General features: G+C 38.1%; 37 protein-coding genes and 3 tRNA genes. 10 read left to right on the forward strand and 30 right to left on the reverse strand.

The window, feature by feature from the left end; translation table 11 throughout:
• The 3 genes from ACH0AK_RS13890 to ACH0AK_RS13900 form a co-directional block, all read right to left on the reverse strand.
• On the reverse strand, positions 1 to 188 hold a 188-nt coding region (locus ACH0AK_RS13890; protein WP_499797026.1), incomplete at its 3' end, for a hypothetical protein.
• Positions 189 to 391: 203 nt separating this feature from the next.
• On the reverse strand, positions 392 to 859 hold the full coding sequence (locus ACH0AK_RS13895) for a Dps family protein (RefSeq protein ID WP_034689491.1): 468 nt from the start codon (positions 857 to 859) through the stop codon (positions 392 to 394).
• Positions 860 to 1,025: 166 nt separating this feature from the next.
• Positions 1,026 to 2,579: a gluconokinase gene (locus ACH0AK_RS13900; RefSeq protein WP_194180056.1), complete on the reverse strand. Its 1,554-nt coding sequence runs from the start codon at positions 2,577 to 2,579 to the stop codon at positions 1,026 to 1,028.
• Positions 2,580 to 2,635: 56 nt separating this feature from the next.
• Here ACH0AK_RS13900 and ACH0AK_RS13905 point away from each other — a divergent pair, with 56 nt between their 5' ends.
• Complete coding sequence (locus ACH0AK_RS13905; protein WP_153830614.1) at positions 2,636 to 3,310, forward strand: prepilin peptidase; 675 nt, start codon at positions 2,636 to 2,638, stop codon at positions 3,308 to 3,310.
• A gap of 89 nt (positions 3,311 to 3,399) precedes the next feature.
• Here ACH0AK_RS13905 and msrA read toward each other — a convergent pair whose 3' ends face one another.
• From msrA to rpoB, 3 genes are all read right to left on the reverse strand, one after another.
• Entirely contained in the window at positions 3,400 to 3,924 is a 525-nt protein-coding gene (msrA, locus tag ACH0AK_RS13910; RefSeq protein ID WP_010733927.1) for a peptide-methionine (S)-S-oxide reductase MsrA, read from the reverse strand.
• Between the two features lie 287 nt (positions 3,925 to 4,211).
• Positions 4,212 to 7,865, reverse strand: coding sequence for a DNA-directed RNA polymerase subunit beta' (gene rpoC / locus ACH0AK_RS13915; protein ID WP_023520562.1), 3,654 nt, complete (start codon positions 7,863 to 7,865; stop codon positions 4,212 to 4,214).
• Between the two features lie 80 nt (positions 7,866 to 7,945).
• A complete protein-coding gene (gene rpoB, locus ACH0AK_RS13920; protein ID WP_010733925.1) occupies positions 7,946 to 11,563 on the reverse strand; it encodes a DNA-directed RNA polymerase subunit beta in 3,618 nt (1,205 codons plus the stop codon).
• 478 nt (positions 11,564 to 12,041) lie between these two features.
• Here rpoB and ACH0AK_RS13925 point away from each other — a divergent pair, with 478 nt between their 5' ends.
• Complete coding sequence (locus tag ACH0AK_RS13925; protein WP_023520563.1) at positions 12,042 to 13,025, forward strand: biotin--[acetyl-CoA-carboxylase] ligase; 984 nt, start codon at positions 12,042 to 12,044, stop codon at positions 13,023 to 13,025.
• 695 nt (positions 13,026 to 13,720) lie between these two features.
• On the opposite strand, the gene ACH0AK_RS13930 is transcribed toward ACH0AK_RS13925, so the two are convergent.
• Entirely contained in the window at positions 13,721 to 13,954 is a 234-nt protein-coding gene (locus ACH0AK_RS13930; RefSeq protein WP_010733923.1) for a hypothetical protein, read from the reverse strand.
• 302 nt (positions 13,955 to 14,256) lie between these two features.
• Between ACH0AK_RS13930 and ACH0AK_RS13935 the strand changes: the two genes are divergently transcribed.
• The 4 genes from ACH0AK_RS13935 to ACH0AK_RS13950 all read left to right on the forward strand — a co-directional run bounded on the left by ACH0AK_RS13935 (position 14,257) and on the right by ACH0AK_RS13950 (position 17,757).
• Complete coding sequence (locus ACH0AK_RS13935) at positions 14,257 to 14,691, forward strand: hypothetical protein (RefSeq protein WP_153830616.1); 435 nt, start codon at positions 14,257 to 14,259, stop codon at positions 14,689 to 14,691.
• A 35-nt stretch (positions 14,692 to 14,726) separates the two neighbouring features.
• The gene (locus tag ACH0AK_RS13940; RefSeq protein WP_153830617.1) at positions 14,727 to 15,293 is read left to right on the forward strand and encodes a hypothetical protein; all 567 of its coding nucleotides are present in this window, start codon (positions 14,727 to 14,729) and stop codon (positions 15,291 to 15,293) included.
• 597 nt (positions 15,294 to 15,890) lie between these two features.
• The gene (locus ACH0AK_RS13945) at positions 15,891 to 16,763 is read left to right on the forward strand and encodes a hypothetical protein (protein ID WP_153830618.1); all 873 of its coding nucleotides are present in this window, start codon (positions 15,891 to 15,893) and stop codon (positions 16,761 to 16,763) included.
• A 226-nt stretch (positions 16,764 to 16,989) separates the two neighbouring features.
• Positions 16,990 to 17,757, forward strand: coding sequence for a hypothetical protein (locus ACH0AK_RS13950; RefSeq protein WP_096081857.1), 768 nt, complete (start codon positions 16,990 to 16,992; stop codon positions 17,755 to 17,757).
• Between the two features lie 627 nt (positions 17,758 to 18,384).
• Here ACH0AK_RS13950 and ACH0AK_RS13955 read toward each other — a convergent pair.
• The 4 genes from ACH0AK_RS13955 to ACH0AK_RS13970 all read right to left on the reverse strand — a co-directional run bounded on the left by ACH0AK_RS13955 (position 18,385) and on the right by ACH0AK_RS13970 (position 22,560).
• A complete protein-coding gene (locus tag ACH0AK_RS13955) occupies positions 18,385 to 19,374 on the reverse strand; it encodes a polyprenyl synthetase family protein (protein ID WP_153830619.1) in 990 nt (329 codons plus the stop codon).
• A 22-nt stretch (positions 19,375 to 19,396) separates the two neighbouring features.
• Positions 19,397 to 19,963, reverse strand: a complete 567-nt coding sequence (locus tag ACH0AK_RS13960; RefSeq protein ID WP_010733918.1) for a Gx transporter family protein — start codon at positions 19,961 to 19,963, stop codon at positions 19,397 to 19,399.
• 12 nt (positions 19,964 to 19,975) lie between these two features.
• Positions 19,976 to 20,386 (reverse strand): NusG domain II-containing protein, encoded by a 411-nt coding sequence (locus ACH0AK_RS13965; protein WP_010733917.1) that lies wholly within the window; start codon positions 20,384 to 20,386, stop codon positions 19,976 to 19,978.
• Positions 20,387 to 20,628: 242 nt separating this feature from the next.
• On the reverse strand, positions 20,629 to 22,560 hold the full coding sequence (locus tag ACH0AK_RS13970) for an NAD(P)/FAD-dependent oxidoreductase (RefSeq protein WP_019722800.1): 1,932 nt from the start codon (positions 22,558 to 22,560) through the stop codon (positions 20,629 to 20,631).
• 305 nt (positions 22,561 to 22,865) lie between these two features.
• Between ACH0AK_RS13970 and pplA the strand changes: the two genes are divergently transcribed.
• From pplA to menA, 3 genes are all read left to right on the forward strand, one after another.
• Complete coding sequence (gene pplA / locus ACH0AK_RS13975) at positions 22,866 to 23,819, forward strand: extracellular electron transfer flavoprotein PplA (protein WP_153830620.1); 954 nt, start codon at positions 22,866 to 22,868, stop codon at positions 23,817 to 23,819.
• Positions 23,820 to 24,049: 230 nt separating this feature from the next.
• Positions 24,050 to 25,147, forward strand: a complete 1,098-nt coding sequence (locus ACH0AK_RS13980; protein ID WP_010733914.1) for an FAD:protein FMN transferase — start codon at positions 24,050 to 24,052, stop codon at positions 25,145 to 25,147.
• Positions 25,148 to 25,159: 12 nt separating this feature from the next.
• Positions 25,160 to 26,113, forward strand: coding sequence for a 1,4-dihydroxy-2-naphthoate polyprenyltransferase (menA, locus tag ACH0AK_RS13985; RefSeq protein ID WP_010733913.1), 954 nt, complete (start codon positions 25,160 to 25,162; stop codon positions 26,111 to 26,113).
• Between the two features lie 186 nt (positions 26,114 to 26,299).
• On the opposite strand, the gene ACH0AK_RS13990 is transcribed toward menA, so the two are convergent.
• From ACH0AK_RS13990 to ACH0AK_RS14040, 11 genes are all read right to left on the reverse strand, one after another.
• Positions 26,300 to 26,905: a hypothetical protein gene (locus ACH0AK_RS13990; RefSeq protein WP_226077356.1), complete on the reverse strand. Its 606-nt coding sequence runs from the start codon at positions 26,903 to 26,905 to the stop codon at positions 26,300 to 26,302.
• A complete protein-coding gene (locus tag ACH0AK_RS13995) occupies positions 26,906 to 27,841 on the reverse strand; it encodes a hypothetical protein (RefSeq protein WP_010733911.1) in 936 nt (311 codons plus the stop codon).
• A gap of 59 nt (positions 27,842 to 27,900) precedes the next feature.
• A complete protein-coding gene (locus tag ACH0AK_RS14000) occupies positions 27,901 to 30,990 on the reverse strand; it encodes a lysozyme family protein (protein ID WP_226077358.1) in 3,090 nt (1,029 codons plus the stop codon).
• Between the two features lie 33 nt (positions 30,991 to 31,023).
• A complete protein-coding gene (locus ACH0AK_RS14005) occupies positions 31,024 to 33,366 on the reverse strand; it encodes a VirB4-like conjugal transfer ATPase, CD1110 family (protein ID WP_023520573.1) in 2,343 nt (780 codons plus the stop codon).
• The gene (locus ACH0AK_RS14010) at positions 33,363 to 33,713 is read right to left on the reverse strand and encodes a PrgI family protein (protein WP_023520574.1); all 351 of its coding nucleotides are present in this window, start codon (positions 33,711 to 33,713) and stop codon (positions 33,363 to 33,365) included. The genes ACH0AK_RS14005 and ACH0AK_RS14010 overlap by 4 nt, the downstream gene beginning before the upstream one ends.
• Positions 33,714 to 33,722: 9 nt before the next feature.
• Positions 33,723 to 34,547, reverse strand: coding sequence for a VirB6/TrbL-like conjugal transfer protein, CD1112 family (locus tag ACH0AK_RS14015; protein WP_023520575.1), 825 nt, complete (start codon positions 34,545 to 34,547; stop codon positions 33,723 to 33,725).
• A gap of 34 nt (positions 34,548 to 34,581) precedes the next feature.
• Positions 34,582 to 34,809, reverse strand: coding sequence for a hypothetical protein (locus tag ACH0AK_RS14020; protein WP_023520576.1), 228 nt, complete (start codon positions 34,807 to 34,809; stop codon positions 34,582 to 34,584).
• Between the two features lie 412 nt (positions 34,810 to 35,221).
• Positions 35,222 to 36,919 (reverse strand): VirD4-like conjugal transfer protein, CD1115 family, encoded by a 1,698-nt coding sequence (locus tag ACH0AK_RS14025; protein WP_137073100.1) that lies wholly within the window; start codon positions 36,917 to 36,919, stop codon positions 35,222 to 35,224.
• Between the two features lie 53 nt (positions 36,920 to 36,972).
• Positions 36,973 to 39,783 (reverse strand): GumC domain-containing protein, encoded by a 2,811-nt coding sequence (locus ACH0AK_RS14030; RefSeq protein WP_226077363.1) that lies wholly within the window; start codon positions 39,781 to 39,783, stop codon positions 36,973 to 36,975.
• 32 nt (positions 39,784 to 39,815) lie between these two features.
• A complete protein-coding gene (locus ACH0AK_RS14035) occupies positions 39,816 to 40,157 on the reverse strand; it encodes a hypothetical protein (RefSeq protein WP_226077365.1) in 342 nt (113 codons plus the stop codon).
• A gap of 153 nt (positions 40,158 to 40,310) precedes the next feature.
• Positions 40,311 to 41,732 (reverse strand): AcpB/EbpR/MafR family transcriptional regulator, encoded by a 1,422-nt coding sequence (locus ACH0AK_RS14040; RefSeq protein ID WP_153830625.1) that lies wholly within the window; start codon positions 41,730 to 41,732, stop codon positions 40,311 to 40,313.
• Between the two features lie 394 nt (positions 41,733 to 42,126).
• Here ACH0AK_RS14040 and ACH0AK_RS14045 point away from each other — a divergent pair, with 394 nt between their 5' ends.
• The gene (locus tag ACH0AK_RS14045; protein ID WP_499797031.1) at positions 42,127 to 43,557 is read left to right on the forward strand and encodes an AcpB/EbpR/MafR family transcriptional regulator; all 1,431 of its coding nucleotides are present in this window, start codon (positions 42,127 to 42,129) and stop codon (positions 43,555 to 43,557) included.
• A gap of 82 nt (positions 43,558 to 43,639) precedes the next feature.
• Here ACH0AK_RS14045 and gor read toward each other — a convergent pair whose 3' ends face one another.
• From gor to ACH0AK_RS14085, 8 genes are all read right to left on the reverse strand, one after another.
• Complete coding sequence (gene gor / locus ACH0AK_RS14050) at positions 43,640 to 44,986, reverse strand: glutathione-disulfide reductase (RefSeq protein ID WP_010733905.1); 1,347 nt, start codon at positions 44,984 to 44,986, stop codon at positions 43,640 to 43,642.
• 145 nt (positions 44,987 to 45,131) lie between these two features.
• Positions 45,132 to 46,373 carry a peptidase U32 family protein gene (locus ACH0AK_RS14055; RefSeq protein WP_499797033.1) on the reverse strand — a complete coding sequence of 414 codons (1,242 nt, stop codon included), beginning with the start codon at positions 46,371 to 46,373 and terminating at the stop codon, positions 45,132 to 45,134.
• 18 nt (positions 46,374 to 46,391) lie between these two features.
• A complete protein-coding gene (locus ACH0AK_RS14060) occupies positions 46,392 to 47,315 on the reverse strand; it encodes a peptidase U32 family protein (RefSeq protein WP_023520583.1) in 924 nt (307 codons plus the stop codon).
• A gap of 238 nt (positions 47,316 to 47,553) precedes the next feature.
• On the reverse strand, positions 47,554 to 50,028 hold the full coding sequence (locus ACH0AK_RS14065) for an ATP-dependent Clp protease ATP-binding subunit (RefSeq protein WP_010733902.1): 2,475 nt from the start codon (positions 50,026 to 50,028) through the stop codon (positions 47,554 to 47,556).
• 7 nt (positions 50,029 to 50,035) lie between these two features.
• Positions 50,036 to 50,503, reverse strand: a complete 468-nt coding sequence (locus tag ACH0AK_RS14070; RefSeq protein WP_010733901.1) for a CtsR family transcriptional regulator — start codon at positions 50,501 to 50,503, stop codon at positions 50,036 to 50,038.
• Between the two features lie 165 nt (positions 50,504 to 50,668).
• Positions 50,669 to 50,742, reverse strand: a tRNA-Arg gene (locus ACH0AK_RS14075).
• Positions 50,743 to 50,805: 63 nt separating this feature from the next.
• Positions 50,806 to 50,879, reverse strand: a tRNA-Pro gene (locus ACH0AK_RS14080).
• Between the two features lie 17 nt (positions 50,880 to 50,896).
• A tRNA-Arg gene (locus ACH0AK_RS14085) sits at positions 50,897 to 50,970 on the reverse strand.
• Positions 50,971 to 50,972: the final 2 nt, after the last annotated feature.

Consider the following 50,972-nt stretch of genomic DNA (forward strand, 5'->3'; position numbering starts at 1 on the left):
GCCCATTCGTTCCATGTTTTTTCATCTTTTGCTGGCGAAGTGCCACTTAAATCAATCGCAACAGCCGGACGCGAGGTTGCTTCTTTGAAGGAGCGATCACTCGCAAAGGCTAAGAGTGTCGGTTGGAAAACCGACGAGAACAACATTACAACCATCAACAACGAGAACCATTTCTTTTTCACTTTCATGTTTTTTGCTCCTTTTCTTTTTTATTGACACCGAGAGTATATCCCAAGAAAAGAAAGCGCTTAATTAAAAGTGAAAATTCTCATGAAACGACTTTTTCTAAAATAAGAATAAGAAATTCTAATTGTTATTAAACAAAAAAAGACATCCCCATTCCAGCACATTGTCTGCAAATGGGGTGTCTTTATGGTTGTGATGAAATTGATTATGCGTCGATTCCTGGTGCTTTACCTAGATGTGCTTGTATCATCCAGATGCGTTTTTCTGTTGCTGCTTTAAATTCAATAAACATATCTTGCGTAGGATCGTCGCCTTCTTCACCAGCAGCTTCGATTCCTTTTTGGAAAAGATCTGCTAAATAGCGGTAACCTGCGACTAATGTTTCTAAACGTTCTTCCATCGTGCGATCCCAACGACCAACTTCATCAGGGATTTTTGTGTTGTCTGCAAATTCACGTAACGTTGAATAAGGTGAACCATCTAATGTGATCAAACGTTCTGAGATTTCATCTAATTGTTCATTCAAGTCGTCCATGAAGCTGTCCATCATTGGATGCAATGTCAAGAATCCAGGACCTCTCATATACCAATGTGTTTGGTGGACGATCACCGACATTTGGCTTAAATCTGCTACTAATTGATTCAATACTTCTTTGGTTTGTTGAAATTTCATGTAATTCTGCCTCCTCGCATTTGCCTATATTAAAATCATAGTAAACTTTGAGGGAAAAGTACACTAAAATCCTTTAGATGAGAACGATTTTCATCCCCAGAGTAATGCTTTTTTTAAATAGCAAAAAATCCGCCAACCAAATAGAAAATATAACTAATGTCATCATTTACGATTCGCCTTCTTCATCTATCATCTCTATTGATAGAGTCTCTCGTAGTTCCGCAAATAACTGAGAATAGCGGCTTAATTCTTGTTGTGTCGAAACAAATAAAGGATATATTTTGTTGTACATGCGGCTGGCTTTTTTCTGAACAGCCACTTGTTGTGCTAATTCAATATATGCGGAAGCTTCACCTAATGTTTCGATTCTGCCTTGGCTCTGCCAACCTAATATGACTGCCCCTAACGCTGAGGCTTCTTTAACTTTTGGAAAACGGATAGGTTGTCCCAATACATCTGCCATGATCTGCCGAAATAACACTGATTGAGCGAAGCCACCAGTTGCACGTAACTCAATGACTTGATCGGGTGGACAGATACCTCGCAAAATTCGTTTGAGATTAAAACAAACCCCTTCCAGGACCGCTCGCATCATGTCTTTTTCCGTATGCCATCGTTGTAGACCAATAAAACTTCCAAATGCCTCCGCATCCCACAAAGGTGCTCGTTCCCCCAATAAATACGGTTGAAAAATCAGTCCATTGGCGCCAGGTGGGACAAAAGCGATTTCCGAAAGGACTGCTTGATACGGATCTTCTCCTTGTTCCTTAGCTCGTTGAACGACATCTTGCATCAATGTATGGACCGCCCAATCAAAGATCCCTGCGCCATTACTGGTTGCTCCTCCGATGACCCAGTGTGTTTGATCCAAAACATAACAGAAGGTTTCCATTGTTGGATGGAGCTTTGGGCGATTCGAAATAAATCGTAATGCGCCACTGGTACCGACAGTCAGCGCTGCCGTCGTCTCACCAAATGCACCTAAGCCTAAATTGGATAATGGCCCATCGGCTCCACCTAAAATAAATGGAATTTCTTGATCAAAATGAAATCTCGTACGGGCTTGTTCTGTTAATTTCGTGAACTGGGTAGTCGCAGGTGCTACTCTTGGTAATTGCTCTTCTTGTATCCCTAACTCTTCAAGAATAGGCTCTGACCATTGGAAACGGTAGATATCAAAGTACCCTGTGCCAGAAGCAGTACTATAATCACTGACTAATTCAGCAAACAGCTCATAAAAAAGATAGTCTTTGATCCCTACAAAATAAGCCGCTTGCTCAAATAAATCAGGAAACTCGTTTTTCAACCAATTGATTTTGATCAATGGTGTCATTGGATGGATCGGCGTACCCGTCCGTTCATAGATCACTCGACCTTTTTCAGTTGCTTTTAATTTTTCTGCTTCATTGACGGCACGAGTGTCTGCCCAAGTAAACATACGAGTTAAAGGTTTTTTATTTTTATCTAATAAAATCAAGCTGTGCATGGCTGTTGAAAATGAAATGAATTGGATTGTCTGTGCGGGTAACTGTTGGATCACTTCATTGATGACCGTATACACTGCATGGACGATCAATTCCTGATCTTGTTCAGCCATGCCTTGAATTTCTTGGATCAGCGGGTAATGAAAGTAGGCTGTAGCTACTTCTTCTGCTTGTTCATTGAATGCAACTGCTTTCGTTTGCGTAGTACCGATATCGACCCCGACTGCAATCATTATTTTTTCCACCTCTCTTCTCCTTTTTTGCGTATCTTAATCAAAAGGAGGTTGGTCTGATGTTTCTTTATTTTATCATTGGTTGTTGCTTTGGTTCTTTTTTGTGCTTAGTCGCACAACGCGTTCCTCAAGACCTTTCTATTATTTCCCCTCGTTCACATTGTGTCAACTGTCACCAAACATTGCGTTGGTATGAGTTGATTCCATTACTTTCGATTGTCATGCAACGATTTCGTTGCCGCTCTTGTCAGACCAAACTTTCACCCATGTATCCACTGGCAGAGTTGATCAGCGGTACGCTATTTATGTATGCAGGATGCTATTCGCCAGATACAGTTCATTTGATTTGGCTATTCACTGCTTTTTTATTTTCGTTGATGGATATTTTTTACCTTGCGATCGACACTCGCATCCTCTATTTCTCATGGACTTTCTTATGGGCCTACTGGGTGCTGACTGAGCAGTTTCACTTAGAAACCAGCTTAGTGTTCGGCTTGATCAGTTACGGTTTGCTGCGTTATGGGCAAGCTTATTTAGGCGCAGGCGATACGTTACTCTTACTTAGTTGGAGTGGTGGGTTAGCCTCCACACATTTTCTCATGCTTATGTTTATCGCAAGTTGTCTTGGTTTAAGTTATTTTTGTATCACTGCTTTATTCCATAAGAAAAGAAAGCATCTCCCTTTCGTTCCTTTTCTGAGTATTGCCTTATGGTTGGTCCTCTATTTCCGATAGCACAAAAAAGAAGAAGCATCTAGAACAAAATGTCCGACCTTCCTCTTTTCTTATTACTTAAAATTCATATTTTCTAGTAACTTATACTGCTAGTCTTTCCAGTTTTTTCTAAGGAATCCCGCCCGACCAGAGCCTTCACGATACAACTGATAATGGATCTTGTTTTTCTTGTAGTAATCTTGATGATACTCCTCTGCGGGATAAAAGGTCGTACGAGGTTCGATCTTTGTGACGATCGGTTGATCGAAACGGCCACTTGCTTGTAACTGTTGTTTTGAGTTTTCTGCGGCTTCACGTTCTGCTTCATCACTATAATAAATGACCGGACGATAAGAGTCCCCACGATCAGCAAACTGCCCTAAAGCATCTGTCGGATCGGTCTGTTGCCAATAAATCTCGACCAATTGTGCATAGGTGATGATTTCAGGATCATATTCGATTTCTACCGCTTCCGTATGACCTGTTGTTCCAGTCGTCACTTGTTCGTAGGTTGGATTTGGTACATGTCCTCCAGTATAACCGGAAGTAACGGAGAGGATACCTGGTTGTGTTTCAAACGGTTTGACCATACACCAAAAACAGCCACCTGCAAATACAGCTTTTTTCACTGCCATTTCTTATCAGCTCCTTTGGTTTTATCATACTCGTTTTCATTGAAATAAATAGTAATATGCTTATTTTACCCCCTACCGGTATTTTTAGCCTATTTTTATTGTTTTTCTTTTAATATTTGAAAACTTGTGGATAAATTTTGGTACACATAATAATTATCCCCTGTGGATATCTATTACCATTTCTTTTATCCACAGTTACCTTTTACTTCCTTGATTCTAGTTTATCCACAAAAAAAAGGTCAAGTCCCTCAAACAGGAACTTGACCTTCTTTATGTGAACTCATGGTTTATCGTGTTTGTTCATTCATTGCATCTTCGGCAGCCATTTGTGCTTCGATGTCAGAAATACTATACACGTTTTCACTTGCAACGCCAACTTCTTTTGGTTCCATGTTGCGGTAACGTGGCATACCAGTACCAGCTGGAATGATCTTACCGATGATAACATTTTCTTTCAAACCAAGAAGTGGATCTTTTTTGCCTCGGATCGCAGCATCAGTCAAGACACGAGTTGTTTCTTGGAAGGATGCAGCTGATAAGAAGCTGTTTGTTTCTAATGATGCTTTTGTGATACCTAGCAAGACTGGACGAGATGTCGCAGGAACGCCACCAGCAACTAACGTATTGTAGTTTTGGTCTTTGAAGTCTGCGATATCTAACAGTGTACCTGGCAAGATTTCTGTATCGCCTGGGTCCATGACGCGCACTTTACGAAGCATTTGGCGAACCATTACTTCGATATGTTTGTCGCCGATTTCTACCCCTTGCATACGGTAAACGCGTTGTACTTCACGTAATAGATAGTTTTCAACAGATAGAACGTCACGTACTTGCAACAATTGTTTCGGATCGATTGATCCTTCTGTCAATGGTGCACCACGATGGATCATATCGCCTTCAGCGACTTTCATACGTGCAGTATAAGGCACTGTATACGTACGTGTATCTGTTTTCCCTTTGATTGTTACTTCTTTGGTACGTGTAGCAGGATCTTCAGAGATATCGATGACATCCCCTGTTACTTCAGTAATCACTGCTTGCCCTTTCGGATTACGTGCTTCAAAGATTTCTTGGACACGAGGAAGACCTTGAGTGATATCATCTCCGGCAACCCCACCCGTATGGAACGTACGCATTGTTAACTGAGTACCTGGTTCACCGATTGATTGAGCGGCGATCGTACCAACTGCTTCTCCGACTTCAACGTCAGAACCAGTTGCCAAGTTACGTCCGTAACAATGTTTGCAGACACCATGTTTTGTGTTACATGTGAAGACAGAACGGATCGTTACAGTTTCAACACCTGCATCAACGATTTGTTTTGCGACATCTTCAGAGATCAATTGATTTCCGGCAATGATCATTTCGTTGGTTTCAGGATGACGAACTTCTTTACGTGTGTAACGTCCAATCAAACGATCTTCAAGAGATTCGATGATTTCATTTCCTTCACGGATTGCTTGGATCTCAAGACCGCGGTCAGTGCCACAATCTTCTTCACGAATGATGACATCTTGGGCAACGTCAACTAAACGACGTGTCAAGTAACCAGAATCGGCTGTCTTCAAGGCTGTATCGGTCATTCCTTTACGAGCCCCGTGAGTTGAGATAAACATTTCCAAGACAGAAAGTCCTTCGCGGAAGTTCGAAATGATCGGCAATTCCATGATACGTCCATTCGGTGCGGCCATCAATCCACGCATACCAGCAAGCTGAGTAAAGTTGGAGATGTTACCACGGGCACCAGAATCTGACATCATGAAGATTGGGTTTTTCGCTTCCAAACCTTCCATCAGTTTTTGTTGGATGCTGTCTTTCGCAGCGTTCCAAACAGCGATTACTCGTTCATAACGCTCGTCATCAGTGATCAATCCACGACGGAATTGCTTCGTGATCGACTCTACTTGTTTATGTGCTTCGTCAATGATCACTTGTTTTTCATTCAAGACACTGATGTCGGCGATCCCTACAGTGATACCTGCATGTGTTGAATGTTTGTATCCTAAGTCTTTCATACGGTCAAGCATCTTAGATGTTTCAGTTACTTTGAAACGTTTGAAGACTTCGGCGATGATGTTTCCTAAGTTTTTCTTCTTGAATGGTAAAACTAGTTCTTGTTCTTTGATGTGAGCAGGAATATCTGTTCCAGCTTCAACAAAGTATTTGTCCGGTGTTTGGACAGTCAAGTTGAAGTCAGTTGGCTCATTCAAGTAAGGGAATTCTGGTGGCATGATTTCGTTAAAGATGATCTTACCAACAGTCGTGATCATCGTGCGTTCTTTTTGCCATTCTGTAAATGGTTTGTCCCCTAATGTCGTTGGGTTCACACCAATACGTGAATGTAAATGAACGTAGCCATTACGCCATGCGATGACTGCTTCGTTTTGGTCTCTAAAGACCATTCCTTCGCCTTCACGACCTTCTTCTTCCATTGTTAGGTAGTAGTTTCCTAAAACCATATCCTGAGAAGGTGTAACAACTGGTTTACCATCTTTTGGATTCAAGATGTTTTGAGCAGCTAACATCAGCATACGTGCTTCTGCTTGTGCTTCTTCGTTCAACGGTACGTGAACGGCCATTTGGTCTCCATCGAAATCGGCATTATAAGCTTCACATACCAATGGATGCAAACGGATCGCACGACCTTGGACAAGAACTGGTTCAAATGCTTGGATACCTAATCTGTGAAGCGTAGGTGCCCGGTTCAATAGAACTGGATGTTCTTTGATGACGTCTTCTAAGACATCCCAAACTTCATCTTCTTGACGTTCGATTTTGCGTTTCGCATTTTTGATGTTTGAAGCAAGTTCACGTTGAACTAATTCGCGCATCACGAATGGTTTGAACAATTCGATCGCCATTTCTTTTGGTAATCCACATTGGTACATTTTCAAGAAAGGACCTACGACGATAACTGAACGACCAGAGTAGTCGACACGTTTACCAAGTAAGTTTTGACGGAAACGACCTTGTTTCCCTTTCAACATATGAGAAAGAGATTTCAATGGGCGGTTACCTGGTCCTGTGACAGGACGGCCACGACGACCGTTATCGATCAACGCATCTACCGCTTCTTGTAACATCCGTTTTTCATTTTGAACGATGATTCCTGGTGCATTCAAGTCTAACAAACGTTTCAAACGATTGTTACGGTTGATCACACGACGATATAGATCGTTCAAGTCACTTGTTGCAAAACGTCCACCTTCTAATTGGACCATTGGTCGTAGATCTGGTGGGATGACAGGGATAACGTCCATGACCATCCAGCTTGGTTCATTGCCAGAAGCACGGAATGCTTCTAAAATGTCCAAACGACGGATCGCGCGTGTACGTTTTTGTCCTTGTGCAGATTTCAACTCTTCTTTCAATTCAGCTGCTTCGCCATCCAAATCAACGTTATCAAGTAATTGTTTGATTGCTTCCGCGCCCATTGCTGCTTGGAATTCTTGGCCATATTGTTCACGTTTTTCGCGGTATTCGCGTTCAGTCAACAATTGTTTTTTCTCTAAGCTTGTGTTTCCTGGTTCAATAACAACATATGAGGCAAAGTAAATGATTTCTTCTAATGCGCGTGGGCTCATGTCTAATACAAGACCCATACGAGAAGGAATACCTTTGAAATACCAGATATGTGAAACAGGTGCTGCTAATTCGATATGACCCATACGTTCACGACGAACTTTTGAACGAGTCACTTCCACACCACAGCGATCACAAACGATTCCTTTATAACGGATACGTTTGTATTTTCCGCAGGCACATTCCCAGTCTTTTGTAGGACCAAAAATCCGCTCACAGAACAACCCTTCGCGCTCAGGTTTTAAGGTACGATAGTTAATCGTCTCAGGTTTTTTTACTTCACCGTAAGACCAGCTTCTGATTTTTTCGGGAGAAGCCAAACCTATTTGCATACTTTCGAATTTATTTACATCGATCAAAAGGGGTTCCCTCCATTTCGTTTAATGGCAAAACCGTAAGGCGGCTGATCTTCGACCGCCTCACAGTATCTCAGACCGGATTAGTCTAAATTATCTTCTGCGGTTTCAAAGTTTTGGATGATATCTTGTCTTTCATCTTCGACTTGTTCAGCAGCTTGTTTTTCTAGTTCTTTTGCTGTTTGTTGTTCAGCGAATTTTGTCAAAGCATCCACTGTGATCAAATCATCGTCTTCGTCATCCATGTCGCGAAGTTCGATCTCGCTGTCTTGGATATCTAGGACACGCATGTCTAATCCTAGTGATTGTAATTCTTTGACTAATACGCGGAAGGATTCAGGTACACCTGGTTTTGGAATTGGTTCACCTTTGACGATTGCTTCGTATGTTTTCACACGTCCGACTACGTCATCTGATTTGTATGTCAAGATTTCTTGTAAGGTATAAGCCGCACCGTATGCTTCCAGTGCCCAAACTTCCATTTCCCCAAAACGTTGTCCACCAAATTGCGCTTTACCACCTAATGGTTGTTGCGTAACTAGTGAGTAAGGTCCAATTGAACGTGCATGTAACTTATCGTCAACCATGTGAGCAAGTTTGATCATGTACATCACACCGACAGACACACGTCCGTCAAATGGTTCACCTGTACGTCCGTCATAAAGAACAGTTTTCGCATCGCTAGCCATACCAGCTTCACGAACTGTTTCCCATACGTCTTCATCACTTGCACCATCAAATACTGGTGTTGCTACGTGGATGCCTAATTGACGCGCAGCCATCCCTAAATGCAATTCCAATACTTGTCCGATGTTCATACGTGATGGTACCCCTAGTGGGTTCAACATGATGTCGATCGGTGTTCCATCAGGTAAGAATGGCATATCTTCTTCCGGCATAATACGGGAAACAACCCCTTTATTACCGTGACGTCCGGCCATTTTATCCCCTTCATGGATTTTACGTTTTTGAACGATATACACACGAACTAACATGTTGACACCTGGTGATAATTCATCGCCAGCTTCACGAGTAAAGATCTTCACATCGTGAACGATCCCGCCTCCACCATGCGGTACACGTAGAGAAGTATCACGTACTTCACGTGCTTTTTCACCGAAGATCGCATGCAATAAACGTTCTTCTGCTGAAAGTTCAGTTACCCCTTTTGGTGTTACTTTACCGACTAATAGGTCACCGTCTTGGACTTCCGCCCCAATACGAATGATCCCCATTTCGTCTAAGTCTTTCAATGCGTCTTCACCGACGTTCGGGATTTCACGAGTGATTTCTTCAGGTCCTAATTTTGTATCACGAGCTTCTGATTCATATTCTTCAATATGGATCGATGTGTACACATCGTCTTTGACAAGACGACGACTCATGATGATCGCATCTTCGTAGTTGTATCCTTCCCAAGTCATGAAACCGACTAAGACGTTTTGTCCTAGAGCCATTTCACCTTGTTCCATTGATGGGCCGTCTGCCAAGGTATCCCCTTTTTCGACTTTCTCACCTAAATGAACGATTGGGCGTTGGTTGTAACTTGTTCCAGAGTTTGAACGACGGAATTTTGTTACTGAATATTTGTCTAATGCGCCATTGTCACGACGTACGCGGATCTCAGAAGCATCAACAAATTCAACTACACCATCGTGTTTACATAGTAACGCAGCTCCTGAGTCATGAGCTGATTTATATTCCATACCAGTACCAACCCAAGGTGCTTGTGGATTGATCAATGGCACTGCTTGACGCTGCATGTTGGCACCCATCAAGGCACGGTTGGAGTCATCGTTTTCCAAGAAAGGAATACATGCTGTCGCTACCGCAACTACTTGTTTCGGTGAAACGTCCATATAATCGACTTTATCGATCGATACTTCTAAGTTTTCACTTTGGGCACGAGCCATGACGATTTCTTCAGCAAATGTACCGTCATCATTCAACTTACTGTTTGCTTGGGCAACGATATAATGGTCCTCGATGTCTGCTGTCAAGTAATCGATTTGTTCTGTCACACGGCCAGTTTCACGATCAACACGACGATACGGCGTTTCGATAAAACCAAATTTGTTTACTTTCGCGTAACTAGATAAACTATTGATCAACCCGATATTTGGTCCCTCAGGCGTTTCGATCGGACACATACGGCCATAGTGGGAGTAGTGAACGTCACGTACTTCATAGCCGGCACGGTCACGAGTCAAACCACCAGGTCCTAAGGCAGAAAGACGACGTTTGTGTGTCAATTCGCCCAATGGATTTGTTTGGTCCATGAACTGAGACAATTGTGAAGAACCAAAGAATTCTTTGATACTTGCGACAACTGGACGGATGTTGATCAATTGTTGTGGTGTCAATGTTTCTGTATCTTGGATCGACATTCTTTCACGTACAACACGTTCCATACGTGCTAATCCGATACGGAATTGATTTTGTAAAAGTTCTCCGACAGAACGGATACGACGATTTCCTAAGTGGTCGATATCGTCCACGTTGCCGATGCCTTCCATCAAGTTCAAGAAGTAGCTCATTGAAGCAACGATATCCGCTGGACGAACAGTTTTCACTGTTGTGTCTGGGTAGCCGTTACCGATCACGTTGACTTCACGTTCTGGGTCTTTTGGTGAAAAGACTTTGATCACTTGGACAGTCATTGGATCAGTGACTACGCCATCTTCTGTTGGGTAGTAAGTCACTGAGTTCAAACCATTGTCGATGAACGGTGCTAATGTTTCCATCACTTGATGGGTCAAAGCTGTTCCTTTTTCAACAATGATCTCGCCTGTTTCAGGATCAACCAACGTTTCAGCTAACGTTAAGTTCAATAGACGTGTTTTCAAGTCTAATTTTTTGTTTACTTTGTAACGACCAACATTTGCTAAGTCGTAACGTTTTGGATCAAAGAAGCGGGCATTCAGCAAGTTACGTGAACTATCTGCTGTTTTTGGTTCGCCTGGGCGAAGACGCTCGTAGATATCTTTTAATCCTTCTTCTGTTCTAGAATCACTTGCATTTTTGTGTAAATCTTTTTCAATCGTGTTACGTAATGTTTCACTATCCCCAAAGATTTCAAAAATCGTGTCATCTGAACCGAAACCTAATGCACGAACTAACACAGTCAATGGAATCTTACGTGTGCGGTCGATACGTACATAAGAGATGTCTTTTGCATCAGTTTCCATTTCTAACCATGCACCACGGTTAGGGATCACAGTGGAACCGAATCCTTCTTTACCGTTTTTGTCTACTTTCCCATGGAAGTAAACACCTGGTGAACGGACTAATTGGGAAACGATAACACGTTCCGCACCGTTGATGATGAATGTACCTTGCTCTGTCATCAATGGGAAATCACCGAAGAATACTTCTTGAGCTTTGATTTCGCCTGTTTCACGGTTTGTTAAACGTAAAGTCACATGTAATGGTGCAGAGTAATTTGCGTCATGTGCGCGTGCTTCTGCTACTGTGTACTTTGGTTCTTTCAATTCATAATCTACAAATTCCAAAGAAAGATTGCCATTGAAGTCATCGATTGGCAAAATATCTTCAAACATTTCTCTTAGTCCTTCATCCAAGAACCATTGGTACGAGTCTGTTTGAATTTCGATCAAATTTGGTAATTCCAACACTTCACTGATTCGTGCGAAACTTCTACGTTCGCGATGTTTTCCGTATTTTACTACGTGTCCAGCCAAGCTCTTCACCCCTCTAAAATGTCATTCAAAAAGACTACCCGATCAATCGTTACAATAATATTAAAAATATTATATTTAGGTAACAACAGACATTTTTTGCGGCTTTTAGGCAAAAAAAAACCAAAAATAGAACGTTCTCTTGAGTACTTGCCTACGTGAGCTTCTACTTTTGTTTCCTTATATTAAAGCCGAAACGGACAATATTTCGTTTCTGCCTTCGCTTCATCAGATAGTTTTTGCAACTTCATATAATACACTGTTTAAACGTAAAAGTCAACACTTCCTGGCGTTTCCTGTAAATTTTCGTAATTGTTTCTTAATCTTTCTTTTTTGTTCCAATTTCGTCCATTCCTAATTGAGTGACTCTTCCTTACAAAATCTTTTCGTCTTTATAGCGACTCAAACAAAAAGTATGACGCGCTGTCCTCATTCGATCGTAAATCTGCTAATATATAAATAGTAGAAAGGAGCTTGATCGATGACGACAAAAGCCAAGGTACTACACCTTTTAAAAAATACTCCGACATTTCTATCCGGTGAAAAAATCGCCCAACAACTGAATGTCTCCCGAACGAGTATTTGGAAAGCCATCAAAGAATTAGAAAAAGAAGGTTTTCGCTTTGAACATCAAGCGAAAGGGTATCGTTATCTCCCCTCTGATGTATTGGATCCTGTAGAGATTTCCCAAGCATTATCTTCTTTTGACGTTCAAGTGAACGTTTTATCACAATCGGAATCGACGATGAAAGATGCTAAATCGGCATCTAATATGGATACTACGAAACCTAGTTTATTTATCGCGGATACACAAGAACAAGCCCATGGACGTTTTGGACGTTCCTTTTTCGCTCAACCAAGTCAAGGAATCTACATGAGCTTATTATTGCATCCACAAAAGCATTTTGAGGAATTGCCACAATATACGTTGATTGCTGCCAGTGCATGTGTCAAAGCGATTCAAGAAACGACAGGAAAACATGCCATGATCAAATGGGTCAACGATATCTACCTTGAAGGGAAAAAGGTTTGTGGAATTTTATCTGAAGCGGTAAGCGATATGGAAAGTGGTGAAATTCGTTCGGTGATTATTGGTGTGGGCTTGAATTTTTCGATCCCTCACACGCAATTTCCTGATGAGATCCAGCAAAAAGCGACCTCCTTGTTTCCTGATGGTGAAGCATCGATGACTAGAAATCAATTGATCTGCGCGATTTGGAAACATTTCTTTAGGTATTTAGCCGACCATTCGCACACCTATTTTGATCTTTACACAGAACGGTCATTTGTCCTAGGTAAGTCTGTCAGCTTTACCCGAAAAGGAAAATCTTATCAAGGAATTGCCCAGGCAATCGGTCCAAAAGGAGAACTGATCGTAGATACGCCAAACCAGCGCTTCCAACTACTCTCTGGTGAAGTCAGCTTAACAGAAATCGATGGGCTACCATCAGCAAAAAGAGGCTAGTTCGTTTCCTAGCCTCTTTTTTATCAATGGTGGGTTTGTCATGCTCGCTTTATTTTTCATAAGCTTGATGTCACGAGAAAACATGCAAACTTCTTTACGATGTACTATATTTTTCTACTATATGCTTGATTCTATGTTTGAGGTACTACATTGTGTGTTTTATTTTACTTTTGTGTCTACATCTAATTTCTATGTTTGTTCTATGTTTTAACTCTATGTTCAATATCCTTTTTAAATAGGATAGTACTATGTGCTATTGTCAGTAGCAGTAGAACAATCAAACTACTGCCTGTCAATACTAATGGACACCTGATAACATTTGCCTACGCTTTTATCTAGATGCGCTGTCGCAATCTGTGATGCACGTCGTCAAGCAAGTGAGACCGAGCAACTATTTTTCCCCGAAATAGTTTTCGGCAATCAAGTGATGTTCTATGTGTGTTGTTTCCTCTATTTACTACTTCTAAGTCATTCATAAGCTTATCTATTGAAGACCAACGATCGCTTTCTCCACTTCTTCCTATACGAAACCCTCTTCCATTTAACGCCCCCTTTTTTGTTTTGCTGTCGTTCTGTTTGTATCATAACACATAAAAAAATGAATGAATTCTTTTGTATTGAATTACAACATTTTTTATTTTCACATTAGATTCAGCGATCTCTTACTGGCTCATCCCAACCTCAATGGACTATTCTCAAATTTTGCAAAATTGTAATTGATTCGCTTTAGAAGAAGAAAAATATTCAATCTTCAAGTTGAATTTTTTTATAATCAAACAGCGGATCAAAAATTTATCTGCCGCAGACAAAGGTTGCTGATACTCTTCTTCAATATCACGAAATGAAAAATTTCTATTCTTCTCACTTAGTTTTGTTACGATCTCAATCACCGTTAATTGCGTTAATTCTGATGTATATTGTTTTCTCACAGCTACTCTCCTTTATTCATAGCGTTCTTTAATTCAGAATATAGCATGGATTTTTTCTTGCTGGGAACAATTTTTTCCAAAAACAAGAAAAGATTGTTTTAAATAAACAAAACAATCCATTTGAGTGATTTAATCCATAACATGAACGAAAGTCACCTCTGCTCTGCAAATCAATCCAAAATAACACCTTTTAGAAAAGATCAATACTAAAAATTTACACATTATAGAAATAATCGGTACATACCACGAGTTGAAAAATGATATTTTTTTTATATATTAATAAAGATAATTAAGGAGAAACAATGGAGAAACCTAAAAAAAATATAGAGGTGACAAGATTTTTAAATACAGCCATCAGAGATGGTGTTCTAAATCCACAAGCAATCGGTCAAGAAAGCTTATCTCGCTTGAGATTACACATATTGATCAAAGAACAATCGTTAACTATAAATTTAAAAGCACCGAATCTTTCTGACAACGTTTTTCAGAGAATCAGTAGACAATTAGATGTTGTAAAAAAATTCTCACAACAAACAGCATCGATCACCGCTGAAAATATCCAGTTGTCTGCTAAACAAATTAACCAGAAAATTCAGCATTTAAACGAAAAAGACAGAGAGTTAAATGAACAAATCAGGGAAATTAAAAGTGAAGTAAAAAACTTTCGAGCAGAACAGCCAATCCGGATGAATATAACAAGGCAAAAACCAAACTCAATAACGCAAATAAAGAACTAAATAATAATCAAAATAACATCTACAGTCATCGCGCAATGAAGCTTGTCCTAAAAGAACAAGAACGCCGGCAAACGAAAAGTGTTCGCCGAGAATCTGTCGATCAGTCGCCGAGACGACAATCCGTTTCTCAAGTAACATCTGAACCTCGTCAGTCCGTCGCACAAAAGCTTTCTAGGCCTCGGCAATCACTCGCACAGCAACAGGAAAAACGAACAGAAAAAATCGATAACCTAACAGAAAAGATCATAAATACAGAGAAAACAATACAGGCGCTTGCAAAAGAAAGAGATGGTCTCGTTAGCCACCCTAACGTAAAAGAAGAAATCGTTATATATATTGAAGGCATCCAACTTCATCGAAAACAAGCAGATAATCTTTACCGTCAACTGGAGACGATTGATTCAAAAACTGCAACGAAGTTAGAAAAAAAATTGGCTGTTTCCCCTTATGGCAAAATCGCGTGTCCATTAACACCTAAAGAAAGCTCTGCAATCAAAGTAGCAAAGGCCAATGAAAAGTTCAATCAATCTTACCGCAACTTATCTCCTGAACCTAAAATGAACAAAAAGCTAAGAATAGACACAGGTAAAACCCTCTCATAGAAAGAGAGAACAGCCGAACATAAGAAGTTTATTCAAGAAACTAAAAAAATGTGCAGAAAATTGAGGCCAAATTGCAAAAGTACCACAAACGCAAAAAATATTTTCGGTCTGATTGCGAATGCTTTCAGAGAAAAAAATCCAAAGTTTAAAGGAAAAAAACTGATTTGATAAACAAATTCGAACAACCGTAAAAAGGTATCCTAAAACCAATATTTAAAAAACAAGTAACTGACGCTCATAATAAAAAAGAACCATAAATGAAAAATCAAAAACTGCGTGGAGATCGAACACAATCACCGAGTTTTAGCAGATCATGATCATCGCCCACACAGATAAAGATTTTCTAGCTAAAGTGGTTCAACAAATCCATATATTTAGTTATTTTATATACTTTATTTCATTACAAAAAGAGACATAAAATTATAATGAAAAAGCTCTGCCATTCGATCAGTCCACCTGCTTCAATTTCAATTTTACAACGTTTTATTATCTCATCATTTATATCAAAAATTTTCCTTAATAGAAATTATTGACACTAATTAGCAATAAAAAGATGTTATGTTTATTTATATATAACAATAAGAGAAGGAGATAGATATGGCTAAGAACAAGCAATATAAACCCAAATTAAACAATGAGGGGAAAACAACGATCACTCACCTCTCGAATCAAATTATCGACTCTGAGAATATGATCGAAAAATTCAAGGCACAACGAAAGGAGCTTGGAGATTCTTCAAAATCTTCAAAAAAATATCAGGAACTGACAGATGCTATCAAAAATCATAGGAAAAGAATTCATGTTTTATATAGAAGAATCGAAAATATTTCACCCGCACATGCGGATAGATTGGAAAAATACATAGATAACCATTTCACTCAAGACAAAAGCGTCACGAAGAGCAATGAAAAAATCATGAATGAACCAATCTATGAAACCATTCCTGAAGTTAGGAAAAAAAGGAAGGAAGAGATCGATGTCCCAATCACATTAAAAAGGGCTCGATCAAAAGAAGAAATTCAGTCGGCTGTTAAATCTGCTAATGTTAGATTCAACGAATCTCATAAAAATATATCTTCAAAGTCATATGATAAAAGAGAGAAAACAATCGAAATCAAAAAAAAACCAATTAAGGATACTAGGAGTCAAAAACTTACGCTAGATAAAGCTGAGAAAAAGTTGCATCAAACGGAAAAAAAACTAGCTACTTTCCAAAAAAGAAAGAAGAGGTTAGTTGGCAGAATCATGAATTTATTTGGTGGGAAAAATAACGAAAAATTAATGAACCAAAAAAAATTATTGATTGATCAAATTAAAATTATAAACGGAGAGCCTGTTAAAGGAATTCTGAAACCGTCATTGACCGAGAAGTTAGCTAACGCACAGGAACAGGTCAAAGTGAACGCCCAAGAAAAAGCAAATCCAACACTGAACAATCGACCAAAAACTAATCCTGCTCTTTCAAAGTAAAACAACTTCACACTAAACAAAATAATCTAGGATATTGATCAAAAAATGATCAATATCCTTTTTCTGCTATCAAACAAGCTTTCCTCCTCGTTGCTTTCTCGCTCGTATTTCAAGAGCAACAAATGCTTACACTAATTTTCCTTACTTAGAAATTATCGATATCAAACACGAAGATTAAAATGCTATTTTTGTTTATGTAACAAAGATGAGAGATGAGGAACTAATTATGGATAATCGTAAAGAAAATATTATGTCAGTAGAAAAGATGAAACAGCGTTCTAGGAAATTAAGTAAGCATCTACCAAAAAGTCCTGCTACAGAAATCAAACAACTGACAAAAAGCCTGATGAATACAGTAGCTAGAATCCAAGAGCTAAAGGAAAAAAGAGAACAGCTTAGTGATCATTCCACATCTTCAAAAAAATATAGGGAACTAACAGCTGGCATCAAAAATAATGAAAAAAGAGCGCAAGAATTACTTGATAAAATCGACAAGTTGTCGCCAAAACAAGTAGATAAACTTGTCGAACGATACACAGACTCTGCTGAACCGATCTACGAAACAATTCCTAGTGATACTAAAAGGAATGAAAAAGATGCGCCACTCCCTGAAATACGTGACCGAACAAAAAAAGAAGTGGTAAATGCTGTTACGGAAGCGAATCGTAAGTTCAATGAAACACATAAAGATATCTCTAAAGAACCTTATGCAAATCGACAGCCAAAAATAAAGTTTGATGCAAAAACATTGATAAATGGAATGGATAAAGAGGAGCCTTCCCAAAAACGCGATCACACAGACAAAGAAGTTGGGAAGGCTAATCATAAGGTGCAGACCCAATCATTACAAAAAAAGATTTCACCTGAGACTCAGAAATTTACATTGAAAGATAGGATCAATCATGCACATCGCCAAACAGAAAACAATCATCTAAAACAAGATAGCCACTCGCGAAACAATCGACCACAAACTAGCCCGAGCCTTGGAAGATAAAAAATAAAAAATCCAGTGATTTCCTTATCAGTCAGGACTGCATAAGGCTTTCACTGGTTTTTATTGACTCATTTATTCTTGTCATTCAGCGACATTTCCCCCAAAATGTTAACGATACTGATTGTCAGAATAAACAAAAAAATGAATGTTTTAACTACTTGTTTTGTCCATGGTTCACTCAATATTATGTATTATTTCTTATGTGCTTTGATTTCCCTCCTTTATTCTTCCTCCGTCACTTTATGTACTTACGTCCATAAATAAAACGATGTAAGCCCCTGTTCGATAAACGACCCATGTCCATTCTATTGATGGTTCATGTTTTTAAGAGCAACAAACTACTGATACGTATGGAACTACTAAATGGAAATCAGTCACCATGCGATACCTATTATTTAGCATACCTCTTTCTTTCAGAAGGTGCAAAACCACTTTTTCTGTGCAAAGAAAAAAATGAGCCTGGGACATTAGTGACCTTGCATCTCCTAGAACCGAATAAACGGTGTTCCAGAAGCAACCCCTTCAGAAATAAGCGTGAAACCCAGAAAATTGTTCTTCAAATTTTTGGGGTTTCACGCTTATTTCTCGGAGCTGAACACTTCTGTCACAACCACATTTTTATATAACTTAGTCTGCCCGTCTTAGGATCAATGACGTCAAAGTCTCTAATGTTTCTTTTGTTTGTACCGAGGTATTTGGCAATTTTTTGATTTCTTTTAATGCTTGTTTCGTATAGGATTCTGCCAACTTCTGGGCGCTTTCGACCCCTTGTGCCTCAATAACTAATTGTTGAACCTTCTCAGCTTCTGCTTGTGTCATTTGTTTTTCTTTGGACAAATATTCAAGTAATTCTGCTTTTTTGTCTGTTTGTAACGCATAGATCAAAGGTAAAGAATACACCCCTTGACGAATGTCTTCCAATACAGGCTTGCCGATGTCATCGCTCTGTTTTGTATAATCTAAAATGTCATCAATGATTTGAAACGCCATACCGATCGCTAACCCGATATCCCCAGCTTTTTTTGCAAAACGTTCGCTTGTGCCACTTTCGTATGCACCTACAAAACAACTCAGTTGAAAAAGTTCAGCGGTTTTACCAGAAATATTCTGTAAGTATTCTTCAACCGTCAACTGGGTATTGTATTTATCATCCATTTGCCCGAGCTCGCCATTCAATACTTTTTCCATACTTCTTGCATTTAATTGCATACTCTTTAAGGAAGAAGTATATTCGGACAAGAGTTTAAAACAACAAACAAATAAATAATCTCCGGCATAAACAGCGACACTATTGCCAAAACGGCTACGTAAGTTTGGCTGTCCTCTGCGTAAGTCAGCTTCATCAACGATATCATCATGGATCAATGTCGCAATGTGTAGCATCTCAATAGATGCTGCCAACGAAATGGCTTTATCGCGATCTTGCTCCGGGCCAAATTGAGCAAATAATAGTTGATACGCCGGACGCAGTAACTTCCCACCTGCATGAATCGTTTCTTTTATCGCTTCTTCTACTGGTTTGTTTTTCAGCCGAACAACACTTTCCATTTTTTTTAGTGTTTGGTTCAATTCCACTTGGATCGTTGGATAGTCCACCCACATTTGATGTAACTTCATAAAAAAACTCCTTGTATAACGCTTATTTTTTCAGAAATACCGATTGCCATTGACTATTGGTCTGTCGATCATAGTCTGCTTGGAAACGCTGAAGTGTTCTCACATGTTTCAGCAGATAATTAGCAGCTATCCCTATGGCCAATCCTGATAGAATACCTAGGAATGACAAAATCGGTAAGTAGAGCATGACTGTCCATGATTGAGCGATAAATGACGCGGTCAATAACTGACCGACATTATGCATAAATCCACCTGTCGCGCTGATGCCAATAATGCTAACCCTTTTAGGACCCAGTTGTTTGACTATCAACATCCCTACATAACTCAACAACGCACCACTCATACTATAAAGAAACGTCGAAATCGTGCCGCCTAATAACGTGGTCAAAAATAAACGCAACCAAAGTAATAAGAAGCTATCTCGTTTTTTCATTGTAAAAATTGCCACAATCGTAATCAAATTAGCCAATCCTAGTTTTGCACCTGGCGCAAAAGCGAAAGGATAAGGAATCATATTTTCCAATAAACCGATGATCACACCTTGGGCAACTAATAAAGATATATAGATCATTTTTTGTAATTTACTCATGACGTGAACCGTCTAATAAATCAGACTGTCTTCCCCACTCCCGTCTGTTGATCGCACTTCGATCACTAATTTGTGAGGCAAACAAACGATTGTTTCACCATTATTCGTTGCCCATCCTCGGCGAACGCAAATCTGGTCGTCGCAGTCTGCTTCTTTGATCCGAATTCGTTCCCCATCGATCTCGATCACGTTTTTGTCGCCATGATCATCTTCGTATAAATAGGTATAAGCTTTGGTTTCAGTTACCAACGGAAACGTTTTGATTTCTGTTCCATCGACTCGTAGCACTGCTTCTTTATTTGGTGTTGCATCCACTTGTTGATAACTAAAGATGACAACCGGCAAGAATGAGAGCATGACTAACAAAAGAATAATGATGATATCCCAAGGTTTTAATAAACTTTTTTGAATAAATTCTTTCAAGTACTCACTCCCTTTTTCTCCTCGTTTGATTGCTCCAATTTTACCATGAATAACGAAGGTTGTGAATGAGAGGCACAACACAGCTAATTCAAGGATTTGAGCGATTCATCATCTTTATACGAACCTATTTAAGAAAAAGATGAGCTTGGAATGTTTGCACACCCCAAGCTCCTCCTTATTTCTTCTCATATCATGATTTTAGTTGCTAAAATCATTTGGATTATTTGAATTGTTAACTTTCTCTATTCGCCGTAACGTGCCTTTGGTTTCCCGTACCACCAATTACCGAGTGTTTTCTGTAACCAAGGAATCACCCAACGATCCAAACCGATCGCACGACCTGAACCATTCATCAAGGCAAACGCCACAAAGATGAACCAGATGTTTACCCAGTAGAACATACCAGAAATACAGAATGTGATAACTAAAACAATCGTTGTTGCACTACATAACCAAGTGAATAAACCGGCAATCAATGCTAACGCTAACGCGATTTCAAAGAAGACCATGAATTTTTGGAAGAACATCGCTACATCGTTATTTGGCATGATGACTTGCATGATGCTGTTGAACCAGTCTGGTGATTTATCGATCACTGCCATTGGTTCTTCACCATATGCGTAGCTCAAGCCAAAATGTGCCGCTTGTGTTGCTGCTTCTCCAGTTGTTGCACCTGCACCGCTCGCAGCTGTTGTTGCATCACCTGCTGCTGAAGCACCACTTGCTACATCTGCTACATTGTATTCCCAAGTCCAAGGGAACACACTGTTACCAGTAAACCATGAACCTTCACCAAACCAAGTACTTGGTTTTAATACTTCACCGTTACCAATCATTTTCTTAGAAGCTTCAACTAACCAAACGAGACCGTAGAAGATTCGTAATGGGACGCTCCATAAAACATTGCCGTAACGAGAAGAATGTCCACGAGTCACATTGCGATCATCTTTGATATGGAAGAATTCGTGCATCATATATTGGAACATATAATAACCTGAACGGATATCAAAGAAATATTTCAAGTTGACGATATGCTTCATGATAATTGCTAAAAAGCCACTTAAATGGATCTTGTCAAATAAGTTCGCTACACCCCATTTGGCGCCGACAGAAACCATAAATCCTTGGTAGTTCCCTTTAAATTTATGTTTCTCGCCACCTTTGATCGAAGCCACGATATTCGCTGCAGCTGTATGACCGGTTTGTTCTGCGGCTTGAACGATTTGTGGTGTTGGTGTATTAGGGAATTCTTCGTAATACACTAAATCACCAATGATGTAGATATTTTGTTCTTCATAGCCTTTTGCTTGCATATATTCGTTTGCTACTAAACGTTGGCCACGTGCAGTCTCTAATCCGAAATCAGCCGCATCGGTTGTTCCTTTAACACCTGCTGTCCAAATCAAGGTATGCGTAGGCACTTCACGACCGTCTTTTAATTTGATATGGTCAGGAGCGACTTCAACGATTGGCGCATTCAACAATAGCTCAACATTCTTTTTATTTAAATAACGTTCTGCTTTGGCTGCATCATTACGATCCAACATATTCAAAATCGTTGGCATTGCTTCAACAACCATTAGTGTAATCTCATTTGCATCTAGTTTGTAGTCTTTGGCTAAACGATCTTTCCAATCCACTAACTCACCGATCATTTCGATTCCCGTAAACCCAGAACCACATACAACAAACGTTAACATTGCCTTACGCAATTTTTCGTCTGGTTCTAATGCTGCTTTTTCGACCGTTTTCTCAATGTGCTTACGGATCTTAACGGAATCTTCAAATGACCAAAGAGTAAAGCCATTTTCTTTAACACCTGGTGTACCAAAATCATTTGGTTCACCACCCATACCTAAAATCAATTGATCGAATGGATAAGCGCCTAATTTGGTTTTGACGATTTTTTTCTCTTTGTCGATGCCAATTACTGTATCAGTCACTAGATCTACATTTTTTTGTCTTGCAAATAATCGTTGTAAATCGTACTGGATCGCCTCTGGTTCCACACGTCCGCCTGCAACTTCGTGAAGTTCTGTCATCATCGTGTGGTACGAATGACGATCAATCAATGTGATTGTTACGTCTTCTTTTTTCAGTTTCTTCGCTAAGTGTTTTGTAGCTGAAACACCCGCATAACCAGCACCCACAACGACAATATTTTGCTTTGTCATTGAATATCCGCTCCTTATTTTTCATCTATATAAATTATTAATAGTTGATCGTTTTTTCAATTTGATAATGATTACACAATCTTTATACATTATATAGATGTTTTGTATATTTGTCTAACACCTTTTTATGTTTTTTTTATTACAATAAAAACGCCTGTTTTTCACGAAATTTCCAGAAAGAAAACGCTCAATTAAATCACTGTCGTTATTTTTGTAAAACGGTTGACTTATTGATGATATCCATTAGAATGTATAATGAATCACAAGGAATTTGTGGACAAAAAATGAAATGGCGGGGTTAAAAAATGAAGAAAAATCGGTTTGTTACGGGGTTTGCTGTATTAGCATTCTCAACATTGATGCTAGGAGCTTGTGGATCAGATAACAATGATAGTTCAAGTAGTACATCTTCTTCTACTTCTACTGCACAATCTTCTACAACAGAAACTAGTACAACAGAAACTAGTACAACAGAATCAACTAAAGAAATCGTTGCTGGTGGAGAATTACAAGACGGTACATACAAGTTAGAAGAAAAAAACTACTCTAATGGTTACCGTTCAGTTTTTGAAATGGTCGTAAAAGACGGCAAGATCACTGAGTCTAATTATGACAATGTGAACGAAGATGGCAAATCTAAAATGGATGATGCTGAATACAACGAAAACATGAAAGCAAAAGCTGGTACAAATCCAGAAACATTCATTCCTGAATTAAATGAACAGTTGCTAAGCGCACAAAGCGCAAGTGGTGTAGAAGTTGTGACTGGTGCGACACATTCATCAGAAAGTTTCCAAAACTACGCACAACAATTGATCCAAGCGGCTCAAGCGGGTAACACTGAAACGATCGAAATCGATAATGGTGCAGAACTTAAAGACGGCACATACAAGTTAGAAGAGAAAAACTATTCAAATGGCTATCGTGTGCAATTTGAATTGACAGTTGCAGATGGCAAAGTCACTGAATCAAACTTTGATTACATCGATGCAGATGGCAAATCAAAACAAGATGATACAGAGTACAACGAAAAGATGAAAGAAAAATCTGGTACTGACCCTCAAACTTACATCCCAGAATTAAACGATGAACTTGTTTCAGCAATGGGCGAAGAAGATGGTTCTCCAGCAGATGTAGAAGTAGTAACTGGCGCAACTCACAGTGCACATTCATTCATCATGTATGCACAACAATTAGTCAATGCTGCTGAAAAAGGCGATACACAAACAATTGAAGTCGATAACATTGTGACAAAATAAACTTTGTCTAACAGAAGGCTCATCTGCCTTTACGATAATCCTTTTGGAGATGTGGCAACTGTCACATCTCTTTTTCTGTGCTATCCCTGCAAACGCCATATCCCCCCGAAAAAAAGATGTTCATTCCTGCCAGATTATATTAGAATACAAAGCATGAACTTACTTTTGATTTCGCTTAGAGATTTCTCTTTATGCGGAACATGAAATAGATAAAAAGAAATGAGGAATAGATGTTGAAGAAACGATTACTTCCTTTTGTCTTGCTCTTGTGCCTACTGACCATTGCGGGTTGCAGCACAGATCAAACAACTGAAGGAAAACAAGAGAACAACACTTCACTGCTTTCTGACCCTTACACAGACGAACAATTTTTGCTTGGTACTTACGTTCGTATCCGTATCTACGATGAAGGGAAAGAAGACGTATTAAAACCTGCTTTTGACCGAGTCAAAGAGTTAGGCGATAAAATCACGATCAATCAAAGCGGCTCCGAAGTTGATGAAATCAATCAACAAGCAGGAATCAAACCAGTCAAAGTATCTGACGATGTGTACCGTTTATTAAAACGTGCGTATGAGTACAGCGAGGACTCTCATGGAGGCTTTGATATGGCAATCGGTCCAATCACACAATTATGGCGTATCGGCTTTGACGATGCACGTAAACCATCACAAGCAGAAATCGATGAAGCATTGAAGTTAGTGGATTATCATAAAGTCCAATTCAATGATGAAGAAAAGACTGTTTACTTGCAAGAAAAAGGCATGATCCTTGACCTAGGTGCCATTGCGAAAGGATTCATCACTGATGAAGTCGTCAAAGTCTTGAAAGACCATGATGTAACGACGGCGATCGTCGATCTAGGTGGGAATGTCTATGTTCTTGGACACAGTCCTAGAGGAGAAGATCAAGATTGGACAGTCGGTATCCAAGATCCGAATCTTGCCCGTGGAACGATCCTCGGCTCGATCAAAGAACGAAATAAAACATTGGTCACATCTGGAATCTATGAGCGCTACTTGGAAGTTGATGGCGTGAAATATCATCACTTGTTCGACCCTAAAACCGGCTATCCTTTTGACAACGACATCGCTGGTGTCACGATCATCACCGATCAATCCATTGATGGAGACGGACTATCTACTGCGGTCTTCGCCATGGGTGTCAAAGATGGCTTGGCGTACATCGAGGATAAACTGAATGATGGAACTGAGGCGATTTTTGTGACAAAAGATGATAAGGTCTATGTGACAGATCCAATCAAAGATACTTTCAAACTCGCTGAAGATTCAAAATATACTATGGGCGATCGTTCTGAATTAAACTAAGGAGTAACTGATATGACACTAAAAATCTTTTTAGAAGTAGTTGAACTACGTACGAAGGTCGCTAGTGTATTTCCTTTTGCGATAGGGGTTTTATTCTCTATCGCTTTTTTTCACGAAATACAGTGGCTGAACACTTTACTGTTTTTTATTGGTATGCTTGTCTTTGACTTAGCAACTACCGCAATCAATAACTATATGGATTATGAAAAAGCACATTCGGAAATTTATAAATACGAAGAGAACGTCATTGGACGGACTGGTATTTCACCAAAACTCGTACGAAACATGATTTTAGGGATGATTGCTTTTGTCTTAGTCATCGGTATATTACTGACATTGCGGACTGGTTGGTTATTGTTGCTGATGGGGATGATTTGTTGTTTTATTGGGATTTTTTATACTTTTGGTCCTATCCCTTTATCACGTATGCCATTAGGAGAGATTTTCAGCGGTTTTACCATGGGTTTAGGGATCTTTACGATGGTCATCTATATCAACACTCATCGCAGCGATCTATTTGATTTAACCCTGTCTTTAGCAACTGGCACCTTCAATTTATCTGGCAATATCTGGGCTGTAGCCGCCATCTTTCTGGCAGCACTCCCACTTGTTTTTACGATAGCCAATATTATGTTAGCGAATAATTTACGCGATTTGGAGCGAGATATTGAAAATCATCGGTACACGTTAGTTTTCTACATTGGTCGTCCCATCGGTATCATGCTTTTTCAACTTTTGATGTATGCGTGCTATCTGATTCTTTTAATAGGTCTGATCAGTGGTATTTTTCAATGGCCGATCCTTCTGGCTTTCTTGACTTTACCAAAAATATATCTTAATCTTCAGCTATTCAAAGAGAGTCTGCCGCAGCCTATCAGTTTTAGCTATTCAATCAAAAATATGATTTTGTTCAACAGTAGTTATGCACTTGGTTTATTCGCAACGATTCTTCTCAATCAACTATAGACATAAAAGTGTCTGGGACATTAGTCCTCTTGTACCACCTAAAACCGAATAAACGGCGAGAACAGAAGTAACCTCATCGGAAATAAGGCGCCATCCACAAAAATTTGAAAAACAATTTTCGTGGATGGCGCCTTATTTCTCGAGACTGAACACTTCTTTCCCGACCTCTTTCTCTAGATCTACAGACTATCTCGTTGGTAATGGTGTACCTTTTGCTAGTGGATTTCTTGTCAATCCCTGAGTTCTTAATGCATCATTGTGTAGTTTTGCTTGTCTATTCGCTCTATTCGTCATTGCGGATAGTCTTGGCTTTCCATCTGGAGTGCCGCCTTTTTCAGCTGAATTACTTCTAGATAGTAAGGGCTTTTCAGCTGAACTTCGTCCATGGGACAATGAGGCAGTCCCCTGTTCTCTGGTCAGATGGTCTCTACTGATAACAAGTTTCCGCTTAATAGAGTTCCAGGCTTTAGATAAAGTTCCCTTATCTTTTGACTCTTTATCTATTAACTTTTCTCTTCTATCTGCACGATTTTGCTGATACGTTCTGTATTTTTGTCTCAAGAAATGCCAAGCTCTGGCTAGAATCCCTTTTTCTTTTAGATCTTTACTTTTTGGATTTTCTCGTGCTTCTTTACGTTTTTGTCGAAATACCTGAACTTTTCGATATACTTTCATTCCTAATTGAACAACTTTTTTTATGAATCTATAGAGCCAAATTGGTCCTCTTTGAAAGATTCTTTTAAAAATATTTTCGAGCTTATCGATTTCTGGATCTTTATCTACGTTATTCATTTAGGTCACATCTCTTTCTGTTATAATAACTGTATTGCCCTCTTCATCTGTGGTTTCTTGTGTTCTTGAGGTGTCTGAACGACTCGTCCCATCTTGTGTCATTTGTACAGATTCATACGGCTTTTCAAATAGAGTGTTCCATTGGAAGCTTCCTTCATTTCCAAGCAGCCTGTATTGATTCGCTTCTTCAGTGATTCTAAAAGTGATTGTTTTTTGTAGATTCCCACTGTCTGTTCGATTGACGACAAAGTTGGCACCTTCATGATCGGTATCAAATGAAACAATTCGATACTCAAATGTTACTTCTTCATCTGATCTTCCTTCTTCAATTTTTTTCTGAGTAAATTTGTCTTCTCCAAACTCTAATGTAAAGGAACGACTATTGTTCGTATTTTCCCATGTTCCTTGCATCAAGATATCCATCCACATTTGTGAAACCGCTCGTTGTGCGGCTTCAACCTGCTCAGAAATTTCTGCTTCTAACTGGGCTTTTACTTCTTCTGTAGGATAAAGATACACATCTTCCCCATCATCTTCTCGATATAAGATCGTGTTTCCCATCTTAGTTTGTAAGGCAAATTCTTTGGTTTGCTTCTTATCGTTTTCTAAAACTACCTGACCACTTGTATTTAAATAATAGGTCCCTGACTCAAACCAATCACTGGAGACTTTATAGGTTCCATCAGTTGCTAATACGATTTCTGTATCATCTGGTAGATTAGAATACCAGGTGCCACTGTAGATCGTTGCGTTAAAACGATCTCTTGACTCTGTTGTTGCTTGTTCTTCTGTCGTTGAGTCTGTTGATTTACCTGTATTTTCTTGTGCAGTATTCATTAATGAATACCCTACGAGTCCAGCAACCACAGCAACAAACAATCCAAGTCCGATAATTATTTTTTTACCTGACTCTGTTTCTAAAAAATTTTTTAACATACTTCCTCCTTTCAAGATATCCTCTAAACCATCTGTCAATTATTTTCAGTGTTATCTTCTTATGGCAGGCCATATCCTGAAATAACATTACTTCCAATGGCGTAAGTTCTTCTTCTTACTAGATTGTCAGAGTTACCTTCGATGACCTGAATAATATTTCCGCCAGAATATTCAACGATTCCTACATGATCTTTTCCTGTTCTTCCACCAGTCCAGTCAAAAAATACAAGATCACCAGATTGAGGAACATAATTTTCATCATATGTTTTGAACTTATCATTCGCCTCAAACCATTCTTTCATATCAAGAACATTTGCTGTATTCAATACTCGTCCTTGTTCCAAGTATCCCGCTTCATTCGCTATCCACGAAACAAATACAGCTGACCACTCCATTCGATTGTTGAATCCAGCCCATCGCCAATACTTCTCACCATTCGGGTTACCAAGTTCTCTTCTAGCAAGCTCAGCTAATCTGCCTGTATCTGCCATGATATTTCTTGTGACCATGGCGGTATAAAACATATTGCCAAAGATGTATCGCCAGTTATAGCCCAATCCTTGCGCGACGATATGATTGAACGGAATGGTTTGATTATTACTTTTCATTTGCGCATACAAGCGCGCATCTTCAAAGGAATAAGGCGCATTTCGTTTGATCAGATCATCAAGATACGCTTCGCCATAATTATAGGCTTGAACCGCTGCCAGACCATTCAGATTATTGCTTTGTGCTTTTTTGAGCAGATAAGCAAAATATTCGACGCCTTTTTCAATCGATTCCTCTGGCGTAGTGATTCGGTCTGGAGATGATAGTGCCAGTTGCGCATTCATGATATCTGGCTGAATGGCTTCATTTCCACCAGATTCTACCCATATCATGGATAAAATGGCATTAGTAAATGCTTCAATGCCATGTTTGCTCGTTTGTTCCGCAACTCTGTTTTGCCATTTAGTAACTGCTAATGGGGGATTGATCAGATTCCCATGTAACCCGCCACCATTACGCATATAGGCTAAGTTGGTATCCGTACTAAAGACTAAATTATTGATGTAGATCGCTGGATAAACATCAGGATCTTTATGCCAGAAGCGATATTCTTTCATTGCAACTAATAAATTCCCATCAAACTGATTTCTTGTATAGCCAATCAAATCACCTGCTTCTAAGGTTCTGCCTGGCCTCACTACTGGATCAATATTGACATAATACGCATAATATAGACCTGTATCCGTTTCTATTGCTGTCGTTACAGGCGCTGAACCATCTGTATGACCAGCCTGATAACTATAGTTGATACTTTCCACTGTTTCAAAGGTGGTGGCATAAACAGGTGTTCCAGGTTCTGCTTCCAAAGCGATTTCGTAATGTTGGGTATTGGGATTACGTCGACGATAGCCAAAATTATCCACCACGTTTGCGTAGTTCATCTTACCAAATGGATTAGCCATGAAAATTTTATCTTCAAAGCGATCTTTCTCCATGATTGGGTAATATTTATCTACTTCATCTTCATCAAAAGCAATGACTCGTCCATAGTAATCATCATCCCTTGAATAACGCCTAGCCACATAGACTCCTACTTCAGGATCCGAGTCAAACATTTCACCAATTGTTTGGACATTGATTTTGACGGTAGCAACATTTTTTTTCTCACGTTTTACTTCTGTATGCTCTTCACCTGTTTCTTTATCCACCGTTATCACAACAGTTTCAACTTCTTTGTCTTTTTCAATGACGGTCGTGTAGTTGTAGACCATGTCATGTAATGCATGGATTTCATCTTTTACAGTGAATACTTTGATAGGTTCAGGTGATAATGGGTGTGGTGCGTCATGAAAAACAGCATATGTGTTATCCCTCGCTGACCATGGAATCCAGACACCTGTTTTTTCAGCCACTCTTTTTCGATAGGTAACAATGGCAGTATTATCGATATCATAATCTTCAAACTTTGCATTTAAGTAGTAGATATAGTTATCTCCATTGGATACATACATAAATTGCTCTGGATCAGATTCTATCCCGTTTACTTCAAAATAGACCTCATCATGCTCCGGATCATCAACTAGTCGATTGTACGTATCATATACCTCTTTGTTTTTATAAGTATCTAACCACGTGACATAGTTGTATGCTTCGGTAATCATCATCGACTCTGTTTTTACGACAAATAAACTTAAAATCGTTGTCCAAAAAGAAACGAAGATCGAAATGATCGCAATGACCACTGCAACAATCAAGATGATTACGATCAATTTCAATAAGATAGGTAACTTTAGAATAATAAGCATGGTGATAAGCATACCAACTAAATTCAAATTACCCTCTTCATCTCGCCCAACCTTATCGATAATTAAGTCTTTGATTTTATTTTTAAAAGGATTTTTAGGCGAAATTTGATCTTTCAACATATTATCTAATTTGGCCCGCATATTCCTTTTAGCTGCAACCTTCTTTTTTCCTTCTTTTCGCTTATTGTTTCTTTTCTTTTTTTCAAGCTGTTCATTTTTAGAAAGATGCAAAGCTCTTTTTTGATTTTTATGACGTAAGTTTGTTGTGTTAGTGCTAATTTTTTCTTGTTGTCCTTGTTGCTTTTCTAGTTTTACTTTACTGATATATCCTTTGTAAGTGTTACTTTTTTTTCGTTGGTTACGAATTTTTTCCTGACGGTTTTTTCTATTCAAAAATACTTGAGTATTCGTTTTTTCGTTTTTTTGTTCTGTGTCGTTATTAGTCACAGGAGCAGAAGCGATGGTTGTATCGACTTTATTAGGGCGCATCATTAAATCATGTTGCTGTTGCTTTAGTTCATCTCTTCGACTTTCTCGAATTCTTTGTCGTCGACTAATGCTCTGAGTGTTGACCGGTTGGCTTTTATTCGTGCTATCTAAAGGTTCCTGATTCACATTATTTTTATCGTTTTTGCTTTGTTTTCTCTGAAAAATTATTTGCTGGGATTTTCTTTTGATACGAGGATTGTTCCCCTTCAATAACTTCAACAGTTTTTTTCTTCGAGAAGTACTGATAGAATTATCTTTTTTTAAAGATAGTTTGCTACTTCTTACTACCATTTTTTTATTATTTGTACTAGTAGTTGTAGCATTCTTACCTGCCCTGTTCTTGTCTAAAATTTTTGAATCAGCCACTTTCCTGTTTCCTTTCCCGTATCCGTATACCTATCAAGTTTCTCCAGGTTTTGTTGACATCATCTTATAGAGCTGTGTATCTTTAGGGAAATGATCATAAAAGGGCAACGTTGTATCCCCAAACACCATAAGACCATACCCTTCTGGAGAGTTCACTACGTATTTTTCTTGTTCTTCTGAAATATCAAACAGTCTAACTAACTGTGTACGGTCTGATTTTGCTTGATTCAACATCATGATAAAATCGCTATTTGATAACATCCGTCGAGCTAAATCCGACAATAGTAAGGTTTCAACGTTCTGGGTAATGCCAGTCGGGATCGCTCCCCATTTTCGTGCACGACTCCACAGCTCAAAGAAGTAATTCTCAGAATATTCATTCGTAAACAAAAGCTGCATTTCATCAATATACAACCACGTGCGAACACCTCGTTCACGGTTAGTCGTGATGCGATTCCATACTTGGTCTAAAACAATTAGCATCCCCATCGTTTTCAATTGTTTTCCTAGATCCTTAATATCATAAATCACTAAACGTTTGGTAATGTCGACATTCGTCTCTGCAGAGAAGACCGACAAACTTCCTTCGATATAGATTTCTAGATCCATTACCAATTGCTTGGCTTCTTCTTCTTCTTGTTCTTTTAAAATATTATAAAAGTCAATGAAGGTAGGCGTACGGTCATTCAACACTTCATACGTTCGACGACAAACACGGTCAATCAACGTTTTTTGTGCCGAACTTAGCCCCAATGCCCCACCAATAATCAGATCAAATAACGAAATCAAAAACTCTGATTTTAACACGACCGGATCAGTATCATCTCCGTAGTTCTCATTGATATCCATTGGATTGATCGTTGTCGGTGAATCACTAGAGATTTTGATGATCTCACCATTGAAATTTTGTCCAATGACAGAATATTCACGCTCAGGATCAATAATGATGACTTCATCATCTGCATCGCGTAGCAGTACATTAACGATTTCGCGTTTGACTGAGAAACTTTTACCAGAACCTGGTGTTCCTAGAACAAATCCATTTGGTGCTTTTAATAATTTTCGATCGAGAGAAAGAATATTTTTTGAGATCGCATTGACACCATAATACTTCCCATTTTCTTGAATCAAATCCGAAATCGTGAATGGGATAAAAATGGCGGTACTGGCTGTTGAAAGTGTTCGATCTAATGGAATCGCATTGATTCCTAACGGTAATGTCGCATTTAAGCCATTTTCTTGCATGAACTCCAATTCAATGAGTTTAAATCCAAAGCGACGAGACACTGAGTTTATTTCATCATGGACTTCAGCCAATTTTTCTTTCGTTGGTGAATGGAAATAGACAGATCCTGTTATCGCGTATAATTTTTGTCCCCTATTTTGGAGATCATCCACCAAACCTTTAGCCTCTGTTAGTGAGTAAGAGAGTTCATAAGAGAGCATCTCAAAGTCATACCCACTTTGTAACGCCTTCTTCTGCTCATCCACTTTTTGTTGTTCCATAAAAGCCAATTTTGTCTTCACTAAATCAAAGGCTTCATCTTGATCCATTGGTTCAATATGTAAAGATACAACAATTTCACGAGGGATTTCTAACATTTCAAAAAGAAACGTATCTGATAATTCAGAAGGGTATTCTTGTAAATATAATGTTTTTGCATAGTGATCATCGATTTTTACGTAGTTTTTGTTTTCTTTAAATTCCATGACTTCAGGTAGTACCTCATCGACTTCTGTTTTAACCGTCTTGTCATTCGTTAATAAGATTTCGGAAATCATATGTAATAATTTTATTTTTTCTACCTTTTTTGCTTGACTGCCTAAGCGACTAGCAAACATTTCAAAACGATCTGCTACCATCTCTAATTCTTTTTGCGCGATCTCCAACGTAGGATGTTTCTGCACAAAAGTAAATAAGATCGTTTTTTTGAAACCATTTTTTTCTTCATCTAATTTCCTTGAAATGACTTGATTCATTTCCTCACGATATGAATCGAGGAAATCATTTTTTGCCTTGTAATAAAGAACCGATTGCAAATCAGCAAGCGGTCGTTTCTTTTTATAAACAGTGAGTTGCAACTTTGTTTTACTACTCAATGAATTTAAAAAGTCGCAGTATTGAGAGAAAATTTCAATTTGATGATCGTCAGAAGATAATTGATAATTGATATCTTGTAACTCAAGCGTCAATGAATAGGTAAATTCATCGATTTTACAAATACCACTTTCATAAATCTCTTCAAATCTAAACGTATCTCTGAAAGGATCAATCTCCTCTTTCTTCTTCGATTTAGGTTTGCTAATAAATTCTTTTTCCTCATCTTTTGGTTTTTTAGTTGGTTTTAACGCTTTGAGCGCTTTTAACTTCATCATGTTTCTTGCCCGCCTACATCTTCAATTTCTTTATTCATTTCTTCCTTAGGCTTCTTTTTTCGTGTCCCTGGTGCCACGTGGTATTTGAAAAATTGTTTAAGATAGATATCAAATGTCAAGCCATTTCTTTTAAACCAGCCAAATGAAACGATTGGAATGGATGAAAGAATCATCAACCAACTTGTGATTTCCATAGGAATCTTTAATCCTGCAATGAAAATCAAACTGATCAAGACATTTACTCCAGCTGCAATAGCTAAACAAAGCAGCTGCTTTAAATTCATTCCCGCAATTACCTTTTCTTTATATTCTTTAATATCCTTTGGTATCTTTACCTCAACTGCCATAGTTCCTCCTTACGATGCTGACATCAATGTTTTTGCCCATCCTTTAGTTTTATTTACAGAAAGTAATAAAGCAATCATGTAAACTGTCAAACCTAAAATAATTCCAAAAATACCTGAACCAACTTCTTCCATAATACGATGGAAGATCGTCGGATAAATCACCAGTACTAACGCGATGAATGTGCCCTGCAGACCGAGGGCAGCGAAATTCTTGAAGAACCCCTTGCTCATCACTGAAAACTCTTGGCTTGGTAAGGCACTCATCGGAATTGGTGCCATTGCACAAAATATATACATCTCCAAAAAACGAAGATAAATAGTTACTTGAACCAATACGCGAACAACAAGGGATGCTAAAAACAGGATACACATCACGAGTAGTACAACTAATTGTGACCACCAACTTAGTTGAGAGACCGCCTGTCTCACTGCATCAGCTGTATCTCTTACAGCTGATGCATTTCCAACCGTTAAAATCCTAGTGGTTAAATTGCCAGCAATGATAACCATACCATCTAAAATGTCTTGAATTCTTAAAATAACTATGTAACAAATGACGAATTTGATCAATGCTTTGATAATCATCTCAAATCCTAACATGGGAGCTCCACCTGCACCTTCAACTTTCGTTGAGATTTTTTGAAACTCTAATAGAATAAAAATTGCTAGAATGGATAAAGCAAGTGGCCCAACTACGTGTTGCTGTAGTCGTTCCACTAAACTGTAGGCATCATATATGTAACTTCGTAAATCCATTCCTAAAATATTTTTTAGATCGTCCCCATTAAGAAATGTCATGATTTGATCAAAGATGGTCATAATTGCAGATTCCATATACTATACTCCTACTCTTCTTTTTGCGTAACGATTATGGTAAAAACGAACCAATATCAAATGAAGTAGCAAACCAACCTGCAGCGACTAGAATCAATCCACCACCAACAATCTGCCAAATCCCTTGTTGTAATTGAGGGCCATTTTTATCTTTTAACGCACCAGCTAGGATAATTGTTCCCCAAATCAACCATAGTCCACCACCAATTAATGTAAACTGTGAAACTAATCCAAATACTTGTTCTAATAATTGTGCATTCATAATTTTGCTAATCTCCTTTTTTATAATAATAATTTTTTATCTTATTTCATAAATTTAGTATATGCGAAATTCTGTGTTTACTTGTATCAGTTATTTCTTCCATTAGAAATTTTAGAATAATTACGACCATTACTTTAGGAGATAAACTGGATAATCGCCTATTATCAAATGAATCTTATTTTTAGGACTAGAACCATCATTTACAATTAACCTTCGATAATAAACCGATTATATGTTATTCTTACTGGCTATTTTTATATTGCTTCAACCTACGATGAATGAAATGGCCAAATTTCACTGTTCTTTTCAGTGAACCAGCCTTTTTTAGCTAATAAAAAGCACCACATTCTCAGTCTATCATTCGAATGAAGGTGCTTTCTATTTATTATGAGTGATTCATTGATCGAACTAGTTAAGCAGATAGATTTCGTTGATACATATAGGAATCCGTCACATCGCCTAACTTCTTATAGTTTTTATGTTTCACAATATCATATTTCTTTGATAAAAATGGATGGACTCCGCGAATTTTTAAGATACATTCCTGTCCTTTGAGACTTGCTACTTCATCGGGGTCCATCAAGTTCCTTCCTAATTTCTGGAAGTTCTCACTAAAAGAACCATTGCTTCCTTTGGTGACGCTTGTATTTCTTTGTTCAATCGTTTGTTTCCCTAGCAATTTTGAGATATATTCGTGCGTACTTTGTTCCATTCCGCCTAAATATAAAAAGACATCACTGGTCCCAATAATCGTTTCCCACGTATCTTTATACAAAGTTTTTAACTGACTGATATTTTGTAAAATGACATTTGTGGAGATTTCACGGCTTCGAATAACCGAAATCACTTTTTCAAAATCAGGAATTTGTCCAATATTGGCAAACTCATCTAGGATACAACGGACATGACAAGGTAATCGTCCCTTATAAACGTTATCTGCTTTATAAACTAACATGTCAAACAATTGCTGATACATCATACTCGCTAAAAAATTGAAACTGGTATCTGTATCAGGCAATAAAATATAGAGAATCGTTTTGACATCACCAACTGTATCTAACTCAAGTGTATCTTGCGAAACGAGTTCCTTGATACTTGGAATATCAAATGGTGACAACCGCACGCCTAGACTGACTAAAATACTTTTTGTCGTTTTATCACCAGAAAGTTTAAAAATCTTGTACTGTGATACCGCAAAGTTTGTCGGATCTTTTTGTTCTAACTCATTGAATAAAATATCTAGTGGGCTGACATAGCCAGGCACATCTTCTTCAATATCTGCTAAACGGACTAATTCAATCACGTTTCCTAACGTCCGATCTTCTGCGGTTACTTCTTGAATCAAATAGCTAAAAATAGCCATCAATAGGGCTGTTTCAGCTTTTTCCCAAAAATCGTCTCCGCCTTTTTTATCCGGGTTCGTCGTATTTTTGATGAGATTGTTCACGATTTTCAAGATATCATCCTCAGTTTGAATATATTGAAACGGGTTGTACTGATGCGTATCTCTTCGGTTGATCAAGTCAAAAATCTTGATTTGATAACCCGCTTCTTCAAACATTTTGCCTGTTTCAGCTAATAATAAGCCTTTAGAATCACTGACGACATAAGAGGAATGCATTTGCATCAAGTTAGGTTTTACATAAAATCGCGTCTTACCACTACCGGCTCCTCCCACCACAACGACATTTTTATTTCGGTTGAAATTATCGTTTCGTGTAATCTTCATACGTCCTGATAATGATAAGCTTTCGCTCTTCGTCAACAAGATATTGAAATCTTTTTTCTTATCAAGAAATGCACGGATGTCGCTGTACTTTCCCCATCGTGCACTTCCATATTCTTCATTAGGGCGGGTATTCTTCTCATCAAACGTCTTATATAAGATAAAAAGTACATAGGAAATAGCAACAACCGCTGCTATCCCTAATGATATCGGTTCATAAGAAAATTGCGGAGCAAATCTAGAAAGTTCTTCAAATGTTCGGTTGAATGTCGTTAGTAAATTATCTGCAAATGATAAATTCCCCGTATTCTCTGCTAAAAATAAATAACCAATACGATTACTCACATAAAGCAGAATACCAATTACTAACACATGCACTACCATAAGCTGCCGGGAATTTTTCAAATTTTTTATTTCCTTTCAGTCAAAGTTATTTTTTATAATTGTGTCGTTATAGTTTTCTTATTATTTTGAATTTGAACCTGCGTTTGCTGACTACGTGCTCGGTTATTTCGCTCATTTGATAATTGCAATGAGTTTCTTCTTAATGACTCAAAGCTTGCTTGTCGTCCGATGTCTGGACCCGTACCGGAAAAACTTGCGCGACGTTCGATTAGCTGATTTCCTCTGTTTGTCAATGCGACTGGTTCTTTCGAGCCAGAGGGTGTTGGTTCTACCTTCGTTTGCGATGTACTTAGCTGAGGTTGTGTACTATCTCTTGGTTTCATCTCAATGACTTTCGATTCTTTCGCCGTCTCAGTGGTTCGTTCAGATCTTTCTGTCGTTTTTTGTTGCTCATTGGTCAGGGCTTGCTCAGGTGCTTTCGCTTTTTCATCAAGACCAGCGATCGCAGATACTTTCTCTCTAAATTCTTTTGAATCTAAAGATTGACACTTCCCTAACTCTTGGCCTTCTAAAATTTTTTCGTTAACTTTTTTTTCAAATGCCAAATCCTCTCTTTTGGCTACACGACTTTCAATTCGTTTGAACACAAACTTGTCTAATAATTGGATACCGATTCCAATACTGACACCAATCAAAGCCACGGCACCTAACTGCATCAAGAATGGCGCAGCCATAGAGGTTGCAAGCATCGGCACTAGCGCAGATAGGGCAAACATTCCACCTATCCCTAGAGCCAGTGGTACAGCCAACATGATAAATAAGGATAATTTATTTTTCATCACATAATCAAACATCCGCTTCGGCGCATGACGGACTGTTTCCCACGCACGTTTGGCTCTTGACTGTTTTTCTTCTATTTCAGCTATGTTTGCACCTTCTTTGGTTGGTGCTTCCATCGCTACAACTTTGCCTTTGAGATCCTTAGAAGCTAATCTTTCTTTTGTTACTTCAGATTTCTCTATTCCTTCTACCAATTTCTCATTTACTGGAGTTGCATCTTTCATTTGTTCCGCTGGCTGTTTTTGTTTTCCAAAAGTCAATTTTTCGCGTACTTTCGACAATCCACGAGCAATTGGACCAAATACTCTTGGGAACTTCTGTACTAACTTATTGAATGCTTGCGGAATTTTCTTTTTCGCATAAATAATTGCTTTTGAACCAAAAAAACTGGCAGTGACAAAACCAACTGCAGCATTCACAAACTGTTGCCCAAAAATAGTCATAGCTGTAGATGGTAATATGGAACCCACCCATGACATACCTAATGGTAACATGGCAATCGGCCATAGATTCAACAACCATCTAGCTGCACGGATTTTTCGGGAATTTCTGAAAAATGATTGTTTTAATTTTGAATGATCTAATTCACTCAACTTTTTCGTTTGTTCTTTTATTCCACGAGTTTCTTCTTGTAAGCCTTTGATATCTTTATCCATCTGTTTTACACTTTCAGTAGATAAATCTTTGGTCAATTTTTGCAGTTTTTCAGGATCAGCCAAAACCGCTTTAAGTTCCTTTAAAAACTGCACATCCTCGGTCGTATTGCTCTGTTTGATCCGCTTTAATAAGTCATCAGTATTCTTGTTTTTAGCTTCGATCAACTCTACTTTTGCTTGAAGATTTTCGACATACGCTTTGATAAGCTCTGCTTTTTTACTTTCAAGATTTTCGCTTACAACAGATTCTTTTTTAGGTTCTTCCACTATTGTTTTCTGTAGCTTCGTTTTTTCTGGCGCCTCGTTCACGATCACATTGACCTCTATCGGAGGCGGGTTTTTTTCAACAGTAGCACTATCGACTTCATCTTTTTTTGGTTCTTCCGCAATCACTGGAGTTGGCTCGCGTTCAATCGTAGGTGTAACAACAGTCGCCTCACGATCAGCCTTACTTAGGACAACTGCTTCCTTTGCTTGCTCCGCTTTCACTTCTACCGAACGAACGATTTCTATTTCAACCTTATCGGTATAATCAATCAAGCCTTTTGTTTCAGCAATTTCATTTTGATATCCTTCTTTTATTGCACTAATTGCTTGAAATTTTGACATTAACACTTCGTCTGAATCATTTTTATTTACTGTAAATTCAGAAAAAGAATTGGAACGTCGCAAAGGTTCTAGTTGATCTGTGTCTACCGCAACTTTCTCTATCTTATCCTTTAATTCTTTTTGGACGATCTCAATTTTTTTAACTTTCTCTTCCGCTAATTGGACCTTTTGTTCAAGGACTGTCTTTTTACTTTTCTTTATTTTTCCAATTTCAGCCCTTAACTTATTGACCTCATCTTCTTTTGCTACTAGTCCTACTCTATGGGCGGTCAATTCTTTTTTAAATTCGTCTTTTTTGATCAATGCGAGAACGATTGCTGAATCAACTTGCTGGTCTTTTGTATTTATTTTTAAAACACTTTGACCACTTCCATATTTGTCTAATTCTTTTTGATGACTTTCCAGAGTCGTTTGAACTTTTTTTAACCCCGCGTGTTTTCCGGCATACTCATCGTCGATAGCCTGTTGCTCAGAAAAGCTGATGGCTCCAATCCCCTTGATGGTCGCTATGTCTCGTTGTAGACGAATAATTTCTAATTGGTAATCAAGGATTTTAAGCTCTTTGGTAATATTTTCTTTCTTATCACGGATTAACTCATTATGCGTCGTATCAAAATTTATGTCTTTGCTTTCATTTCTGATTTTTTCATCAATTGGAGATCCAATGATTCTGTTGATGATTGCTTCATTTTTATATGAAAATATAGATAGAAATGATTCATTGATATTACTTTTATTATTTTCTTTAAGCTTGTCTTCTCTAAGCATCTTTTCTTTAGATATATCTTCTATAGACATCCATCACTCACTCCTCTCTCTTTTCCTTTGTATTATCTCGAGTGTCCTGTCGTTAGAGATTGGCCAGAATAGGTACGCAGCCGAGTCGTTTGTTGTTGGGCTTGTGATACTCGCGTATTCAATCGACTCTCTTGCGATATGCTTGAACGGATAGACGTACGATCTAAGTTATTTCCTCTTTGCTGTGAAGCTACTTCACGTGAACGTGTAAGCGCCTTTTTTTGTGCCCTTTTTTCCCATCCCTTTCTAGCCATTTTTCCAATGAACTTTCCAAGTGCTTTGGTGACTAACCAAAGTATTTTAAATATTAAAGATAATGCCTTGAATGCTATACTGTATACCCCAATCAGTAAAAATATTGCTAACTTATTCAACGAATTTTCCAGCTCACTTTCTCATAAAATGCCTATCCTATCCAACACCAACTAGCGGTTGCTTTAAGCGTACCTGAATTTCGACTACCACTACTATCTATTTTTTCAAAATTGATAAAAAGATGAAAAAAACGTTCAACAAAACGATTTCTGTTAAGAAGAATAGAGACACTGCTCAAAATTATTCCAAAAAATCGAAGTAGGAACTTTAGAGATTTTCAAAATTTCGGACGTGATCCGATCAAAATTTAAGGATAGATCAGTCAAGATCAAATCGTATTGATTGATTAATTGGTAATCAATAGAAAAAACGTCCTTCTCATAGATATCAATATTTTTTAAAAATGGATGCTTATGTAAAATCAAATTTTTATATAAAAGAGATAAGCCAATTTCTTGAGAACTTAATAATAAAATCGACTTCTCTTGTATTTTGGGTTCAATCATCCGTAACAAATCATTGGAAAAAATGATTAATTCGAGTAATAATTCTTTATGCAATAGTTCGCTTTGCTCAACAAAATTTAATTGCGCAATTTGCAAAGATTTTTGATAGGCTTGCCAGATCTTAGGGTTGTTCTCCATCATTTTTTTATAGAATATATCTGCATAGCTTACTTTAAAAATGGCTAATTCTTTATAAAAATTGATAAAATCAAAAAAATATTCGATTTCCGTAGTGTTGATCGACATGTCAATCGCTAATAGACTGTAAAAACTTTGAAGAAACTTTTCAATATTCTGCTCTAATCTCTGATCACGATGTTGGACCTCTGTAAACATTAGACCAAAATAGGAAGTGAGAATATTAGAAACATTTTTTTGTGTGACGTTGAATTTATATTTTTGACTCATTAACGTACAAAAAACTGTATCACTTTGGATAATCTCCAAGATGGTACCCACGATTTGCTCATTGTGGATCAATTCTTTCTCAGGAATAAGATGTTTATTACCAATTCGAATAATCGAAGAATAAATATAATACACCGAATACATCACTTTTGGTGTACTAACCGTTCTTTTTTGTGCCTTCAAACAACGTCTGAGCATCTGATAAATCGTATCGAAATAAGGAAATTCTTTTACTTTATAAATTTCCTTGAACATACTAGCAAATAAACGTCGAATCTCGATTTCATTTCCAGTGATCGTTAGTTTGTTCTCTAAATTAATTTGGACATTGATTTTTTCTTTCAAGAAATATGTATTGATTTTGGCGACGATCCTGCGGATACTCGTTTTACTTAAAAATAATTTTGTCGCAATCTCAGAAAGAGAAGGTTCTGTAATGAATATGTACTTTAAAATTTTCACATTTGTTGAATTATTAAGTATCCTGACAAATATATCATCTAAATTCAATTTCTTTGGTATCGAAAGCGATACCTCTTTGTGCTGATTAGTTTCAATACGAGCGGGAAAACAAGCTGTATTGAAACTATCGATATCTGCTACAATCGTTTTATCTGTAATACTCAATTCTTTGGCTAGATTACTAATATTCGATGACTCAATATTTAGCAAATAAAGCAATGAGATTTGTCTCTCTAATTGTTTCTCAAGTACACCCATAGTCAACAAGCTCCTTTCTTTTAAAAAACCTATAATGTATAGTACAGCTTTTTCGATAATTTCTTAATATTAGTTTTTCTGTTTTATAAAAAACATGTTCAATGCTCACATTGCTCGGATGTTATAGTTAAGAATTTGTAAGTGAAACAAACATGTATCAGAAAATTTTACTTTTGCGTGTGTCAATTGACTACTTCTAGTTATTCAGATTATTATATGTTGTTTTTTTAAATAATACTTATTAAATAAAGAAGGCAATTTCACTTTTAAATAACCACTGATTATAATAAAAAGAAAAATTCGAATAATTAGAAAAGTATGATAAAATAATGTTTATAACATGGATAAAGGATGTGAAAAAACAGATTTTCTATTTTTAGAAGATCTGAAAAGTATGATAAAACGAACAAATATGCTTGAAAAGACTTCTGAAAGGCAGATCAAACTAGCTTTACTCTTAGGCATGGCCGCTATTGACTGTTCGACTTTAGCAGAACAACTTGAGGTAACAAAAAAAACATTATTGACCGATATTGCGTTTTTTAACCATACATATACACCAGTTTGCATCAACACCGATAAATATCAAGTGGCTTCTTTACTATTACCACCAGAAATCAATTTGGAAGATTTAATCAAACAAATACTCAATCAATCAACGAATGTACAAATACTACAGGTGATTTTTGAAGTAGAGCCAACGTTATCTAAATTAGCAAATAAATTATATTTAAGTGAAACAAGTATTCGCCGGATCATTGCAAATATCAATACTTACTTCTGCGAGATCAATGCGCCATTATCCATACATATCTCCTCAAAACTCAAAATCATTGGGGATGAAAGTTACATTAGGCAATTCTTCTGTAGTATGTTTCGTGAGCAATATACGCCACAGCAATTGCACCATTTTTATCACATATTCGATGTGTTACAACGTTACTATAAAAAGCAAGCAACACATCAAACAATTAGTACATATAAAGTGATTATAAATAGTTTTTATCTTTACACAGCAATCATTCGGATCGGACAAGGCCATTTGATCTCAGAAAATAAAGGAAATCCAATCAATGATCCTTCTTTTTTTGAAATAATAAAAAATAATACAGTGTTTTGTTCAATCATTGAAAAAGAATACGGTTTTAATGTGACAACCACAACTGTCTCAAATCTATTAGACAAAAAAATCTATTTCCCTTGTGTTCAGTCAGCACCTAGTAGTCAGGGGGAATATCAACGGATTCGACAATTTTCAGAGTACTTTTATCGTTCATTATCTCAAGACTTCTCTTTGAATCAAGAAGGTATTCAGAAATTGAGTGAGTTGATCAATTACAATAAAAACCGACAATTCTTTAAAACAACATATCTACAGATTTTATCTGAAATCCTATTTACGCATTCGCCTCAGATACTAAAAGCATATAATCAAGCCATTGACCATGCTGGATTAATGATGATCAAACGGAATCAATTACTCTATGAAGAGTTACTATTAGAATTGATTTCATTATCACCTGCTTTACTGACGACCGTTTTTCCTTACAAGAAGAAGGTGTCTATCTTGATTGTTTCTTATCAGGAAGAAAGAACACTTGCACTGTATAAGCAACTGTTATTCAAAAAAATCCCTGCGATTCATAGTATCCATACATATACTGATAACATTTTTCAAGTAAACTACGACACAGTCAATCAATATGATTTAGTTTTAACAGACATCGAACTGAACCAAGCTAAAACGAAAGCTAAAATGATCAAAATTTCTAAAATACCAACAACCTCATTTTGGAATAACATTGAAACAGTTCTTTATACATAGTTTTATCTGCATAAATCAGAAAAAGCAGACGTATATTCCGTCTGCTTTTTCTATATGGGTATTTCCGCAACTTACTAACGACTTAACGCATTGTAACAAATTCTTCTGCGCCTGTTGGATGGATGGCTACTGTATTGTCAAAATCTGCTTTGGTTGCTCCCATTTTGATCGCTACTGCAAAACCTTGTAACATTTCATCGACACCTACACCGATGGCATGCAGCCCAACAATTTTTTCTTCTTCACCCACACAGATCAATTTCATTTCACATTTTTGTCGATAATCGTTTAAAGCAAAATACATTGGCGTGAATCGTGAACGATAGATTTTCAATTGTCCTTCACCGTATGTCGTCAACGCTTGCTCTTCGGTCAATCCGATGGTCGCAATCGGTGGATGAGTAAAGACGACTGTTGGAACTAAATCATAGTCTAAATAAGAATTTTCTTTGCCATTGAACAGTCGCTCAGACAAACGACGACCTGCAGCAATCGCTACTGGCGTCAAGTCGATTTTACCAATGACATCACCAATAGCATAAATATGTGAATCGGTTGTATTTTGGAATTTATCCACTTTGATAAATCCTTTTTCATCTAATTCAACGTTCGTTTTTTCGATGCCTAATGCATCTGTATTCGGTACACGTCCGCCAGCAAATAACACACACTCTGCCATTAGTGTTTCCCCATTTTCAAAGGTAACGGTGTAGACATCCCCGTTCTTTGTTATTTCGCTAGCCGTAAAGTTTGCATAAGTGTGGATTCCTGCTTCTTGATACATCTCAATCAAGTTATCAGATAACATTTTATCAAACGTACGTAATGGACGTTCTTTACGATACGCCCACATCACTTCACTTCCCAAGCCATTTAACACACCTGAAAGTTCAGCTGCAATATAACCAGCACCTAATACGATCGTCGATTTTGGTAATTCTGCCAATGCAAAAAAGCCGTTTGAATCAATGGCATATTCTCCACCAGGAATCGTCATTTTGCTTGGCTTACCACCAGTTGCAATCAAAATATGATTCGCTTGATAGCTTTCACCGTTTACTTCGACGGTTTGACTATCGACAAAGCGAGCATATCCTTTGATTGCTTCAACGTTATTACTATCTAAGCCTCTTTGATAAGCGCCATGAAGGAAATCAATGTATTTCTCACGCTTCTCTACCAGTTCTTTAAAGTCAACATGTTTGACGTCTGCTTGGATACCATAGCTTGAAGCATCACGTTCGATCGTTTCTAAAATCGTACTTGCTTGCCACATGACTTTTTTTGGAACACATCCGACATTGACGCACGTGCCACCTAGTTCATTGCCTTCAATCAATAATACTTTCGCTCCATGCATACCGGCACGATTCGCTGAAGCAATGCCTCCAGATCCTCCGCCAATGACAATATAATCATATGTTTTCATCTTGTTCCTCCTTTTAGCAGCTGATGCCACATCCTACCGCTTATTTTTCTATAAACTTTTTTATCATCTCTTACAAAAAATAAGTGTAGCACGTTTCTAGTCATTCTGTTGACGAGATGCTCATTTCGCTTGATTGCTTAAAAAATTATTTTCTTTTTCTAATCATATCTCCAGGTTTAACTGGTTGTGTGACTGGCATGGTCAACATCATCATAGGATTTGGTGCGCGATCAATGGATTCTCCTTCTTCATTGCGCATCACCTCAACCATTTGACTAAAGTGAGTAAATCCAGGCCCATAAAATTCGATTTCATCCCCTACAGAAAAGAGGTTTCTCTGACGGATTGTCGCTTGTTTCGTCTCCTCGTCATAAGATAAGACTTCTCCGACAAATTTATACACAGGGATCTTACGACGTTCACCAAATAATTGTTCATTTTCGCTAGGTGTATCGTAATAAAATCCTGTTGCTAGTTCTCGTTGAGCCACTTTCCATAACTCATCGATCCATTCTTGTTTGCAAACATAGTTTTCAGGATCTTCCATATAACTATCTACAGCTGCTTTATAAACATTTGCGACAGTTGATACATAGTGGATCGACTTCATTCGACCTTCGATCTTAAAACTATCTACGCCATTTTCAATCAAGTCAGGAATATGTTCGATCATCGACATATCTACCGCACTCATCGAAAACTCTTCTTCAATCTCGCCAGCATCTGTCAAAGAGTTTCTCTCTTGTCCAAATGGCAAATCATACAATTCATATTTCCAACGACAAGATTGTGAACAGCCTCCACGATTGGCATCACGCATCGACATATGATTCGACAATGTACAACGTCCTGAATAAGAGATACACATTGCTCCATGAATAAATGCTTCAATCTCTACATCCGTATGTCGACGTATCTCAGCGACTTCTTCCATCGAAACTTCCCGAGCTAAAACTACACGTTCCAAGCCTTCTTCTTTCCAGAATTCCAATGTTTCATAGTTGGTAGCAGAAGCTTGAGTCGATAGATGGATAGGTAAGCCAGGAGCTTCTGTAGCACAGATCTCAATAAGTGCTGGATCAGAGACGATCACTGCGGAAATCCCCACATCGCGCAGGTTACGGAAAAATTCACCGGCTCCTTCATCATTTCCTTCATGTGTGACCATATTTGCTGCTACATACACTTTCGCTTGATGTTCTTTTGCGAATGCAACGCCTTCTGCCATTTCTTCATAGGTAAAGTTTCCTGCGCGACTACGTAAACCATAAGCATTACCACCAATATACACAGCATCTGCACCATAATGAATAGCTGTTTTTAGTTTTTCAAGCGTACCGGCTGGTGCTAAAACTTCCGGACGTTTTAATTTTCTTTTTGTTGTCATTTTATTTCACCATACTCCTTACTTGATAGATTCAGGATCAATATAAAAGAAACCTGTATCAAGTCCTCGATTCGTTGGATGTAATCCGTTGATCTTATTCGTCATTTCTTGTGCTAACGTTTCTGTCCATGTGTCTGCTAATAATGCTTTTTTTGCCTCAACAAATAATTTAGTGATCTCAACAAATGCTTCACCAGGCGTAAAAACGCCATCTAATTTCCAGGTACGGAAATGATGGGCATAAAGCTGTGGGAGTTCATTACTTAAATTGATGTCATTATTCGCAAAAATATGCGTACCATGTGAATCTTCATAAATCGAATAATGTGTATCTTCTTTTTTAGGTTCAGCGAGAAAGAGTCCTCTTTCACGATCTTTTTTTTCGTCCTGTTGCGTGTAGTTATAGTAATTTTGTAACAGTGGACGTTTCGATTGATGGATGCATGTAGCTCCATACACAAGTGTTTCTACAGGAATCTGTAACTTATTTTCCATTTCTTTCATCTCATCAAATGGCACTTCACGTGCTAAAACAGCAGAAATCGCCCCTTTTTTTGCCCAAAAATTGATTTGACGTGCACTCGTCACTAATGTTTCTGCATCAAAAACATAAGGGATACTCAACTCTGGATTTTTTCTCATTGTATAGATAATCCCAGTATCACCAACTGTGATCATGTCCACATTGATTTCTTTTAAAAATTGCAGATACTCTGGGACTTTTTTCATTTTTTCAGGATGAATGATCCCATTGACAGCTATATTTACTTTTTTACCGTAACGATGTGCCAGCGCAACTAATTCGCGTTGTTCTTCTCTTGTAAAAGAAGCTGGTAAGCGTAGACCGAAGCGTTCTTCCCCAAAATATAAGGTATCCACTCCTGCTTCAAGCAATTCTTCTGCTTGTTTCATTGATTCTATAGTAGTTATGATTTCGATCATCATTTCCTCCTCCTACAACTCCATAATAGTAGCACAGCTCTGAAAACTTTCCAATACTTCTTACATTTATTATTGATTGTAACGATACTGTAAAATAATTTCTGGCTTATCTATTGTTTCACCATTGATTTAGAAATAACTCCTTTAGAAAACCAAAAAACCCAAAAATTCAAATGATTTTTGGGTTTCTGGCTTGTCTATCAGAGCTAGCTATTTCTGTTGCGATCTCACTCTGTCATTATACTTTAACAGTTATTTTCTTAGGTTCACGCACATTCACTGTGATTTTGCCCTTCGAAGCGCCAACAGTGATTTGATCGCCTAAATGGATTTCTCCTCCAAGCAAAGCTTCGCTCAAACGATCTTCTACTTCTTTTTGTAATGCCCGTCTTAGTGGTCGTGCACCATACTCTGGATCAAAACCGACTTTCCCAATCACATCAACTGCTGCTGGCGTGATTTTCACTAAGATATCTTGTTCTTTCAACCGTTTGACGATCGATTGGCTCATGATTTGAACAATCGCATGGACTTCATCTTTTGTTAATGAATGGAAAACGACTGTCTCATCAATACGGTTCAAGAATTCAGGGCGGAAAGCTTTCTTCAGCTCTTCAAGTATCCGTTTTTGCATCGCTTGATGATCTTTAGTAATATCTTGGACGTTGAATCCAACATTTTTTTCCTCACGGATTTGAGTAGCGCCAATATTAGAAGTCATGATCATGATCGTATTTCTAAAGTCTACTTTTCTTCCTTTAGCATCTGTTAAATGACCGTCATCTAAAACTTGTAATAATAAATTGAAGACATCTGGATGAGCTTTTTCCACTTCATCTAGCAAGATAACTGAGTAAGGTTTTTGACGAATTTTTTCCGTCAATTGTCCACCTTCATCATAACCCACATAGCCTGGAGGCGAACCGATCAAACGACTCGTACTATACTTCTCCATGAATTCAGACATGTCGACACGAATCAATGCGTCCTCTTCCCCAAACATTACTTCTGATAATGCTTTCGCCAATTCTGTTTTTCCGACTCCTGTTGGGCCTAAAAACATAAAGGAACCAATCGGGCGATTTGGATCTTTTAAGCCACTACGCGCCCGTCTGATCGCACGAGAAACAGCTTTGACCGCTTCATCTTGTCCAACAACACGTTCGTGAAGCAATGCTTCTAGTTCCAGTAATCGTTGACTTTCTTTCTTTTCTAACTGTTGCAATGGTACACCTGTCCACTCCGAAACAACTGTAGCTACATCTTCTTCAGTCACCCGATCCGCAAAACCATTTTTATGTTTTGCTTCAATCGCTAAACGTTTTTCTAGTTTTTTCATTAAGCTTTTTTCTTGTCTACGTAAATGCGCAGCTGTTTCAAAATCTTGTTTTTGAATCGCCTGTTCTTTTTCTTTATTCACTTGATCGATCTCTTGTTTCAGTATCGTCGTTTCTGACAAATCGTCCGCTTGTTCCAATCGAACTTTCGCTGCCGATTCATCAATCAAGTCGATCGCTTTATCTGGTAACTGTCTGGAAGTGATATATCGAACAGAAAGATTGACTGCCGCTCGTACTGCTTCATCGGTGATCTCCACATGATGATGTTCCTCATAGCGTGAACGTAAACCACGTAAGATTTCTTCCGCTTCATCTGCTGTCGGTTCATCTACTTGGATACGTGCAAAGCGTCGCTCCAATGCCGAGTCTTTTTCAATGTATTTTTGGTATTCGTCTAATGTTGTCGCACCAATCGTCTGTAATTCTCCACGTGCTAACGCTGGTTTCAAAATATTCGATGCATCGATGGCACCTTCTGCGCCACCAGCACCAATCAATGTGTGTAATTCATCAATAAAGAGAATAACTTGACCATCATGATAAATTTCATCAATGACTTTTTTCATTCGATCTTCAAATTCTCCCCGATACTTCGTCCCAGCGACTAACGCCCCCATGTCTAACATCATCAGACGTTTTGCTTTCATCTCTTCAGGTACTTCACCTAAAATGATTTTTTGAGCCAATCCTTCTGCAATCGCAGTTTTACCGACCCCGGGTTCTCCAACTAAAACAGGGTTGTTTTTTGTTCGGCGACTAAGTATCTGGATCAACCGTTTGACTTCTCTTGAACGCCCTACGACTGGATCTAATCTGTTTTCTTTGGCTAACTTAGTTAAGTCTCTAGCTAATGAATCCAACGTAGGAGTACCTTGTGTCATTGCTCGCTTTTCTTGTGGATTTCGACGGCGAATACCACCGGTACTCGTGTCCGTACCCATCGTACGTTTCAATGACTGACGAACTTTGCTCAAACTGATTCCTAAGTTGATCATGATACGAGTAGCCATGATACTCTCATCTTTTAGTAGACTAAGTAAAATATGCTCAGTCCCCACTTTTTGTGCACCCATTTTATTTACTTCGCTATTTGCCAAAGCAAAAATTTGTTTCATTCGAGGAGAATAAGGGAGAAATACACCTTTTGCATAAGTTTTCACTGTACCATAACCGACTAAATGCTCGATTTCTTCATAAATATCTTTTTCATTCAATTTCATATCTCGTAATACTTTCCCAGCAATCCCGTTGGGTTCGATCACTAAAGCCAATAATATATGTTCTGAACTTACCGCTTGATGTTTGAAGCGTTTTGCTTCTTCTTGGGCAATTTCTAACACACGTTGTGCTCTTTCTGTAAATATTTCTGCCATTTAAATTTCACTCCCCATCTTCATAGCTTAATCGTTCTAAAAAGGCTCGTAGAATTCGAGCACGCGTATAATCTTCTGTCTCGTTGATGTTCAATGTATTTTTAGCAATCGCACTCAACATCAAGTTTCCCTCTTTTTTGGTAATGATTTGGTCTTCATATAGTTTCTGAATAATGGCGTAGGCATTTTTTTCATTGATTGTTTCGCCAAATAGCAAGTTGATTCGTTCAAGCATTTGTTTTTTATCCGACATTCTCACTTTAGCAATGCGGATATACCCACCACCACCACGTTTACTCTCAACCAAATAGCCACGTTGAATCGTAAAGCGTGTATTGATCACATAATTGATTTGTGAAGGAACGCAGTTAAATAGATCTGCCAATTCAATCCTTCGAAGCTCGATCATCTCGTTTTTTTCCAGGATCTTTTTTATATATGATTCAATTAGATCCGAAGTATTTTGTTGTGCCATCCCACTCATTCCTTTGACTAATATTGACCTTAATTATAGCGAATTTACAGGTAGAATGAAAGGAGAACGCTTGTTAGATATTTGATTCGAAGAATAACGATAAGCGACAATTTTTTTATGTAAATAAAAAAAACTAGGAATTCAATGAAGTCCCAGTTTTTCCAACGCGCCCAAGAGGAGTCGAACCCCTAACCTTTTGATCCGTAGTCAAACACTCTATCCAATTGAGCTATGGGCGCATATTCAATTAATTAAAAATAATCATACAATAGAACGTATAACTTTGCAACAAATAAAAAAAATCGGGAAGACAGGATTCGAACCTGCGACCCCTTGGTCCCAAACCAAGTGCTCTACCAAGCTGAGCTACTTCCCGAAAAAATAAAAAGACTACGCGCCCAAGAGGAGTCGAACCCCTAACCTTTTGATCCGTAGTCAAACACTCTATCCAATTGAGCTATGGGCGCAT

Source organism: Enterococcus pernyi (genome assembly GCF_045371165.1).
In the GTDB taxonomy this organism is placed as follows: domain Bacteria; phylum Bacillota; class Bacilli; order Lactobacillales; family Enterococcaceae; genus Enterococcus_B; species Enterococcus_B pernyi.

Coding starts and splice junctions, on each gene's coding strand:
- ACH0AK_RS13895 (WP_034689491.1), bottom strand. CDS start 859: ATGAAATTTCAACAAACCAAAGAAGTATTGAATCAATTAGTAGCAGAT.
- ACH0AK_RS13905 (WP_153830614.1), top strand. CDS start 2,636: ATGTTTCTTTATTTTATCATTGGTTGTTGCTTTGGTTCTTTTTTGTGC.
- msrA (WP_010733927.1), bottom strand. CDS start 3,924: ATGGCAGTGAAAAAAGCTGTATTTGCAGGTGGCTGTTTTTGGTGTATG.
- ACH0AK_RS13925 (WP_023520563.1), top strand. CDS start 12,042: ATGACGACAAAAGCCAAGGTACTACACCTTTTAAAAAATACTCCGACA.
- ACH0AK_RS13935 (WP_153830616.1), top strand. CDS start 14,257: ATGGAGAAACCTAAAAAAAATATAGAGGTGACAAGATTTTTAAATACA.
- ACH0AK_RS13940 (WP_153830617.1), top strand. CDS start 14,727: ATGAAGCTTGTCCTAAAAGAACAAGAACGCCGGCAAACGAAAAGTGTT.
- ACH0AK_RS13945 (WP_153830618.1), top strand. CDS start 15,891: ATGGCTAAGAACAAGCAATATAAACCCAAATTAAACAATGAGGGGAAA.
- ACH0AK_RS13950 (WP_096081857.1), top strand. CDS start 16,990: ATGGATAATCGTAAAGAAAATATTATGTCAGTAGAAAAGATGAAACAG.
- ACH0AK_RS13955 (WP_153830619.1), bottom strand. CDS start 19,374: ATGAAGTTACATCAAATGTGGGTGGACTATCCAACGATCCAAGTGGAA.
- ACH0AK_RS13960 (WP_010733918.1), bottom strand. CDS start 19,963: ATGAGTAAATTACAAAAAATGATCTATATATCTTTATTAGTTGCCCAA.
- ACH0AK_RS13970 (WP_019722800.1), bottom strand. CDS start 22,560: ATGACAAAGCAAAATATTGTCGTTGTGGGTGCTGGTTATGCGGGTGTT.
- pplA (WP_153830620.1), top strand. CDS start 22,866: ATGAAGAAAAATCGGTTTGTTACGGGGTTTGCTGTATTAGCATTCTCA.
- ACH0AK_RS13980 (WP_010733914.1), top strand. CDS start 24,050: ATGTTGAAGAAACGATTACTTCCTTTTGTCTTGCTCTTGTGCCTACTG.
- menA (WP_010733913.1), top strand. CDS start 25,160: ATGACACTAAAAATCTTTTTAGAAGTAGTTGAACTACGTACGAAGGTC.
- ACH0AK_RS13990 (WP_226077356.1), bottom strand. CDS start 26,905: ATGAATAACGTAGATAAAGATCCAGAAATCGATAAGCTCGAAAATATT.
- ACH0AK_RS13995 (WP_010733911.1), bottom strand. CDS start 27,841: ATGTTAAAAAATTTTTTAGAAACAGAGTCAGGTAAAAAAATAATTATC.
- ACH0AK_RS14005 (WP_023520573.1), bottom strand. CDS start 33,366: ATGATGAAGTTAAAAGCGCTCAAAGCGTTAAAACCAACTAAAAAACCA.
- ACH0AK_RS14010 (WP_023520574.1), bottom strand. CDS start 33,713: ATGGCAGTTGAGGTAAAGATACCAAAGGATATTAAAGAATATAAAGAA.
- ACH0AK_RS14015 (WP_023520575.1), bottom strand. CDS start 34,547: ATGGAATCTGCAATTATGACCATCTTTGATCAAATCATGACATTTCTT.
- ACH0AK_RS14020 (WP_023520576.1), bottom strand. CDS start 34,809: ATGAATGCACAATTATTAGAACAAGTATTTGGATTAGTTTCACAGTTT.
- ACH0AK_RS14025 (WP_137073100.1), bottom strand. CDS start 36,919: ATGGTAGTGCATGTGTTAGTAATTGGTATTCTGCTTTATGTGAGTAAT.
- ACH0AK_RS14030 (WP_226077363.1), bottom strand. CDS start 39,783: ATGTCTATAGAAGATATATCTAAAGAAAAGATGCTTAGAGAAGACAAG.
- ACH0AK_RS14040 (WP_153830625.1), bottom strand. CDS start 41,732: ATGGGTGTACTTGAGAAACAATTAGAGAGACAAATCTCATTGCTTTAT.
- ACH0AK_RS14045 (WP_499797031.1), top strand. CDS start 42,127: ATGATAAAACGAACAAATATGCTTGAAAAGACTTCTGAAAGGCAGATC.
- gor (WP_010733905.1), bottom strand. CDS start 44,986: ATGAAAACATATGATTATATTGTCATTGGCGGAGGATCTGGAGGCATT.
- ACH0AK_RS14055 (WP_499797033.1), bottom strand. CDS start 46,373: ATGACAACAAAAAGAAAATTAAAACGTCCGGAAGTTTTAGCACCAGCC.
- ACH0AK_RS14060 (WP_023520583.1), bottom strand. CDS start 47,315: ATGATCGAAATCATAACTACTATAGAATCAATGAAACAAGCAGAAGAA.
- ACH0AK_RS14065 (WP_010733902.1), bottom strand. CDS start 50,028: ATGGCAGAAATATTTACAGAAAGAGCACAACGTGTGTTAGAAATTGCC.
- ACH0AK_RS14070 (WP_010733901.1), bottom strand. CDS start 50,503: ATGGCACAACAAAATACTTCGGATCTAATTGAATCATATATAAAAAAG.